Origin of the sequence: Pseudomonas sp. B10 (genome assembly GCF_900156235.1) — a bacterium.
Taxonomy (GTDB): domain Bacteria; phylum Pseudomonadota; class Gammaproteobacteria; order Pseudomonadales; family Pseudomonadaceae; genus Aquipseudomonas; species Aquipseudomonas siliginis.
Genome location: NZ_LT707063.1, coordinates 972,317 through 1,027,566, shown reverse-complemented (window position 1 = coordinate 1,027,566; position 55,250 = coordinate 972,317). Strand labels below are relative to the sequence as shown.

At 59.9% G+C, this 55,250-nt stretch carries 57 protein-coding genes and 3 pseudogenes (2 of these 60 running past the window's edge); 27 read left to right on the top strand and 33 right to left on the bottom strand.

The annotated features are described in order from the left end of the window. On the bottom strand, positions 1-69 hold the 5' end (the start) of the coding sequence (locus BXA01_RS04560) for an SDR family NAD(P)-dependent oxidoreductase (RefSeq protein WP_016774234.1). 642 nt of this gene lie to the left of the window's left edge; the window shows 69 of its 711 coding nt (coding positions 1-69); the start codon lies at positions 67-69; the stop codon falls past the left edge of the window. A 265-nt stretch (positions 70-334) separates the two neighbouring features. On the opposite strand from BXA01_RS04560, the gene ycaC reads away from it, so the two are divergent. Next, positions 335-964: an isochorismate family cysteine hydrolase YcaC gene (gene ycaC, locus BXA01_RS04555; RefSeq protein WP_016774235.1), complete on the top strand. Its 630-nt coding sequence runs from the start codon at positions 335-337 to the stop codon at positions 962-964. Positions 965-1,157: 193 nt separating this feature from the next. Here the strand turns inward: ycaC and BXA01_RS04550 are convergent, their stop codons facing one another. The 3 genes from BXA01_RS04550 to BXA01_RS04540 all read right to left on the bottom strand — a co-directional run bounded on the left by BXA01_RS04550 (position 1,158) and on the right by BXA01_RS04540 (position 3,403). Then, the gene (locus BXA01_RS04550; protein WP_076563381.1) at positions 1,158-1,856 is read right to left on the bottom strand and encodes a tRNA (adenine(22)-N(1))-methyltransferase; all 699 of its coding nucleotides are present in this window, start codon (positions 1,854-1,856) and stop codon (positions 1,158-1,160) included. A 127-nt stretch (positions 1,857-1,983) separates the two neighbouring features. After that, on the bottom strand, positions 1,984-3,033 hold the full coding sequence (locus BXA01_RS04545) for an NAD(P)-dependent alcohol dehydrogenase (protein WP_076563380.1): 1,050 nt from the start codon (positions 3,031-3,033) through the stop codon (positions 1,984-1,986). Between the two features lie 142 nt (positions 3,034-3,175). Further along, complete coding sequence (locus tag BXA01_RS04540; RefSeq protein WP_076563379.1) at positions 3,176-3,403, bottom strand: hypothetical protein; 228 nt, start codon at positions 3,401-3,403, stop codon at positions 3,176-3,178. 164 nt (positions 3,404-3,567) lie between these two features. Here BXA01_RS04540 and BXA01_RS04535 point away from each other — a divergent pair, with 164 nt between their 5' ends. Beyond that, positions 3,568-3,777, top strand: coding sequence for a DUF2945 domain-containing protein (locus BXA01_RS04535; RefSeq protein WP_076563378.1), 210 nt, complete (start codon positions 3,568-3,570; stop codon positions 3,775-3,777). Here BXA01_RS04535 and BXA01_RS04530 read toward each other — a convergent pair. The 5 genes from BXA01_RS04530 to BXA01_RS04510 form a co-directional block, all read right to left on the bottom strand. Further along, entirely contained in the window at positions 3,774-5,027 is a 1,254-nt protein-coding gene (locus BXA01_RS04530; protein ID WP_076563377.1) for an NAD(P)/FAD-dependent oxidoreductase, read from the bottom strand. The two genes, BXA01_RS04535 and BXA01_RS04530, sit on opposite strands and share 4 nt — an antisense overlap. Continuing rightward, positions 5,017-6,609, bottom strand: coding sequence for an aldehyde dehydrogenase (NADP(+)) (locus tag BXA01_RS04525; RefSeq protein ID WP_076563376.1), 1,593 nt, complete (start codon positions 6,607-6,609; stop codon positions 5,017-5,019). The genes BXA01_RS04530 and BXA01_RS04525 overlap by 11 nt, the downstream gene beginning before the upstream one ends. Before the next feature lie 63 nt (positions 6,610-6,672). Beyond that, positions 6,673-7,620 (bottom strand): dihydrodipicolinate synthase family protein, encoded by a 948-nt coding sequence (locus tag BXA01_RS04520; protein ID WP_076563375.1) that lies wholly within the window; start codon positions 7,618-7,620, stop codon positions 6,673-6,675. 54 nt (positions 7,621-7,674) lie between these two features. Beyond that, entirely contained in the window at positions 7,675-8,601 is a 927-nt protein-coding gene (locus BXA01_RS04515) for a 4-hydroxyproline epimerase (RefSeq protein WP_076563374.1), read from the bottom strand. 22 nt (positions 8,602-8,623) lie between these two features. After that, entirely contained in the window at positions 8,624-10,249 is a 1,626-nt protein-coding gene (locus tag BXA01_RS04510; protein WP_076563373.1) for an APC family permease, read from the bottom strand. Positions 10,250-10,469: 220 nt separating this feature from the next. Here BXA01_RS04510 and BXA01_RS04505 point away from each other — a divergent pair, with 220 nt between their 5' ends. Continuing rightward, positions 10,470-11,240 (top strand): AraC family transcriptional regulator, encoded by a 771-nt coding sequence (locus tag BXA01_RS04505; RefSeq protein ID WP_076563372.1) that lies wholly within the window; start codon positions 10,470-10,472, stop codon positions 11,238-11,240. Here the strand turns inward: BXA01_RS04505 and BXA01_RS04500 are convergent. Together BXA01_RS04500 and BXA01_RS04495 are read right to left on the bottom strand one after the other, a co-directional pair. Beyond that, complete coding sequence (locus BXA01_RS04500) at positions 11,237-11,830, bottom strand: LysE family translocator (RefSeq protein ID WP_076563371.1); 594 nt, start codon at positions 11,828-11,830, stop codon at positions 11,237-11,239. The two genes, BXA01_RS04505 and BXA01_RS04500, sit on opposite strands and share 4 nt — an antisense overlap. A gap of 54 nt (positions 11,831-11,884) precedes the next feature. Continuing rightward, a complete protein-coding gene (locus BXA01_RS04495) occupies positions 11,885-12,721 on the bottom strand; it encodes an AraC family transcriptional regulator (protein WP_076563370.1) in 837 nt (278 codons plus the stop codon). A gap of 1,032 nt (positions 12,722-13,753) precedes the next feature. Here BXA01_RS04495 and BXA01_RS04490 point away from each other — a divergent pair. After that, positions 13,754-14,053, top strand: coding sequence for a hypothetical protein (locus BXA01_RS04490; RefSeq protein WP_039763483.1), 300 nt, complete (start codon positions 13,754-13,756; stop codon positions 14,051-14,053). A gap of 79 nt (positions 14,054-14,132) precedes the next feature. Here the strand turns inward: BXA01_RS04490 and BXA01_RS04485 are convergent, their stop codons facing one another. Genes BXA01_RS04485 through BXA01_RS04475 form a run of 3 tightly spaced genes read right to left on the bottom strand, consistent with a single transcriptional unit; the run spans position 14,133 to position 17,649 of the window. After that, positions 14,133-15,371 carry a nucleoside permease gene (locus BXA01_RS04485; RefSeq protein WP_076563369.1) on the bottom strand — a complete coding sequence of 413 codons (1,239 nt, stop codon included), beginning with the start codon at positions 15,369-15,371 and terminating at the stop codon, positions 14,133-14,135. Positions 15,372-15,413: 42 nt separating this feature from the next. Beyond that, entirely contained in the window at positions 15,414-16,496 is a 1,083-nt protein-coding gene (locus BXA01_RS04480; RefSeq protein WP_076563368.1) for a sugar phosphate isomerase/epimerase family protein, read from the bottom strand. Further along, complete coding sequence (locus BXA01_RS04475; protein ID WP_083957537.1) at positions 16,486-17,649, bottom strand: Gfo/Idh/MocA family protein; 1,164 nt, start codon at positions 17,647-17,649, stop codon at positions 16,486-16,488. Before BXA01_RS04475 ends, BXA01_RS04480 begins: the two co-directional genes overlap by 11 nt. A gap of 202 nt (positions 17,650-17,851) precedes the next feature. On the opposite strand from BXA01_RS04475, the gene BXA01_RS04470 reads away from it, so the two are divergent. Next, the gene (locus BXA01_RS04470; protein WP_076567670.1) at positions 17,852-18,865 is read left to right on the top strand and encodes a LacI family DNA-binding transcriptional regulator; all 1,014 of its coding nucleotides are present in this window, start codon (positions 17,852-17,854) and stop codon (positions 18,863-18,865) included. A 5-nt stretch (positions 18,866-18,870) separates the two neighbouring features. Here BXA01_RS04470 and BXA01_RS04465 read toward each other — a convergent pair whose 3' ends face one another. Next, positions 18,871-21,249: a DUF3772 domain-containing protein gene (locus tag BXA01_RS04465; RefSeq protein WP_076563366.1), complete on the bottom strand. Its 2,379-nt coding sequence runs from the start codon at positions 21,247-21,249 to the stop codon at positions 18,871-18,873. Positions 21,250-21,414: 165 nt separating this feature from the next. Here BXA01_RS04465 and BXA01_RS04460 point away from each other — a divergent pair, with 165 nt between their 5' ends. The 7 genes and pseudogenes from BXA01_RS04460 to BXA01_RS04440 all read left to right on the top strand — a co-directional run bounded on the left by BXA01_RS04460 (position 21,415) and on the right by BXA01_RS04440 (position 24,297). Next, positions 21,415-21,924: a CinA family protein gene (locus tag BXA01_RS04460; RefSeq protein WP_076563365.1), complete on the top strand. Its 510-nt coding sequence runs from the start codon at positions 21,415-21,417 to the stop codon at positions 21,922-21,924. After that, the gene (locus BXA01_RS04455) at positions 21,921-22,439 is read left to right on the top strand and encodes a hypothetical protein (protein WP_076563364.1); all 519 of its coding nucleotides are present in this window, start codon (positions 21,921-21,923) and stop codon (positions 22,437-22,439) included. Before BXA01_RS04460 ends, BXA01_RS04455 begins: the two co-directional genes overlap by 4 nt. Before the next feature lie 7 nt (positions 22,440-22,446). Continuing rightward, positions 22,447-22,902: a DUF421 domain-containing protein gene (locus BXA01_RS04450; RefSeq protein ID WP_024012534.1), complete on the top strand. Its 456-nt coding sequence runs from the start codon at positions 22,447-22,449 to the stop codon at positions 22,900-22,902. An 86-nt stretch (positions 22,903-22,988) separates the two neighbouring features. Then, entirely contained in the window at positions 22,989-23,216 is a 228-nt protein-coding gene (locus BXA01_RS04445; RefSeq protein WP_024012535.1) for a PLD nuclease N-terminal domain-containing protein, read from the top strand. Between the two features lie 108 nt (positions 23,217-23,324). Beyond that, positions 23,325-23,471, top strand: a complete 147-nt coding sequence (locus BXA01_RS27075) for a hypothetical protein (protein ID WP_016774259.1) — start codon at positions 23,325-23,327, stop codon at positions 23,469-23,471. An 88-nt stretch (positions 23,472-23,559) separates the two neighbouring features. Next, a pseudogene (locus tag BXA01_RS27560) lies at positions 23,560-23,712 on the top strand (winged helix-turn-helix transcriptional regulator); the annotation flags it as partial. 159 nt (positions 23,713-23,871) lie between these two features. Continuing rightward, positions 23,872-24,297 carry a VOC family protein gene (locus tag BXA01_RS04440; RefSeq protein ID WP_076563363.1) on the top strand — a complete coding sequence of 142 codons (426 nt, stop codon included), beginning with the start codon at positions 23,872-23,874 and terminating at the stop codon, positions 24,295-24,297. Here BXA01_RS04440 and BXA01_RS04435 read toward each other — a convergent pair whose 3' ends face one another. Next, positions 24,298-25,212 (bottom strand): LysR family transcriptional regulator, encoded by a 915-nt coding sequence (locus tag BXA01_RS04435; RefSeq protein WP_076563362.1) that lies wholly within the window; start codon positions 25,210-25,212, stop codon positions 24,298-24,300. A gap of 202 nt (positions 25,213-25,414) precedes the next feature. Here BXA01_RS04435 and BXA01_RS04430 point away from each other — a divergent pair, with 202 nt between their 5' ends. Together BXA01_RS04430 and BXA01_RS04425 are read left to right on the top strand one after the other, a co-directional pair. Further along, positions 25,415-26,755, top strand: coding sequence for a nucleobase:cation symporter-2 family protein (locus tag BXA01_RS04430; protein ID WP_076563361.1), 1,341 nt, complete (start codon positions 25,415-25,417; stop codon positions 26,753-26,755). Between the two features lie 33 nt (positions 26,756-26,788). Further along, a complete protein-coding gene (locus BXA01_RS04425; protein ID WP_076563360.1) occupies positions 26,789-27,298 on the top strand; it encodes a nucleoside deaminase in 510 nt (169 codons plus the stop codon). Positions 27,299-27,475: 177 nt separating this feature from the next. Here the strand turns inward: BXA01_RS04425 and BXA01_RS04420 are convergent, their stop codons facing one another. From BXA01_RS04420 to BXA01_RS04370, 11 genes and pseudogenes are all read right to left on the bottom strand, one after another. Further along, positions 27,476-27,724 carry a DUF6555 family protein gene (locus tag BXA01_RS04420; protein WP_076563359.1) on the bottom strand — a complete coding sequence of 83 codons (249 nt, stop codon included), beginning with the start codon at positions 27,722-27,724 and terminating at the stop codon, positions 27,476-27,478. Between the two features lie 84 nt (positions 27,725-27,808). Next, positions 27,809-28,015: a hypothetical protein gene (locus BXA01_RS04415; protein ID WP_442961912.1), complete on the bottom strand. Its 207-nt coding sequence runs from the start codon at positions 28,013-28,015 to the stop codon at positions 27,809-27,811. A 178-nt stretch (positions 28,016-28,193) separates the two neighbouring features. After that, positions 28,194-29,126 (bottom strand): MBL fold metallo-hydrolase, encoded by a 933-nt coding sequence (locus BXA01_RS04410; RefSeq protein WP_076563357.1) that lies wholly within the window; start codon positions 29,124-29,126, stop codon positions 28,194-28,196. Positions 29,127-29,166: 40 nt separating this feature from the next. Continuing rightward, positions 29,167-30,369 carry an NAD(P)/FAD-dependent oxidoreductase gene (locus tag BXA01_RS04405; protein WP_076563356.1) on the bottom strand — a complete coding sequence of 401 codons (1,203 nt, stop codon included), beginning with the start codon at positions 30,367-30,369 and terminating at the stop codon, positions 29,167-29,169. 301 nt (positions 30,370-30,670) lie between these two features. Further along, positions 30,671-31,030: a DUF6124 family protein gene (locus BXA01_RS04400; RefSeq protein WP_076563355.1), complete on the bottom strand. Its 360-nt coding sequence runs from the start codon at positions 31,028-31,030 to the stop codon at positions 30,671-30,673. A 115-nt stretch (positions 31,031-31,145) separates the two neighbouring features. Beyond that, entirely contained in the window at positions 31,146-31,511 is a 366-nt protein-coding gene (locus tag BXA01_RS04395) for a DUF6124 family protein (RefSeq protein WP_076563354.1), read from the bottom strand. A gap of 579 nt (positions 31,512-32,090) precedes the next feature. Continuing rightward, complete coding sequence (locus BXA01_RS04390; RefSeq protein WP_076563353.1) at positions 32,091-32,429, bottom strand: DUF6572 domain-containing protein; 339 nt, start codon at positions 32,427-32,429, stop codon at positions 32,091-32,093. A 109-nt stretch (positions 32,430-32,538) separates the two neighbouring features. Then, a complete protein-coding gene (locus tag BXA01_RS04385; RefSeq protein WP_076563352.1) occupies positions 32,539-32,892 on the bottom strand; it encodes a DUF6572 domain-containing protein in 354 nt (117 codons plus the stop codon). Between the two features lie 10 nt (positions 32,893-32,902). Next, a pseudogene (locus tag BXA01_RS04380) lies at positions 32,903-34,100 on the bottom strand (S-type pyocin domain-containing protein). 311 nt (positions 34,101-34,411) lie between these two features. Beyond that, positions 34,412-34,792 (bottom strand): response regulator transcription factor, encoded by a 381-nt coding sequence (locus BXA01_RS04375; protein WP_076563351.1) that lies wholly within the window; start codon positions 34,790-34,792, stop codon positions 34,412-34,414. A 96-nt stretch (positions 34,793-34,888) separates the two neighbouring features. Next, positions 34,889-35,893, bottom strand: coding sequence for a GlxA family transcriptional regulator (locus tag BXA01_RS04370; protein WP_076563350.1), 1,005 nt, complete (start codon positions 35,891-35,893; stop codon positions 34,889-34,891). A gap of 199 nt (positions 35,894-36,092) precedes the next feature. Here BXA01_RS04370 and BXA01_RS04365 point away from each other — a divergent pair, with 199 nt between their 5' ends. Further along, entirely contained in the window at positions 36,093-36,764 is a 672-nt protein-coding gene (locus BXA01_RS04365) for a response regulator transcription factor (protein ID WP_076563349.1), read from the top strand. A gap of 56 nt (positions 36,765-36,820) precedes the next feature. Beyond that, positions 36,821-42,283 carry a trifunctional serine/threonine-protein kinase/ATP-binding protein/sensor histidine kinase gene (locus tag BXA01_RS04360; RefSeq protein WP_076563348.1) on the top strand — a complete coding sequence of 1,821 codons (5,463 nt, stop codon included), beginning with the start codon at positions 36,821-36,823 and terminating at the stop codon, positions 42,281-42,283. Between the two features lie 57 nt (positions 42,284-42,340). On the opposite strand, the gene BXA01_RS04355 is transcribed toward BXA01_RS04360, so the two are convergent. Beyond that, positions 42,341-43,105, bottom strand: coding sequence for an SDR family oxidoreductase (locus tag BXA01_RS04355; protein ID WP_076563347.1), 765 nt, complete (start codon positions 43,103-43,105; stop codon positions 42,341-42,343). A 116-nt stretch (positions 43,106-43,221) separates the two neighbouring features. Between BXA01_RS04355 and BXA01_RS04350 the strand changes: the two genes are divergently transcribed. Further along, positions 43,222-44,166: a GlxA family transcriptional regulator gene (locus BXA01_RS04350; RefSeq protein WP_056784807.1), complete on the top strand. Its 945-nt coding sequence runs from the start codon at positions 43,222-43,224 to the stop codon at positions 44,164-44,166. Positions 44,167-44,178: 12 nt separating this feature from the next. On the opposite strand, the gene BXA01_RS04345 is transcribed toward BXA01_RS04350, so the two are convergent. The 3 genes from BXA01_RS04345 to BXA01_RS26915 form a co-directional block, all read right to left on the bottom strand. Beyond that, positions 44,179-44,946 (bottom strand): sulfite exporter TauE/SafE family protein, encoded by a 768-nt coding sequence (locus BXA01_RS04345; protein WP_056784810.1) that lies wholly within the window; start codon positions 44,944-44,946, stop codon positions 44,179-44,181. 143 nt (positions 44,947-45,089) lie between these two features. Continuing rightward, positions 45,090-45,251, bottom strand: a complete 162-nt coding sequence (locus BXA01_RS27235; RefSeq protein ID WP_225930805.1) for a hypothetical protein — start codon at positions 45,249-45,251, stop codon at positions 45,090-45,092. 32 nt (positions 45,252-45,283) lie between these two features. After that, a complete protein-coding gene (locus BXA01_RS26915) occupies positions 45,284-45,751 on the bottom strand; it encodes a hypothetical protein (RefSeq protein ID WP_231991014.1) in 468 nt (155 codons plus the stop codon). Between the two features lie 143 nt (positions 45,752-45,894). Here BXA01_RS26915 and BXA01_RS04335 point away from each other — a divergent pair, with 143 nt between their 5' ends. The 6 genes and pseudogenes from BXA01_RS04335 to BXA01_RS27555 form a co-directional block, all read left to right on the top strand. Beyond that, positions 45,895-46,761, top strand: a complete 867-nt coding sequence (locus BXA01_RS04335) for a LysR family transcriptional regulator (RefSeq protein ID WP_076563345.1) — start codon at positions 45,895-45,897, stop codon at positions 46,759-46,761. A gap of 124 nt (positions 46,762-46,885) precedes the next feature. After that, the gene (locus BXA01_RS04330) at positions 46,886-47,446 is read left to right on the top strand and encodes a nucleotidyltransferase family protein (RefSeq protein ID WP_076563344.1); all 561 of its coding nucleotides are present in this window, start codon (positions 46,886-46,888) and stop codon (positions 47,444-47,446) included. A gap of 41 nt (positions 47,447-47,487) precedes the next feature. Further along, positions 47,488-47,967: an NUDIX hydrolase gene (locus BXA01_RS04325; protein WP_076563343.1), complete on the top strand. Its 480-nt coding sequence runs from the start codon at positions 47,488-47,490 to the stop codon at positions 47,965-47,967. Beyond that, positions 47,931-48,338, top strand: a complete 408-nt coding sequence (locus BXA01_RS04320; RefSeq protein WP_076563342.1) for a hypothetical protein — start codon at positions 47,931-47,933, stop codon at positions 48,336-48,338. Before BXA01_RS04325 ends, BXA01_RS04320 begins: the two co-directional genes overlap by 37 nt. Before the next feature lie 441 nt (positions 48,339-48,779). After that, the gene (locus BXA01_RS04315) at positions 48,780-49,139 is read left to right on the top strand and encodes a DUF6124 family protein (RefSeq protein WP_076563341.1); all 360 of its coding nucleotides are present in this window, start codon (positions 48,780-48,782) and stop codon (positions 49,137-49,139) included. A gap of 187 nt (positions 49,140-49,326) precedes the next feature. Further along, positions 49,327-49,484: pseudogene (locus BXA01_RS27555) on the top strand (DUF2931 family protein); the annotation flags it as partial. 209 nt (positions 49,485-49,693) lie between these two features. Here BXA01_RS27555 and BXA01_RS04310 read toward each other — a convergent pair. Together BXA01_RS04310 and BXA01_RS04305 are read right to left on the bottom strand one after the other, a co-directional pair. Beyond that, complete coding sequence (locus BXA01_RS04310) at positions 49,694-50,578, bottom strand: EamA family transporter (RefSeq protein ID WP_231991039.1); 885 nt, start codon at positions 50,576-50,578, stop codon at positions 49,694-49,696. Positions 50,579-50,821: 243 nt separating this feature from the next. Further along, positions 50,822-51,748: a LysR family transcriptional regulator gene (locus BXA01_RS04305; protein ID WP_076563339.1), complete on the bottom strand. Its 927-nt coding sequence runs from the start codon at positions 51,746-51,748 to the stop codon at positions 50,822-50,824. Between the two features lie 112 nt (positions 51,749-51,860). Between BXA01_RS04305 and BXA01_RS04300 the strand changes: the two genes are divergently transcribed. The 4 genes from BXA01_RS04300 to BXA01_RS04285 form a co-directional block, all read left to right on the top strand. Next, positions 51,861-52,613 carry a 3-oxoacyl-ACP reductase family protein gene (locus BXA01_RS04300; RefSeq protein WP_076563338.1) on the top strand — a complete coding sequence of 251 codons (753 nt, stop codon included), beginning with the start codon at positions 51,861-51,863 and terminating at the stop codon, positions 52,611-52,613. A gap of 7 nt (positions 52,614-52,620) precedes the next feature. Next, complete coding sequence (locus BXA01_RS04295; RefSeq protein WP_197685580.1) at positions 52,621-53,217, top strand: NADPH-dependent F420 reductase; 597 nt, start codon at positions 52,621-52,623, stop codon at positions 53,215-53,217. 200 nt (positions 53,218-53,417) lie between these two features. Then, positions 53,418-55,058, top strand: a complete 1,641-nt coding sequence (locus BXA01_RS04290) for a sensor domain-containing diguanylate cyclase (RefSeq protein WP_076563336.1) — start codon at positions 53,418-53,420, stop codon at positions 55,056-55,058. 154 nt (positions 55,059-55,212) lie between these two features. Then, on the top strand, positions 55,213-55,250 hold the beginning of the coding sequence (locus BXA01_RS04285; protein ID WP_076563335.1) for an EAL domain-containing protein. 1,546 nt of this gene lie beyond the right edge of the window; only the first 38 of its 1,584 coding nucleotides appear in the window; the start codon lies at positions 55,213-55,215; its stop codon lies beyond the right edge, outside the window.

The window sequence follows — 55,250 nt, the reverse complement described above, 5'->3', positions numbered from 1 at the left end:
TTCGACCAGACCTGCACCGATGCCTTGCGAGGCGCCGGTGATGACAACTACTTTTTTCGATGTGCTCATGATGATTTCCTCTGTCGCTGGCCCGTCAGGATGGCGGGTGGCTGTTGGAGGAGACTTTAGGAAGTTGCGTGGAGTTGATAAATGGGGGCTGAGGTACATCATTTGTGCTTCGGTGTATCTAATCAGAGCGGGCCTCGAATGATTGTCCCGTTTGAGTGGACGGTGAAACGCTTTTCAGCCGATTTATCCCTCTGCTGTGCGTCAGTAATCTGTACCCAACTTGAACGCAACAACAAACTTCAAAACTTGAAAAGGGACGCACACCATGACCACTCCAACCTACAACCGCCTGAACAAAGACGACGCTATCGTGCTGCTGGTTGACCACCAGACCGGTCTGATCTCGCTGGTGCAGGACTTCTCGCCGAACGAGTTCAAGAACAATGTGCTGGCGCTGGCGGATCTGGCCAAGTTCTTTGACCTGCCGACCATCCTCACCACCAGCTTCGAACAAGGTCCGAACGGCCCGCTGGTACCAGAGTTGAAAGAAATGTTCCCGGACGCGCCGTACATCGCTCGTCCAGGCCAGATCAACGCCTGGGACAACGAAGACTTCGTCAAGGCAATCAAGGCCACCGGGCGCAAGCAGATCATCATTGCCGGTGTCGTAACGGATGTCTGTGTAGCGTTCCCGACGCTGTCGGCGCTGGCGGAAGGGTTTGACGTGTTCGTGGTCACCGATGCGTCCGGCACCTTCAACACCACCGTGCAGCAAGCCGCGTGGAGCCGCATGACTCAAGCCGGCGCGCAGATGATGAACTGGTTCTCGGTGGCCTGTGAGCTGCACCGCGACTGGCGCAACGACATTGAAGGCCTGGGCAATCTGTTGTCGCAGCGCATTCCCAACTACCGCAACCTGATGAACAGCTACTCGGCGCTGACGCAGCAGAAGTAAGTTCACGACCCACGAAAAAGCCTGCTTTTAACAGCAGGCTTTTTGTTTTTCCGACGGCTGCGGCCAACTTGGTTGCTCTGTAGCTTGACCCACCGCTTTCCCGAGCAGGCTCGCTCCTGCAGTTGACCGTGTTTCCTCAGGAGAAATGCAATTTCCTGTGGGAGCGAGCCTGCTCGCGAAGACGGCGGCACAGTCACCCGAGCAATTCGCTGATCCACTGCATCTCTTGCTTCAGCGCAAGAATTTTGTCCTCCGGCAACGTCTGTTGCGCTCTCGTAAACTGCCCCAACGTCTTCTGCCGCTGCTTCAGCCTGCGTTGCCATTTGTGCAGAAATGCCGGGCAGCGCGCCTGCAGATGCAGCGGTCCGAAAAACAGTTCCCTGGCATCGTAAGTCACCGGATCAGAGCCGCGCTCGGCAACGATGATTTCATAGTCGAAGCGGTTCTCATGCATCACCTCTTCACAGACGATGCGGTAGCCGTTATCCATCAACCACTGGCGCAGCGATTGCTCGCCGCCGTTGGGTTGCAGGATCAAGCGTTCGTGGCCACTGAGATGGGCTTTACCACTGTCGAAAATATCGCGAATGGTTTCGCCGCCCATGCCGCACAGGGTGATGGCGCTGATGCCGTCGTCAGGCCTGATCGCCGCCAGACCATCGGCCAGACGCACGCTGATCTGCCCCTGCAGATCGTTGTCATTGACGGTGCGTTGCGCCGCGTGGAACGGCGTCAACGCGACCTCGCCAGCCACCGCCGCTGTAATCAGGCCTCGGCGCATCAGGGCAGCCGGCAAATAGGCGTGATCCGAGCCGATATCCGCCAGCCGCGCGCCGATCGGCACGTGGGCAGCGACGCGCTCCAGGCGCATGGACAATGTCTGTTGGTTCAATGGCGACCCCGTTCACCCAGCGGTGGAAAAAGGGGTGCGACTCTGGCGAGCAACGCTGGCGCTGTCAATTACGCGATGGAATTACTCGAACCATCGGCAGCATTGCGCTGCCGATGGGGGCTTGCGCTTAGCCGGCGAGCGTTGCGTTGTCGATGACGAAGCGGTATTTCACGTCGCCCTTGAGCATGCGCTCATAGGACTCGTTGATCTGGTCGGCGCGGATCAGTTCGATGTCGGAAACGATGCCGTGCTCGGCGCAGAAATCCAGCATTTCCTGAGTCTCGGGAATGCCGCCGATCATTGAACCGGCAATGGTGCGCCGCTTGGTGATCAGGTTGAATACGTTCGGCGACGGATGCGGCGATGCGGGCGCACCGACCAGGGTCAACGCGCCGTCGCGCTTGAGCAGGACGAGGAAGGCGTCGAGATCGTGCGGCGCTGCGACGGTATTGAGGATGAAGTCGAAACTCTTGGTGTGTGCCGCCATTTCTTCGGCATTGCGCGACACCACCACTTCGTCCGCGCCCAGTGCCTTGGCCGCTTCACGCTTGGATTCGGAGGTGGTGAACGCGACCACGTGGGCGCCCATGGCGTGGGCCAGTTTGATGCCCATGTGGCCGAGGCCACCAATGCCGACCACGCCGACTTTCTTGCCGGGGCCAGCGTTCCAGTGGCGCAGCGGCGAGTAGGTGGTAATGCCGGCGCAGAGCAGCGGCGCGACGGCGGCCAATTGCGCCTCGGGATGACGGATGCGCAACACATAGCGCTCGTGCACGACGATGTTTTGTGAGTAACCACCGAGGGTCCAGCCCGGAGCATCCGGGGTCGGGAAATTGTAGGTGCCGATCATGCCGTCGCAGTAATTTTCCAGGCCGTAGTCGCAGTCATCGCAGTGCTGGCAGCTGTCGACGATGCAACCGACACCGACCAGATCGCCGACTTTGTAGGCTTTGACGTGATCGCCGACCGCCGAGACGCGGCCGACGATTTCATGGCCGGGCACGCAGGGGAATTGCGTGCCAGCCCATTCGGCGCGCACCTGATGCAAGTCGGAATGGCAGATGCCGCAGAAAGCGATATCGATCTGCACGTCGTGCGCCGCCGGGGCACGGCGGTTGATCTGCATCGGCTCAAGAGGTTTGTCGCCAGCGTGGGCGCCGTAGGCTTGTACGAGCATGTGAGCATCCTCCATGGGGTTGTCGGACGCCCATTGTTGCGCCCGGGTCGGAGCGCGAGGTAGTGCATTTCTGTGAAATGCTTGCCTGATTCTGCTGTTGATTGCGCAACCGAAAGGCAGCCGTATGGCTGCCGTTTCAGGCTCAACGCGGATTGGGCCGGTCGTCCATCTCGGCGTTATCGGTTTCCTGACGTACCCGCTCCGGATCCAGGCCGGTACTGTCATCGTCCAGCGGGATTTCGCCTTCATTGTCGGGCAGTTCGTCGATGCCGCGTTCCTTCATCGGATCGACCTCGGTACGCCCCGGACTCAGCGGGTCGGGCGTGGTTGGGAGCGGATCGTCACCTTGCTTGCCTTGATCGTTATTCATCTCACACCTCGTCATGGCCGTTTTCTACGGCTTGTGCAGGTTGGAGGTGCGGGTGATTTTCGCCGTTCGATTTTTTTGCCTGCCTTCGGTCGCCTCGCAAAAAAGCGGAATTTCTCCGACGCGCGCGGCTCCATAAACCAACAGCCAGAGGCGAGGACGCAATGATGAGCAGCTCATTCAAAGTCGGCGATGCGGTGCGCTGGAATTCCGAGGCCGGCGAGATTCACGGCAAAGTGGTCAAGGTGCACACCCGCGATACCGAATTCATGGGCCGCCACCGCCCGGCCTCGAAAGATGCGCCGCAGTACGAGGTCAAGAGCGACAAGACCGGCCACCTGGCCATGCATCACGGCGACGCGCTGAAGCACGTTTAGAAACGCGCCAGCCGGTAGGCGTCGGCATTCGGCAACTCGCCGGCCGCGCCTGAGACCATCTGCCCGATCATCTCCGCCGTCACCGCCGCCTGCGTCAGTCCCAGATGCTGATGACCGAAGGCAAGCAAGACCTTGCCGTCGCAAACCTGATCGATCACCGGCAGCGAATCCGGCAGCGACGGGCGAAAGCCCATCCACGGCGTCGCGCCATCAGCGTTCAGGTCATGGCGAAACAGGCCTTGGCTCAGGCGCTGCAACTGCCAGGCGCGTGCCATGTTCGCTGGCCGCTCCAGCCCGGCGAATTCGACCGTGCCCGCCAGGCGCAGGCCTTCGCGCATCGGCGTCATGATGAATTTGCGTTCCAGCGAGGTGACGGGGAAGGGCAGGCGATCATGTTCGTGCGGCAGCATCAGGTGATAGCCACGTTCGGTGTCCAACGGTACTTGCTTGCCGGTCAGCGCGGCAGTCAGCTTCGCCGAATGCGCACCGCAGGCCAGTAACGCTCGAGCGGCTGTTACGCCGCCATTGCCGGTGACTAACAGCACACCGTTTTCCTGCACGTAGCCGCCCTTAACCTGCTGCTGGAGAAAACTCACGCCGCTGCTGCGAGCCGCTTCGACCAGTGCGCAGACCACCCGATAGGGGTCAAGGAAATGCCCGGTGCGCGGGAAAAACAGTCCGCCCTGAATCTGTTCGCTGAGCTGCGGCGCCGTTTCACGGATCGCCCCGGCCTGCCAGTAATCCACCGGCACCTGCTGCTGATGCAGTCGTGCCTGCAAGGCTTCGATGGCCTGACGGGATTCAGGTTTTTCGAAGACCAGTAACGAGCCGTCAACCTTGAGCAGATCGGTGCGCTGGATATCGCTGAGCAAGCGCTGCCACGCGTCGAGGCTGCTTTCGTTGAGCGCGCGCAAGCCGGCGACGGTTTTCTGAAAAGGCTCGGGCCGCAGATTCAGCAGCAAGCGGGTGAACCACGGCAGGGCGCGCGGCAGGTATTTCCAGTCCAGACGCAGCGGTCCCATCGGGTCCATGAGCATGGCTGGCAAGCGCTTGAGTATCGAAACATCAGCGATCGGAAATACCTGCTCGGTGGCCAGATGTCCGGCGTTGCCGAACGAAGCGCCATGCCCCGGTTCCTGCTGATCGATGACCACCACCCGCAAACCCTGACGCGCCAGGCGCAGTGCGCAAGCTACGCCAATGATTCCGGCGCCGACCACGGCGATGTCGTGCGAAGGATTATTCGCCATGGCGTGTCGCTTCCCGTTGGCCATCGAGCAAGCGCCGAAGGCTGAGCGGATTGGTCTGTTGCAGCGCCGTCGGCAGCAAGCTGTCGGGGAAATCCTGATAGCACACCGGCCGCAGGAAACGCAGGATCGCCGCAGTGCCCACCGAGGTGCTGCGCGCATCCGAGGTTGCCGGGTAAGGCCCGCCATGCACCATTGCATCGCAGACTTCCACGCCGGTCGGCCAGCCATTGACCAGCAAGCGCCCGGCCTTGCGCTCGAGGGTTGGCAACAACGTGCGCGCCAGTGCAAGGTCGGCGTCATCCATGTGCAGGGTCGCGGTCAGTTGGCCTTCCAGATGTTGGCAGACCTGACGGATTTCTTCGTCACTGCTGCATTGCACGATCAGCGCTGTCGCGCCGAAGACCTCGGCTTGCAAGCTTTGATCGGCAAGAAAATCCGCTGCATCGGTGCTGAAGACATGCGCCTGACACTGATTCGGGCCGCCGCCGACTTGGCCAACCGCTACCGCGCGTGCACGGGGATTGCCTTGCAGTGCCGTCACGCCTGCTTGATAGGCACCGAAGATGCCGGGCGTGAGCATGGTTTGCGCCGCGCTGCGCGGGATCAGTTCAGCCACCGCGCTGAGGAACCCGTCGAGCGCCGGGCCTTTGCGTGCAATCAACAATCCCGGGTTGGTGCAGAACTGCCCTGCGCCCAATGTCAGCGACGCGACAAACCCTTCGGCCAGCGCCTGCGCGCGATTTTCCAGCGCGGCGGGAAACAGCAAAACCGGGTTGATCGAGCTCATTTCTGCATACACCGGAATCGGCTCCGGCCGCGCTTGCGCAGCTTTCATCAAGGCCAGCCCGCCGGTGCGCGAGCCGGTGAAACCAGCGGCTTTGATGCGCCAGTCGCTGACCAATGCGATGCCGACTTCGTAGCCAGAATCGAACAACAAGGAAAACACGCCCTCGGGCAGAGCGCAGGCTTTGACCGCTTGCGCGACTGCGCGGCCGACCAGTTCGCTGGTGCCCGGATGGGCGCTGTGCGCCTTGACGATTACCGGGCAACCGGCCGCCAGTGCTGCGGCGGTGTCGCCACCGGCCACGGAAAATGCCAGCGGAAAGTTGCTCGCGCCGAACACCGCAACCGGCCCCAAGGCAATCTGCCGCTGGCGCAGGTCGGAGCGCGGCAGTGGCTGGCGTTGCGGTTGCGCACTGTCGACGCGCACATCCAGCCATTCACCCGCGCGCACCGTACGGGCGAACAGGCGCAATTGCGAGCAGGTGCGGCCACGTTCGCCCTGGAGGCGTGCACGCGGCAGACCGGTTTCTGCGTGGGCGCGTTCGATCAGTTCGTCGCCAAGGTTTTCGATGTGTTCGGCAATGCTTTCGAGAAATGCCGTACGGGCGCTCAGGCTGGTTTCGCGATACGCATCTTGCGCCGCCCAGGCCAGGGCGCAGGCTTGTTCCACCTGTTCGGCTGATGCCCCGGCGTACTGCGGTTCAAGTGCCTGGTTGGTCGCCGGATCGATCGCGCGAAAGGCCGGACGATTGCCCGCCACGGATTGTTGGCCGATCAGCATGTTGCCCGTCAGAGTCATGGTGTCTTCCTGTGAAATGAGCGAGGCCTGCCGCGAATCGTGATGACTCGCGGCAGGTGGTGGTCAGGCGAAGTTCTGTTCGGCAGACCAGTTCTCGTACCAGTGACGGAACAGCGAATATTGCTTCTCGGCATAGCGCCGTTGCGAGTCGCTCAGCGCATCGGTTTCGTTGAAGTGCAGGGTGTATTCCTTGTCGCCGTTGAGCACCATCAAGTGCTTGTAATACAGCACCAGATCACAGCCTTCGTCGAACGATGACAGCACTGCCAATGCCGATTCCAGCTCCCGCGCCTGACGCCGGGCCTTGGCATCGCCTTGCGCGGCCTGCTTGCTCAGCGCCACCAGTTGCAACACTTCGCGAGGAAGGGCGTTGCCGATGCCGGTGATGGCGCCGGTGGCGTTGCAGTTGACGAAGCCGTGCACCACTTGCGTGTCGACACCGACCATCAGGGTCACGTCATCGTCCTTGGAGGTGATGTTCTCAGCCGCGTAGCGCAGGTCTGCGCCACCGCCGAATTCCTTGAAGCCGATCAGGTTCGGGTATTCACGGCGTAGTTCGAAAAACAGATCGGCGCGGGTGGCGAAGCCGTAGTAAGGGCTGTTGTAGATCACCGCCGGCAAGTTCGGCGCGGCTTGCAGGATCGCGGCGAAGTGGGCTTTTTGCGCGGTGGCTGAAGCGCCACGGGACAGCACGCGCGGAATGACCATCAAGCCTTGCGCGCCGACTTTCGCCGCATGCGCTGCGTGGGAAACCGCTTCACGGGTATTCACCGCACCAGTGCCGACGATGGTCGGCACCCCGGCGGCGACCAGGCGCGCCACGCCTTCCTGACGCTCGGCTTCAGTCAGCAGCGGCCAGTCGCCCATCGAGCCGCAATAGACCACGGCGCTCATGCCGATATCAATCAGCTCGCGTCCCTTGGCCACCAGCGCATCGAAGTCCGGTTTGCGCTGGGCGGTGCACGGGGTCATCAGGGCCGGCATGCAACCGGTGAAGATGTTGTCGCTCATGATTCAACTCCTTGGCATTTCGTTTTATTCGAGGGAAAAAATCGGCGTGGCGGCTCAGATGCCCCACGCGAACGGGTCGGTTTCGTCGATCAGCAAGGTGCTGTCGGCGGTCATGTAGGCGCGGCCGGTGATGAACGGGCGAATGCGTTCACCTTCCCATTCAAAGCGGCCTTCGAACTGGCTGCCGGTGATGCTCGCCTGGATCCACGGTGCGCCCGCTTGCAGCTTGTCGTCGGCTGCCAGGCAGGCAAGTTTGGCGCTGGTGCCGGTGCCGCACGGTGAGCGGTCATAGGCTTTGCCGGGGCACATGACGAAGTTGCGGCTGTCGGCCTGATCGTCATCGGCGAACAGTTCGATGTGGTCGATGACCGCGCCGTCTTCGCCAAAAACGCCTTGGTCTTCCAGCTCCTTGAGCATCGCCCAGGTGTACGCCGTCAGGTGTTCGACGTTGTCCATGGTCAGGGTCTGGCCATGCTCGGAAACCAGGAAAAACCAGTTGCCGCCGTAGGCGATATCACCGACTACGCGACCAAAACCGGGCACGTCCACTGGTACCTGTTTGCGATAGCGGTAGGCGGGCACGTTGCCCAGAGTGACCGAGCCATCGTCGTGCAGCGTCGCGCTGACTTGCCCCACCGGTGTGTCGATCTTGTGCACGCCCGGCTGGATTTTCCCCAGATGCTGCAACGAATTGATCAGGCCAATGGTGCCGTGGCCGCACATGCCCAGGTATCCGGCGTTGTTGAAGAAGATCACCCCGCAAGTGGCGTCCGCCGATACCGGTGGGCAATACAGGGCGCCGACCAGCACATCGTTGCCGCGCGGCTCGAGCAGACAGGCGCGGCGCCACTGATCGTGCTGGCTGCGCAGGGCATCGCGTTTCTCGGCCATGCTGTTGCCGGACAGCTCGGGGAAGCCGCTCATCACCAGTCGTGTCGGCTCGCCGCCGGTGTGGGAATCAATGATGTGTACTCGTTTCATGAAGAGATCCCGTTGGATGATTTCAGTAGGCGCCGGCAGGGCGGGCGTTGACGGTGGGCGAGGGCGCAGGGCTTTCGCTTTCTTCGTCTTCGTCGTCCAGGCGCAGCAGATGGGCAGGCACGCCGGTCGCCGCGCCCCAGTAGTAAATGCCGGTGGCGCAAGCGGCGACGACAAGGGTGTCGAACGGATGGGCGAGGATGCCCAGGCCACCGAAGGTGCCGAGTTTCGACAGCACGATGGTCACCGCGTAGAAGGCGATCAGCCACGCCGATGAACGCACCTGACGCGCCATACTCAGATGGGCGGTGGGCACGAAACGACCGCAGAACAGGTAGATGACAAACATCAGAATCTGCAGACCAAGCAGCCACGACACGGTGTTCCAGCCCGACCAGTAAACGATCAGCGCGGCGATGATGAACGACACCGGCCCGAGCAGGCCCATTCTCCTGACCCGAAACGGGCGCGGCATGTCCGGCGCATTGCGCCGCAGCGCCGCAACCGATACGGGCGCCACCGCATAGCTCAACACCAGCGCGGCGGAGACCACGTTGATCAGCGCTTCCCACGACGGGAATGGCAGGGTCCAGAACACCGACAGGGCGAAAGTCAGCCACAGCGCCGGACGCGGGATGCCGGACTTTTCATCGATGTGCGTGAAGACCTTGAAGAAGGTGCCGGTCTGCGCCCAGCCGTAGATCACTCGCGGGGTGGCGTTCATGTAGATGTTGCCGCAGCCGCTCGGCGAGATCACCGCATCGGCGACCACCAGATACGCCAGCCAGCCGACACCGAGCGCCAGGGCGATGTCGCGATAGGGCAGGGCGAATTCCTTGCTGATACCGGCCCAGCCGTTGGCGAGCATCTCCGTCGGGATGCTGCCGAGAAAAGCCATTTGCAGCAGCACGTAGATCAAGGTCGACAGCAGCACCGAGAGAATCAGCGCGATGGGAATGGTGCGCTGTGGATTTTTCACTTCGCTGGCCACGGAAATGATTGGCGTCAGGCCCAGATAGGCAAAGATGATTCCGCCGGCGGAGACCGCCATCTCCACGCCGGACAAGCCGAACGGGGCGAATCCCTGAACCTGAAAGTTCTCCGGTTTGAAGAAGGTGAACAGCACGCCGATCACCAGCAACGGCACGATGAATTTGAACACGCTGACCAGATTATTGGCCTTGGCGAAGGTCTTCACGCTGCGGTAGTTGAGCAGGAAAAACACGCAGAGCAGGCCGAACTGCACCAGCCAGCCGAGGATCGTCGGATCGCCACTGCCAGCCTTGGTCAGGCCGGGAAACCACGCCGCCGCGTATTGGCGCGAGGCGACCACTTCGATCGCCACCAGACTGGAAAACGCAATCAATGTGATGAAGCCCATCAGGTAGCCGAGCAGCGGGCCGTGGGAATAAACCGGGTAGCGCACCACGCCGCCAGCGCGGGGCAATGCTGCGCCCAGTTCGCAATAGACGATACCCAGCAGCAACACGGCGAAACCGCCCAGCAACCAGGAGAAAATCCCCGCCGGCCCGGCAATCGCCGAGACATGGCTGGCGGCGAACAACCAGCCGGAGCCGAAGATCGCGCCGAGTCCGATAAAGGTGAGGTCGATCAATGAAAGCTGTTTTTTGAACTTGCCTTGGCCTGACATGGCATCGCCTTCTTGTGAGTTATTGGATAGGCAGTTGTGTCACGGGGACGAGCAGACTTTGCACGGGTCGACGGCGGCGGCGATTGATGTTTTATGCAGGGATCGATGACGAATTCAGCACAATGGCGCCGATGAATGCGCGGCCTCGACAGGGCCGCGACGTTGCTGCACTCTGCTCGCGGACGGCGTTTCTGGCGCTTCATCGCAAAGGAGATTTTTCATGCAGCCTGGGTTTTCGATCCTGTGCCAAGGCACTGACGGTTTGCGTGCGCAGACCCTCGAAGAGATGGTCGCCGGTGCCGCGCAGCTGTTGCCGATACTCGATGTGATCCCGAATGCGGCGATCTTCATCAAGGATCTGCACGCGCGCTATGTGCTGGCCAACCGCACGCTGGTCCAGCGTTGTGGCTTAAAAGACCTGCGCCCATTGCTGGGCAAGACCAGCGCGCAAGTGTTCCCGGCGCAGTTGGGGCCGGGTTACACCGAGCAGGATCGCAAAGTGCTGGAGGAAGGTTTCGTGTTGGAGGATCAGCTCGAACTGCACCTGTATGGCAGTCGCGAGCCGGGCTGGTGCCTGACCCACAAGCGGCCGATCTACAACCGTGACGGGACGATCATCGGCCTGGTGGGGATCTCGGTGGATCTGCAGTCAGCCAGCGAAACCCACCCGGCGTTCGAGCGCCTGGCGGCGGTCGATGAATACATTCGCGGCAATTTCAACCGGCGGGTGACGCTGGGTGAACTGACGCGGATCGCCGGGATTTCCGTGGCGCAACTGGAGCGCTATTGCAAACGCGTTTTCCACCTGACACCAAGGCAGATGATTCAGAAAGTCCGCCTGGAACACGCGCATCGATTGCTGCACAGCGACTTGCCGATCACCGAGGTGGCGCTGCAATGCGGCTACACCGATCACAGCGCTTTCACCCGTCAGTTCAAAGCCTCGACCGGGTTTACACCACGCGAATACCGGCAAGCCACCGGGCATTAGACCAACACGGCCAGCCAGGCCGAGAGCAGCAGAAGAAGGGCCAGTGCCGCGTTCATGCGCTTGAACGCTTGCGGTGAGCTGAGCAACCGTGCGCTGCCGACGCCGAGCAGTGCCCAGAGCGTCATGCACGGCAGTGACACCAGCAGAAATGCCAGCGACAACACCAACAGGCGCAGCGTCTTGTCGCCGCCGCCAACGAATACGCTGACCACCGCCACAGCCATCATCCACACCTTCGGATTGACCAGTTGCAGCAGCGCCGCGCCGAAGACGCTCAAGCTTTGTTCCTGCGATTTCGGGTCCAAGGATGGCGGCGGGCTGCGAAAGATCTGCCACGCCAGCCAGCTCAACCAGAGCACGCCAGCCCAGGCCATCGCTTGCTGCACGCGCGGAAAGCGCAGCAGGGTTTCACCAGCACCGAGACCGACCACCAGCACGATCAACGCTGCCGCCGCACACGCGCCAAAAATGATCGGCAGCGTGGCGATCAACCCGCGCCGCGAACTGTGGCTCAACACCAGAATATTGGTGGGCCCCGGCGTGATCGAGGCAACGAAAGCGAACAGCAGAAAGGGCAGTAAAGAAGCCATGGTGCAAATTCCTGAAAGTCGAAACAGGAGACCATGATCGTCAGCGGGCGGGCCTCAGTCTGGAAGATTTGAGCAGCGTCTGCGGTAGTCCGCCGGGGTCAATTGATAGGCGCGGCGGAACCAGCGCCCCAGATGACTCTGATCGGCAAAACCAAGCACGCTGGCCACCTGCGCTGGCGTCTCGCCGCGGGCGAGCAATTGCCGCGCCTTGGCCAGGCGCAGTTGGATCAGGTAGGCGTGAGGTGCGAGACCGAAAGATGCCTTGAACGCGCGGGTCAAGCGAAAACGATCGACACCACAGGCTTGCGCTAGGTCGTCGAGGCCGATGTCTTCGTAGGTGTGGGCATGCAGATAGTGGCGCGCAACCTGCGCAACCAGTGGCAGGCGCGGATCGAAGTCCTGACGCTTGCGCCAGTCGAGATGGCGGGTGAGGGACGCCAGCAGACCATCCAGCGCAGTCTGCCGGACGATGCGCAGATCGCCGTCATGTAACGCGTGGAAGGCTTGCACGATCGCTGTCGACAGGCGCGGATCATGGCTCAGTGTGTCGGCAAAGCCTGGCTGGCTGTCGGCGGGTGCCTCTTCGAACAGCGCGTGCAGCTCGCGCTCCAGCCAGTGCGGATCCAGATACAGCATCGAGTAGGTGAAGCCATCCTCGGTCGGCGCATGGCCATCGTGGATTTCACCCGGCTCAAGCAGAAACACATGCCCCGGCGTACTGCGATGGCGCACACGGCGGCAGTTGAATTGCTGGACGCCTTGCTCGGTAACGCCGACGAGAAAACTGTCATGCCAGTGCGGATCGTAGGCATGCCCACGGAAATGCGCACGAATCGACTCGATCCCGGTATCGACATCCTGGGACAGGGAGATCCAATTGCGTTTGTCCATGGGAGGATTCCATAGGGCGGTTGAGCAGGGGCGTTTTTAAAATACCGCGTGGGGGAGGAGAGTGTTTAGAAGATTTGTGCAGGGGCGCAGGGGGATCGAGTCAGGCAATGTGTCCTGGATGGGGTGGGACCAGAAAACGCAGACGAAAAAAAACCGCCTTCGCGGGGCGGTTTTTTAGTAGGCCTCGATTTGCGATCGAAGCCAGGTGCTTCACCAGCCACCCTAACCAGGATTGCCATGGTATGGAGTTTTACCGTTCCTTGCAACGGTTGAACAGGCGTTCGAAACAAGTGCGTCTTCGGCCCTGCGAAGAATTTATATGTTTATGTTTGTTGAAATTTGTCTGGCAGAAATAACATTTAACAAAGGCGTGGCGGCGTTTGATGAATAACGGTGTGAGCGGCGCTTTTGTCCTGGAGTTTTCAGGTTAATATGCCCGCGCTCAACTGATAGAGCGGCGGAGAGGTTTGGCTGGGGGCGCAAAAGGTTTTACGCCCTTCGACGCGGATTCGCACCCGTGCCGGAATGATGTCTCGAAGGGATTTCAACCGGCCGCCTCACCAGCCACCCTAGCCAGTCGGCTGAAGGCACGCTTGGTCCGGTAAGTTTGCTGGAGGTTTGGCCGCCAGCCCTGGAGGCCAAAACGTATGAAGCTTTTGCTGCGTACGCTGAGCCTTGTATGGAGATTGTTGAAAGCCCTGCGCTTTTACGAGTTCCTGCGAGATCACTTTGACGACCTGAAATAAGGTCGTCTAAGTGGGGAAAGACCCGTTTCGGTTTCGACTGATACGGGTCTTTTTTTTGTGTGCAAAAACTGTCAGAAACGAGATTGTCGGTTTTATGCTTTCGACTTTGTAGGGCGTTTCGCTTAACGACGTAAGCAACAGCATGAAGATCGATCCAATAGCGGCTCATGCTCGATCAGTCATTGATTGCGTCAATAACAACCATTAAGTCAATGAAGTTCTCATATCCACGGTGCGGCGTAAGATCGGCTCCATACCCAACCACTGCAACTCGGAGCACATCATCATGAAACGCCAGACTATCCTCGGTATCGCTTTCTCGGTTTTTGCACTGAATGCCTTCGCCGCCACCGAAACCGACCCGCTGTTCAGTGATGCGGTCGCGGCCGCCACTCAAACAGACCGCTTGTTCAGCGATGCAGTAGCCGCAACCGAAACTGACCCGCTGTTCAGCGATGCAGTAGCCGCAACCGAAACCGATCCACTGTTCAGCGATGCAGTAGCCTCTGATGGCTCCGATCATCTGCAAGGCAATCGGGTCGCTGAAGGTGGCGCTGACCGTCTGCTCGAACGTCGCACCGCTTGAGCGCAACGATGAGCATCGATAACGAATGCCGCCTCAACCACAGGCGGCATTCGTTCTATTCATGCATTACAACTCTGCTCTAAACCGCACTCGGCAGCACAGCCTTGTCGCGATCGCGGCTCTTGAATGTCGCCCAGAAACACAGTAATACCGCCACGGAAAAACCGGCGGGGAACAGCCAGATGCTTCTCCAGTCATGCCCCGCGCTTGATGTGAAGTGGTCGGTAATCCGTCCCGCGATCCAGAAACCAATCAACATGCCCAACCCGTACGTAGCCAAGGTGATCAAACCTTGCGCCGAGCTGCGGAAGCGCTCCGGTGCCTTGGCATCGGTGTAGATCTGCCCGGACACGAAGAAGAAGTCATAGCACACGCCGTGCAGGGCAATGCCGATCAGCAGCATGAATGCCTGATCGTCGTTATTGCCGAACGCGAACAGCACGTAGCGCAACGCCCAGGCAGCCATGCCGACCAGCAGGGCGATCTTGATGCCGAAGCGATGGATGAACAGCGGCAACAGCAACATGAACAGCACTTCCGACACCTGACCGATGGCCATCTTCGCTGTCGGGTTGGTCACGCCTATCTCGGCCAGAAACGGATTGGCATTCTGGTAATAGAAGGCCAGCGGAATGCAGATCAGGATCGAGGCGAGAAAGAACACCAGATAGCTGCGATCCTTGAGCAAACCCCACGCATCGACGCCTAGCATCTGCTTGAGGCTTGATGAGCCCGCTGCGCTTTTCAGCGGCGCAGTGTTCGGCAGACTGAAGCTGTAAAGCCCCAGCAACAGCGATGCGACGGCGGACATCAGGAACGTATTCCGCAAGCCTCCCGCCGCGATGCTTTGTTGCGAGTCCCAGGCGAACACGAAGCTGATCACCACGCCGGCGACGATCCAGCCCACCGTGCCCCACACGCGAATGCGCGAGAACTCCAGCGCCGGGTCTTTGATCTGGCGGAACGCCACGGCGTTCACCAGTGCCAATGTCGGCATGTAGACCATCATGTAGGCGAGCACATAGGGATAAAACACGCTGAAGTCTGCCGCGCGATAGAGCTGATAAAGCAACACTGCGCCAAGCAGATGCAGCACTGCCAGAATGCGTTCGGCGTTGAAGAAACGGTCGGCAACCAAGCCAATGACAAACGGCGCCAGAATCGCACCCCATGATTGCGTGGCGAAGGCCATGCCGACCTGGCCGCCGCTGGCAGCGAGCGTGGTGGCCAGAAAAGTGCCGAGGGTGACGAACCAGCCACCCCAGATAAAGAACTGCAAAAACATCATCACGCTCAGTCGCGCATTCATTACGTTCATTTCAGATCACCGTATTGTTTTTATGTCGGTAACGCGGATGAATCAGTCGTCAGTCAGGCCGAGCAGGCGCCGGTTGGAAGCGGCATCGGCGCTGACCCCGGCGAAATCGTCGAAGGCCTTGGCGGTCTTGCGGATCATGTGTCGCTCGATGAACGCCGCGCCTTCCGCCGCGCCCTGTGCAGAGTCTTTCAGGCAGCATTCCCACTCCAGCACGGCCCAGCCGTTGAAGTCGTATTGGCACAATTTGCTGAAGATCGATTTGAAATCGATCTGGCCGTCGCCCAGCGAGCGGAAGCGCCCGGGACGCTCGACCCAGCCCTGATAGCCGCCATAGACACCGGAGCGCGCATCGGGGCGGAACTCGGCATCCTTGACGTGGAACATGCGGATGCGTTGGTGGTAACGGTCGATGAATCCGAGGTAATCCATTTGCTGCAGCAGCAGGTGGCTCGGGTCATACAGAATTGCGGCGCGGGGGTGATGATTCACCGCTTCGAGAAACTGTTCGAACGACGCGCCGTCATGCAAGTCTTCGCCGGGATGGATTTCGTAGCACAGATCAACGCCAGCCTCTTCGAAGCAGTCGAGGATCGGCAGCCAGCGCTTGCCCAGTTCGGCGAAACCTTGCTCGACCAAACCGGCCGGACGCTGTGGCCACGGATAGACGTAAGGCCAGAGCAGGGCGCCGGAGAAGGTCGCATGGGCGGTAAGTCCCAGACGTTGGCTGGCACGGGCGGCCAGTTTCAACTGCTCCATGGCCCACTCGGTGCGCTCCTGCGGCTTGCCGCGCAGCGCGGGCGGGGCGAAGTCGTCGAACAGACTGTCGAACGCCGGATGCACAGCGACCAATTGCCCTTGCAGGTGCGTCGACAACTCGCTGATCACTACACCCGCGCGGGCGCAGACGCCGATAAGTTCGTCGCAGTAATCCTGACTTTCAGCAGCGCGCTGCAAATCGATGAACCGTGTGCCGAGGGTCGGTACCTGAATGGCTTTGTAACCTTGCGAGGCTGCCCATTCGGCGATGTTGGCGAGGGAGTCGAAAGGCGCTTCGTCGGCGATGAATTGCGCGAGGAAAATCCCCGGGCCTTTCAGGCCAGTCGAATTTTGCTGATCAGTGTTCATTGTGCTGGGCTCCTGTCAGTTGGCCGGGGATCTCGCTCCACTTTTCATTGCCAAGGTGGTTGGCGATGGCGGTTTCAATGAAGGCCATGCCGCGCAGGCCGGTCTCGATGCCCGGTACGCCCGGGGCCTGATGGCCTTCGACGCCTTGAACAATCGCCTCGGCGAGATCGCCGTACAGGTTGGCCATGGCTTCCAGATAACCTTCGGGATGCCCGGCGGGCAGGCGCATGCGTTGGGTTGCGGCGGCACACAGCCACGGCTGACCGACTCCGGATCGCAGAATGCGCATCGGTTCATTCAACGGTCGATGAATCAGACTGGCCGGCTCTTCCTGACGCCATTCCAGCCCACCCTTGTCACCGTAGACGCGGATCTTCAGCGGGTTTTCCTCACCGGCGCAGACCTGGCTGGCGAGCAATACACCACTGGCGCCGTCGCGCATTTTGAACAGCATCGCCACATCGTCATCCAGTTGCCGACTCTCGACATGCGAGCCGAGCATTGCGCTGATGAACTGGATCGACTGGCCGGCAACGAACTCGGCGAGGGAAAACGCATGGGTGCCGATGTCGCCGATGCAGCCGCCGATCCCGGATTGCGTCGGGTCGTCGCGCCAGCCGGCCTGCTTGTTGCCTTGCCCGGCGATATCGGTGCTGAGCCAGCCTTGCGGGTACTCGACGAGGACTTTGCGCACGCGCCCGAGCACGCCGCTGGCGACCATTTCGCGGGCCTGCCAGACCATCGCGTAACCGAGGTAGGTGTGCGCCAGCCCGTAAATTCGCTGGCTGTTGATCACCACCGAGTGCAGCGCCTGCACCTCGGCGAGGTTCAGCGCCGCGGGTTTCTCGCTGAACACGTGAAAACCGGCGCTCAATGCCTCAAGGGCAATCGGTGCGTGCAGATGATTGGGGGTGACGATGACCAGCAGTTGCATGCGTTGCTCGGCGGGCAGGGCGGCCTCGCGGGCGAGCAGGGTTTGCCAGTCGTCGTAACAACGCTCGGCCGCGACACCCAAGGCCGCAGCGGTGCGCTGATTATTCTCCGGGTCGCGGCTGAATGCGCCGCAGACCAGTTCGAAGCGTCCGTCGAGGCCGGCGGCTTGCCGGTGGGCACGGGCAATGAATGAACCTTCACCGCCTCCAACAAAACCCATTCTTATTTTTGCGGCAGCGTACATGGCAGTCGTCTCGGTAGCTGGATGCAATTTGGTGAGCGATGTAACCGGTTACATCGTGGGCGAAATCTAGGCTTGAATTAGCCGAGTGTCAAATGCCAGCGGATGATCGACAGCGTTTCGATCGCTCGTCGCCTGCGGTAAGCTCCGCGCCTGATCGGCATGAAACAACGAGGTGTTTTTGTCCAATATTCGCGAAGTGGCTCGGCTGGCCGGGGTTTCCGTGGCGACGGTTTCGAGGACTTTGAAATCGCCCGAGCGCGTGCTCGCGCCAACCCGTGAGCGCGTCATGGCCGCCGTGGAGCAGGCCGGCTATCGGCCGAACCTGATGGCCGTGCAGTTTCGTTCGCGGCGCACTGGCAATCTGGTGATTCTGGTGCCGACCATCGCCAATACCTTCTTCGCCCGCGTCATCAGCGGCGCGCAGCAAGCGGCGCAGGCGGCCGGTTATCGCCTGCTGCTGTGCGACACCCAGGGCCGGGAAGAACTGGAGCGACAATTCGCCGAGCTGGTTTACGCCTATCAGGCCGACGGGGTGATCCAGTTGCGCGCTTACGATCCTTTCGAAAACGCCCCGGCCGACGCCGATGTGCCGCCGATCGTCAACGCCTGCGAAGTGCTCAAGGCCGGACGATATCCAACCATCAGCCTGGACAACGTCGCCGCCGCCAAAGCCATGACCGACCACCTGATCGCCTTGGGACACCGACGCATCGGCCTGATCAAAGGCTCGAAAAACAGTCCGCTGACTTTGGATCGATTGGCAGGCTACGAAGCGGCGCTGCGCGAGGCCGGGATTGCCTTCGATGAAGCACTGATCTGCCATGGCAATTTCAGCCTCGAGGCCGGTTTTGCCGGAGCGCAAAAGATGCTCGCATTGGCCGAGCGGCCGAGCGCGCTGTTTTGCGAAAACGATGAAATGGCCATTGGTGCGCTCAAGCGCATCCGGCAGGCCGGGCTGCGTGTGCCCGAGGATATTTCAGTGGTGGGTTTCGACGACATTCCGATGGCTGCGTACTGCGATCCGCCGCTGACCACCATCTCGCAACCGGCCGAGACTTTCGGGACTAAAGCGGTCGAGATGCTGATTGCGCTGGTCGAAAAACAGCCGCTGACAGAGCGGCATGTCGTCTTGCCGTTCGAGCTGACGCCACGCAGCAGCACGGCCCGCATCGACAACTCGGGCAAGCGCTAACCGAATCACGCCGCTGGCGGTTTCGCCAGCGCAATCCCCGCCGCGCCCAACCGCTTCAACACCTCAAACAACAAATCGCTCTTGGTCAGCCCGACAATCCTCGGGCTGCCCACATAGCCGGTGACCGTGAGGGTTATGCCGTCCGGCGACAATTTGCTGAAACGCACGAACGGCGCCGGTTTATCGAGGATGGTTTCGTTCTCGTGATACGCATCCAGCAGCAGTTGTTTGACCTGCTCAGGATCGATATCCAGCGGAAACACCAGCTCCAGCGATGCCACGCCTTGAGCACTGCCGCCGAGGGTAACGTTGCGCAGGTTCTGCGAGATCAGTTGCGAGTTGGGCACGATCACGATCGAGCGGTCGCTGAGCTGGATTTCCGTGGCACGCACGTTGATCCGGCGGATGTCGCCCTCGACGCCGCTGATGCTGATCAGGTCGCCGACCTTGACCGGGCGCTCGGTGAGCAGAATCAGGCCGGAGACGAAGTTCTTGACGATCTCCTGCAAGCCAAAGCCGATACCCACGGATAGCGCACTGACGATCCACGCCAGATTGGTCCACTGCACGCCCAGCGACGACAGCGTCAGCAGAATCACGAAGGCGTAGCCGATATTGGAGAACAGCGTGCTCAGCGACGCGCACATGCCCGGGTCCATGTCGGTCTTGGGCAGGAACTCGTTGTCGAGCCAGCGGCTCAATGCGCGGATCAGCCAGATGCCAATCAGCAGTGCCAGCAGCGCGTTGAGCAGATGCGCCGGGACGATATTCAGCTTGCGCAAACCGGCGCCGCCAAGGATCGACATGATGTTGGTGACCAGTTGGCCGAGGGTGGTGCCGATGCCGCCGACAAACAACGAAATCAGCGCCATCAGCATCAGGCCGGCGCGACTGACGCCGGACAACAGAATCGACGTCTGCTCAAGGCGCCGATCGCTGACGCCGAGCAATTGCTTGAGCGCCTGGCCGCTCGCGTGTTTTGGCGAAAACAGGTGCTCACAGGCGTCCTTGACCAGCTGAATCAGCAAGTAGAAGCCCGACAGCACGACATAGCCCCACACCAGCTCATAGCTGATGAACCGTGCCAGCGAAACATAGCCGGCCAGCAGCGCAATAGCCGTCACCAACATCGAGAGACTGGCGACGCTGTAGATCAGCCCGGCGAACACGCTGTTGGTCGCCGATGGGTCGTTGGCTGCGACCAAGGCCTTGCGCACTTTGCCGACGCGTAACAGCATCGTGCCGATGATCGCCAGCACCACCATGGAAATCACGCCGCGCCCGGCCATCACGATTTGGCTGCTCATGCCTGTGGCATTGGCGACTTGCACCAGCGTCACCAACACCAGCAACGAGCAGGCGAGGATTCGCGGATAAGGCTTGAGGGCCAGCGCCACTGGATCGGCAATTGACGGCAGGCGCCAGGACGGGTGCGCGGTGGAGAGCAATGCGCGGCTGAGCCCGGTGATCAGCACGCAGGCATAGACGACTTTCTCGAACTCTTCGGAGAAGGTTTCCAGCACCGGCGGAAGTGCGTCGTGGCGGGTGCAGGCGTAGAACAGCAGCTTTAGGGCGATGGCGGTGGTGATGAAGGTCGCGATGGCTGAAGCAAATGCCAAGGCACTTCTGCGCAGCCGGCCCTCCGCCACGCGATGAATGCAGAACCAGGTCAGCCCGCGCTCAGCCAGACGTCGGCCGAAGGTCCAGATCAGCAGCGCCAACAGCACCAACACGCAAGTATAAAAACGCTCGCCCGGCGCCCAGACCGTGGCCCATACGTCAGCCACCTGCTCGACGAACAGTCGCAGGCGCTGGCGGTCGTCCTCGCTTGGATTGACCAGCGGTGTCCAGAAATACGGGCTCAATACGCTGCGCGTGCTCAGGGTCAGTTCGCTTTCCAGCAGGGTGCGGCGGATGCCGGCGATTTGCGTGATCAGATCGGCGGCGTTCTGTTTCAGTGCGGCTAGGCTTTTCAGGGTGCCATCGACCTTGCTTTTTTGCTCCGCCAGCGTCGCCCGCTGCGCGACGATATCGGCTTGCTCGGCGGCCACCTCGGCGTCGGGCGCCGTGCCGAGCACGCCCAGTTGCACCGCCAGTTGCGCCTGTTGCGGCAACAGCGCTGCCGACAACCGATCGACATCGAGAATGAACGCCTGCACCCGATCCTGCGGGCCTTCGAGCTGGTTGTAATTGTTTGCCGCCGAAATCTGCTGCTTGAGCCCGTCGAGGCGTTGTTGCAGGGCTTGCAGATCGCTTTGCGAAATCACAGGTAGCGGCGCTGCGCCTGAGTTCGCCGGCGCGGCAAGGTCCGCTGCCCACAGCGCAGCGCTGCCCGGCATCAGCAGCAACAGAATCAAAAACAACGACTTGAATGAACAGCGCATGGGGGCGGCGGGCTCGAGTGGATCACACAGTCTATGAGGGTAGGTGATCGCGCCGAACGGGGCGGAAAACTTTCTCTGCAAGAGGCGCTTACACGCTCATCCAATCCGGCGGAATGATCCGCGCAGCGAGCGGTCAACCGGCAATAACAGCTTCGAGAGCATGCCATGTCCGTCGCCAAGGCCACGATTGAATACCTGCGCCAACATTCGCTGATCATCACCACTGCCGAATCCTGCACGGCCGGGGAAATCGTCATGTTGCTGTCGGAAGTGCCCGGCAGCGGCGAGCTGATCGAGTGCGGCTATGTGGTCTATTCGCCGCAAGCCAAGCAGCGCCTGCTGCACGTCAGCCCGGCGACCATGGACACCTTCAATCTGACCAGCGTTGAAGTGGCCAGTGAAATGGCCATCGGCGCGTTGCGCGACAGCACGGCCAACGTCGCCGTCGCCACCACCGGCATTCTCGGCCCCGACGATATGGATGGCATCAAGGCCGGTACGGTGTGTTTTGCCTGGGCGTTTCAGTTCGATGACCGACATTTTCTGTTCAGCACCCGGCAATGGTTTGCCGGGTCGCGCAGTGAAGTGCAGACCCTCGCTTCTGAATTCGCCCTGCAGCAGTTGCCCGATTATCACCGTCGCGCCTTGCGCGGCGAAGGAGGGTGGCGCCGATGAAGCCTGACGCCGACCATCCCGATCTGCAAAGCCGACAGTTCCCGGTGCAGGAGGACATGGCCTATCAGTTGAAGGTCTGGCGCTTCGAGCACATCGGTTGGTATCTACTGGTGCTGTGCATGCTGCTGGGTCTGTTGGGGCTGTTTTCCCGGGGCGTGCTCAGTTCGCAGGACGCTCGCAGCGATGACGGTAAAGTCCAGGTCGAATACGAGATGTTCCATCGCAACGGCTCGACCAACCCGCTGAAACTCAGCGTGCACACGGCGCCTGAAGCCACTGTCGAACTCGATATCGGCGGCGAGATGCTCGATGGCTTCAGCGTCGAAACCATGCAGCCGGCCCCGGTGCGTATGCGCAGCTCAAAACAGGGTATGCGCTTGTGGTTGCAGGCTGATGCCCAGGGCCAGGCGACGCTCTATGTGACGCTGCGCGGTGACGGATTGGGCCTGTTTCGCAGCCATATCCGGGTGCCGGGCTCGAGCGAAGTGAAGCTCACTCAATTCATTTATCCATAGGTGACCCATGGACTCGGTGTTGCGCGCACTCGCGATGTATCTGGCACTGATGGTGCTGTTCAAAATTGCCGGCCGGCGTTCGCTGGCCGAGCTGACGACGTTTGATTTCGTCCTGCTGATGATCATCGGTGAAGCCACCCAGCAAGCGCTGCTCGGTGATGATTTTTCTCTGACCAATGCGTTTCTGGTGATCATCACGCTGATCGCTGTGGATGTCGGTTTTTCCCTGCTCAAACAACGTTCCAGTTGGGTGTCGCGGCTGATCGATGGCGAGCCGACGATCATTGTCGAGAATGGCAAGCTGTTGCACCGACGCCTGCGTCATGCGCGGCTGGTCGAGGCGGATGTCATGGAGGCGGCGCGCTCCAGTCAGGGCATTGAAACCATCGACCAGATCAAGTTCGCGATCATCGAGCGCAACGGCAAGATTTCCGTGATCCGCCAGGATCCGGAAGGCGGCTGAAGCTTTGGCGCCGCGCGCGCGCAATTTTTTTGAACGCTGAAAAAGCCCCGCAGCCCAATGCTTACAAGTCATCGGAGGATTGCGAAATGAACGAGGCAGCGAGTTACTTCTCCATCGCCGTGGCGGTGATCATTCTGCTGGTCGATCTGTGGGCGATCGTCAGTGTGTTTCGCAGCAACAAGAGCGTCGGCGTCAAAGCCGCCTGGGCGATCGGCTTGATCGTCTTCCCGGTGCTCGGCCTGATCGTGTGGGGCATCGCCGGCCCGCGCGGCGTCAAGGAAGGGCCTTCATCGCCGGAGCACAGCAAGGGCTGAGAGCCCGATGCAGTCCTGCAATGAATTTGCGCACATCCCGGAAGAAGGTGAACGATGCCAAACCAGGCTTGAACCGGGTAGCACTACCACTGCTGAAAGGAGATCGACATGAAAAAAATCTGCGTATGTCTGGGGTTCTGCTCGATGTTTCTGTTGAGTGGCTGCTTTGATTCCAACGATGCACCCAACAAGGACGGCGACAAGAGCAAGCCGTCGGTGCAGATGCAGACTGAAAAGCCTGAGGAGGGCAAGTAGCTCCACTTGGCAACAACCTGTGAGCGCGAGCCTGCTCGCGAAGGCGTCAGGTCAGACAATTCTGTGCTGACTGATGCTCCATCTTCGCGAGCGCTTTCTGTTTGCGGAACGCGAGGAGCAGTCGGTGCTGTTCGACAACGAGGGGGCCGAGCCCGTTGAAACCATTGTCGTACGTTCCAGAGCCGGTGCTGTCCTGAGCCCGGCGGATTGTCACCGACAGGTTGTCAGGCGCGGGCAGTGAAACCGGGCGGATAGCCGTGGCGCGTATCGATAGCCGCGCCTTCTTGTGATATGTCGGGTCGGCGTCTGGCGGGTTTTTGATCTAGGCTGTTTTTCCATCCCCGATCAGCAGCGGTACGCCGTTGCCATGTCGTCCAGCAACGCGACTACCGGAGTGCCTATGAGCCTTTCACCTTTCCACCTCGCCATCCCGGTTTACGACCTCGCCGCTTGCCGGCGTTTTTACGGTGAAGTGTTCGGCTTGGAGGAGGGCAGATCCAGCGCGCAGTGGGTCGACTTCAACTTCTACGGCCACCAATTGGTCATCCATGAACAGCCGCAGACGGCTGCCCAGGAAAGCGTTAATAGCAACCCGGTAGACGGTCACGACGTACCGGTCCCGCACTTCGGTGTCATTTTAGAGTGGGAGCAATGGGAAGCGCTGGCCGAGCGACTGAAGTCATTCGGCACGCAATTCGTGATCGAGCCCTACATTCGATTCAAGGGGCAGGTCGGCGAACAGGCGACCATGTTTCTGCTCGACCCCTGCGGCAATGCGCTGGAATTCAAGGCGTTCAAGGACATGGGCCAGGTGTTTGCCAAGTGATCACAGCGTAGTGATCTGGCCGTTGCGATCGCGTTCATAAACCTTGGTGGCCTGCAGCTTTTCCTTGAGCCAGCGCTCGGCCGTGCCCAGGGGCCGTTGGCGCGCCCACAACAGATCGACGCCGATTTGCCAGTCGGTATGCGGGTACGCCGACAGCTGCAACTCGACCAGTTCGCTATTGCCCAGTTCACGCTGGATCAGTTGGCGCGGCAAGGTCGCCCAGCCGAGGCCGGCGCGGACCATTTCCAGCAGCGCCAGATAGCTTTCCGCTTGCCACAGTTGCGTCGAACGCAGGTATTCACTGCTCGGCAGTTTGCTGGCGTGCGCACTGAACGCCAGGCGCCGGTGCACGTGCAAATCGTCGAACGTGACATTGTCCAGTTTCGCCAGCGGATGATCCGGATGGCAGACGTGCAGCATGATCAGTTTGCCCAGTTGCTGGAACGCCAGTTCCCGGGGATAGCCCGGCTGCGAAAACGCCACGCCCAGCACCGCCTCGCCACTGCTGACCAGTTCGCTGACATCGCCGTAGACCGGGTGGCGAATGATCAGATCGACAAACGGAAAGGCCTGCTCGAACGCTTGCAGCACCGGCATGATCGGGCCGTATGGCGTTTCAATCGCCAGGGTCAGGCTCGGTTCGACGCTATCGGAAAGGCAATCAGCGTGGGCCTCGAAGGTCATGCAGCGCTCCAGTACCGCCTCTGCCTGGACCAGCAATTTGTGCCCGCTGGCGGTGAGGGCAGGGCTGCGATTGCTGCGGTCGAACAACTCGACGCCTAGGTCGGTTTCCAGATTGGCGATCGCTGCGCTGATGGTCGACTGCGTCTTGCCCAACTTGCGCCCGGCGGCGGAGAACGAGCCGCTTTTCACCACTTGGACGAACATCAGCAACTGATCGAGTGAGAAGCGCACGCGGTGTACTCCGGGTTTGAGCGAGACGGCGATTGTGCCGCGTCTTTGCCATCGAAAAAAGCGATGGTTGCCAATTTGTTTCATCGTTAAAAACATTTAAGGATGACCCCGCGTCTTCGAACGCCGGGGCCGATTCTCTCTGTGCATCTGTCCCTGAGCGCCCGCGATTACAACCAACGCTGCCCCTTCAGGAGCTTGTGCCATGACTACACAACGCGTTCACCCGGTCGATGAGGTGTTGCCCCTGCGGCAGCTTTTCACCTTCGGTCTGCAGCATGTTCTGGTGATGTATGCGGGAGCGGTGGCGGTGCCGCTGATTCTCGGCAGTGCGATGGGGCTGACGTCGGCTCAGGTGGTTTTACTGATCAACGCCAACCTGCTGACGTCCGGTGTGGCGACGTTGATTCAGACCCTCGGCTTCTGGAAGTTCGGCGCGCGTTTACCATTGATTCAGGGCTGCTCGTTCATTGCGCTGGCGCCGATGATCATGATCGGCAAAGAGTTTGGCCTCAGCCAGATCTTCGGGGCGGTGATCGCCGCCGGCTTCCTGACCATCGCACTGGCGCCGGTGTTCAGCCGCTTGCTGCGATTCTTTCCGCCCGTGGTGATTGGCAGCCTGATCACCATCATCGGTATTTCACTGATGCCGGCGGCGGCAATCTGGCTGGGTGGTGGCAATCCCGATTCGCCTGACTTCGGTCGCCCGGCCAATCTGCTGCTGGGTCTGGCCACGGTCAGTGTGACGCTGGTGATTTATGCGAAATTCAGCGGTTTCATCGGCAACCTCAGTGTGCTCATCGGCTTGTTTGTCGGCAGCCTGATCGCTGCCGCCTGCGGCATGACGCACTTCAGTCGGGTCAGCGAGGCGGCGTGGTTCGAGTTGAGCGCGCCAATGGCGTTCGGTCCGCCGGAATTTTCTCTGGTACCGATTCTGATCATGACCCTAGCGATGCTGGTGATCATGGCCGAGACCACTGGCAACTGCCTGGCCATCGGCAAACTGGTCGGCAAACCGACTACGCAGCAGACCCTCGGCAACGCCTTTCGCGCCGACGGCTTGTCGACCATGCTCGGTGGTGTGTTCAACAGCTTTCCCTATAACGCCTTCACGCAAAACACCGGCCTGATTGCGCTTTCGAGCATCAAGAGCCGCTTCGTCGTCGCCGCCGCTGGCGCGATCATGGTTTTGATGGGCTTGTTCCCCAAGCTCGGCGCGTTGATTGCGGCGGTGCCCACTCCAGTGCTGGGCGGCTGCGCGATCGTCATGTTCGGCATGACCACGGTGGCGGGCATTCAGGAACTGTCACGGGTGCAGTTCGAGGGCACACGCAACGCCATTATTGTTGCGGTGTCGGTCAGCGTCGGCGTCCTGCCAATGTCGTTTCCGGCCCTGTTCGAACACGTCGGCCCGACGCTGAAACTGGTGCTCGATAGCGGCATTTTTCTCGGTGCGATCACCGCCATTCTGCTCAACCTCTTGCTCAACAAACAAAAACCATCGACCGACGCCGTCGGCGCTTCCACGGCCGAACTGGCCGACTGACTTTTGTCTTTTCTCACTGCCCAGGAGTTACCCATGAATCAATTCACTCAGCTTGTTCCGGCCGGCGTCAGCGATCTGGACCTGGCATTGCTGCGCCAGACCATCGCTCTGTCGCAGGCGTCGAAACAACGTGGCCGGCACCCGTTTGCGGCGCTGGTGGCGGACCGCGACGGCAACGTCATTGCCGAAGCGGGCAACAATTCGATGCCGCCGGAAGGTGATCCCACCCAGCACGCCGAACTGGTCGCGGTGGCTGCGGCGGCGAAGCGGTTGTCACCCACGGAGCTGGAGGCGTGCACGCTGTATACCAGTGCTGAACCTTGCTGCATGTGCGCGGGCGCGGTGTATTGGAGCGGAGTCGGGCGAGTGGTGTATGCGTTGTCGGAGCATGCTTTGCTCGGACTGACCGGCGATCATCCGGAGAACCCGACGTTCTCGTTGCCGTGTCGCGAAGTGTTTGCCAGAGGGCAACGCACGGTCAGTGTTTTCGGGCCGATGCTGGAGGAAGAGGCGGCTGAGCCGCATAAAGGGTTCTGGTCTTAGTTGTTATGGATCGTTCCCACGCTCCTGCGTGGAGCGTGAGGAACGATCAGTTTCGCGCGGTCAGGTACTGGTCACTTCACCGGGACGATATCCGCACATTCCCCAGCGGAATGCCCCCCATGGTCTGTTGTGGGGCGCCTGGCTGACTTGCAAGCTCAGCCAGGCGACCCGATTTGCCTAAGCCTCCATCCAGTCCAGCGCTGCCGTCTCGCGCCACTTCACCTCCGTAATCCCATAGCGCTCGGCCTGGGGTTTGGAAACCACTTTCAACGGTGGTTTACCCGGTTTCGGAATCGGCGCAATACCGGCGTCACAGCTCGCCCAATGCCAAGCGTCGGCGTTGCGCATACTCTTGGCGCGGATGACGAATGATTTTGGCTGGTCGTGATGTTTGTATTCGATGACGAAAATATCGGTGCTACGCATGAGTTCCTCCTTACGCTCATACGTAAATGATTTTGTCCGACAAGAAAAATTCAAAGGATTTTCTGGCCAGATGATCAGCGTCACTCAGCGCTCTGAAACGCGGTTCTTCATGAAGCCGCGCAGGTTCATCAGGAACAGGCAAAGCTGCAGAACAATCAGCGCGTAAGCCCCGGCGTAGACGCCCCAGATCACCCACAACAAATTGCTCAGACTGAAACAAACGAAGCCGCTCATGCGCCGTTGCGGTCGTTGCGAACCGATCAGCCAGGCGGCCAGAACGGTGATCAGCATCGCCGGCCATTGCACCCAATCCAGATATGCCAACACCCTGTCCTCTGCACAGATTTGTTTTATGCAGAAAGGGTACACAGCAACCGAAGGATGGTCACCGCCCGCACGGCTCTGCGTAGCAATGGCGGTGAAGAAGGTTTCGCCCGGCAGAAGCCGGGCGAAGATTTCAGGCGCGCAATCAGTAATCCCAAATCGCAGGTATCCAACGGAAAGCAGCACCATTGATCGCGACCCTACCCACCGAAGGGAAGGCCAGATGCGTGGCGACGAACAGCTCGCCGCTGGCGGCGGCTTCCTTGAGCATGCGCACGCGCACTTCCACCGATTTGGCCGGATCGTGTTCGAAACCGTTGTGCCAGTCGGGGTGATCGAACGCCACCGGGAACAACGCGTCACCGGCAAAGGTCAGGCGCTCGCCACCGGAGTTGACGTAGACCACGCAGTGCCCTGGCGTATGACCACCGGTGAGTTTTGCAACTACGCCAGGTGCAACCTGACATTCGTCTTCGAAGATGTGCAACTTGCTTTCATAGTGGTCGATGAACGCGTTGGCGGTGCTGCGCAGCACGTCTGGTACTGGTGCGGGCATGTCGGTGCTGGCGAAGTCTGGCGTGGACCAGAAATTCACTTCGGCAGCGGTGACGTGGATGCGTACGTCTTGACGCAGACGGCTCTTCACCGAGTCGACCAGCAGGCCGCCGATATGGTCCATGTGCATGTGCGTGATGACGATATCAGTGATGTCGGCGAGATCCACCCCGGCAGCGGCCAGGCGCTTGGGGAACTGCCCGGCACGCGGGAAACCGGGGAATTGGCCACCGAGGCCGGCGTCGACGAGGATGACTTGCTCGCCGCTACGCACCACCAGCACGTTGAGCGCCCAGTCGAAGGCGTCAGGGCCCAGGTACATTTCCTTGAACCAGGCGGCACGGTCGGCGGGGTCGGCATTGGTTGACATGGTCTGGGTTGGCAACGGCAACACGCCGTCGCTGATCACCATCACGTCAATGTCGCCCAGGCGCAGGGCGTAGCGCGACGGCACCAGTTCTTCGCTTTGGGTTTGCAGGGCCACCGCGCGGTTGGCGGTGAAGGAATCCAGATGCAGGGTCATGGTGTTCTCCTTGTTTTCAGGGCTAAAGCGGAGGGTGAAATCAGGCTACAGGGATCAGCGGATCGGCGGCCGCGAGGGCAGCGCGACGATCGGCGGCGGGCGGGTAGATCCACACCGTGTTGATCTGCGTCTTCAGCTCTTTGGCTTCGGCCTTCACCAGTTTCAGCTGACGATCCCAGCCTTCCGTGTACACCGCGCCCCAGGCGCCAAGATCCAGGCAAGTCACGTACTTGGGCTGGCGATACATTGTCGGAGCGACGCCGAGGATATCGGCGGCGGCGTTGTTGCCGGCGTAGCGACCCAGGCTGATCGCGTGCTGGCAAGACATCGCGGCATAGTTGCCGAGGTCGTCTGTGGCGGCGCGAGCGACATCACCAGCGGCAAAGACGTGATCGATGCCGTGCACCTTGAGGTTACCATCGACGTGCAGGCGGCCCTGGCCATCGCGTTCGGCGTCGAGTTGTTCGGTGAGCGGGCTGGCGCGGAAGCCTACGGTCCAGATCACGGTCTGGCTTTCGATGTGGCGGCCATCGGCGAGGGTGACGCCATTGGCATCCACAGCGGCAACGCTGGCATCGACGATCCATTCGATACCCAGGTCATTGGACGCCTCGATGATCGACGGGCGAATGCCATCACCCATGGTCGCGGCGATGTCCTTGCTGCGATCGACAATGATCACGCGCAGGTCTTGATCCTCACCGAGGATCGCACGCAGGCGCGCCGGCATTTCCGTCGCAGTTTCAATCCCGGTGAAACCGCCACCGGCGACCACCACGGTGTTGCGCGCAACGCTGGGCGGTTGGTTGCCGAGGGCGATGAGATGGCGTTCCAGACACGCCGAGGATTCGATCTGATCGACATCGAACGCATGCTCCTTGAGGCCAGGCACCGGAGGCCGAGCGAGCTGGCTGCCGCTGGCGAGAACCAGGCGATCGTAGGCCAGTTCACCCGGACGCCCGGCCTCGTCGCGGTAACCGATTCGGCGCGCCCGGGCATCGATGCTTTCAGCGGTGCCTTTGACGAAGCGCACACCCACCGCATCGAACAGCGCGTCGAGCGGCGCGTACATGCTGTGCACGTCCGGCTCGTAGAAGCGCGGGCGAATACGCAATTCGGCTTGCGGGGCGAGCAGCGTGATCTCGACATCCTGACGGGCATGCATATCCAGCAAACGCGCAGCGCTCAGCGCACTCCACAGCCCGCCGAACCCTGCACCGATCACCAATAATTGCTGTTTCATAATGTGCTCCCTGACGCTGATGGATGGATGACACCCGAGTCCGATGCGGACTCTGGCGTGACGATCACTGGCCGCCGTAACTGCTTGCCGTACTGCCTGGCGCTCAATCGCCCGCTGTGTAGAGCCATGCTAGGGCGGGGAGGCTGCGAGCGCAGTTGTCCATCGGTGTGCGTGGGGTACGCATGGGTGGAAGAGGGGTATACGAAGGTATGGGGGCAGGTGGGAACATCGGGCCAGGTGTCGTTCGAAACGAACATCGCCGCGCAGGGTGTCAGCACGCCTGCACGGCCGATGCCGTTGTTCAGTCGGTTGGCACAACGTTATCCAACGCTTTGTTCACGGCCAACTCCCCCAACATCACTACCTGCGCAACGCCCAGCAAAGTATTGCGCCGTGAGCCCTCCAGCATTCCGGCGAAATCGCTGAGCATCACCGTGGCGGAAGCCAGGGATTCGCAAGCGTTGACCAACAGTGATTCTGTGTCGGACTCAGGATTGACCATAAATAACGTGTTGGGACTGTAGGGCGTGGCGTTGATCTTGGCCGGCGCGAGGTAATGGTCGAGCGCACGCTCGGCGGCGTCGTGCAGCTTTTTTGAATGGAAGGATTCATAAGGCGATACCGATTCGGTGACCGGCGGATGGGACGGTGTCTGTGACATCAGCTGAAACTCCGATGAGAGCGGCTTGAGCGTCTGGATAAGAGGATGCCGCGCCACAGCAGTGGCGCGTCCGCTGGCAGTGAGGGAGCATGCCCCCTCCTGCCTGGGTTGCCGGCTAGCTCGACACGCGTCGGCTGTCGAGCACGCGATTGACGATCAGCTCACTCAACATGATCACCTGTTGCAACATCAGCAGCGATCGACGCTGTGGGTGGTCAATCACGCCGCCGATTTCGCGGGCCATGTCATTGGCGGCTGCCAGCGATTCACAGGCTTCGACGAGCAGCGTTTCCTCATCCACCGTCGGGTCAATGAGAAAGATCCTGCCTGGCTGGCGCTTGGGAATGGTGGTTTTGAGCGTCTGAGGGTCGAGGTAAAAGTTGATGGCGCGAGCGGCCGCATCTTTTATCCGCTGAGGTTCCAGAGCAGGGTCGTACGGGATTGAATCCGCTTCCGGCGGGTTTGGGGTTACTTTGAACATCGATGAAGCTCCTAACACATTTAAGGGAGGCTTCGCCCTTTCGCTACCAAACGAAGGGTGGCGGCCATGCACAGGTTGGTAGACCGGGTGTTAGGATCCGGCGCGCCCTAGGACGCCCTATACATGGCCACCGCAAATCCGAGACAGAAATCTCGACGGCAGATCTGTATATCTAACACTGCGGGCTACCAAACCCGATCACCTATTTCAGTGACCGACAAACGATAGGACCCGCAGCCTAGACGCACAAGCCGGCGGATTCTGAAGTACCTGTAGGCAGCGGCGCAAGGCGTTGTAGGCTTTTTGGAGGAGAAATCGGTGTAATTTAAACGTGCTTGCCAAGTCGTGTTTATGCGCTGTACGTGCCTGCTCATCTCACCTTTTCAGAATATCGGAGACCCGAATCTGTTTAGGCCGATCTCAAGGCCGTTGCGCCGTGGGGCGGAGAGTTTCAAGCAAGTCGCGTCGTAGACGGGCTTTTTGGCTCTTCCACTGTTGGCCGTAGATCAGCAGAAAAACGCCTCGGCTGGCAGGTGAAAAAATTACTTGCCAACACTGGGATCACAAATGACATAGCGCTTAGTCTGCTTTGAAAACGAACTCAAAACCGATTCCCATTTTTCTCAGGAGCTCGGCCACGCGCTCGAAGAACAATTCCCCCTGCTCCGAAACCTCGTACTTGCCGTAAACACGGATTACAAGTGACTTGCCGAGTGCAGCGGGAATCTTGTTATAGATCTCACCGCTTTCGATGAAAGCGATGTAGCCGTTTATCTTCCGTTGTAGCGCGAGCAGGTGCTCGGCTTGTAGGGTCTTATTGCCCCATTCTAGGTGGTCAGCGATGCCCAGGATGATGGTGCCACTGTCCGATTTGGGGATTCCCCACATATCGATAATGTTCGGGTCTGTTAAGGACACTGCGGATCCTTGGCCTCCAGCCGGTTTGTTCAATCCCTCTGAGGGAACCGAGCTACAGCTCTGTGGCTTGCCGCCCTTTGCTTTGCTTTAGCTCTACTAGCTCACACGCCTAGTGTCGAACGGCAAAGTCGTCCTTAAGCACAAATTCCATTCCGATGCCTACGCCTTTGAGTACCTCGGTCACGCGGTCGACAAAGGTTTCACCTTGCTCAGGTAGCTCATATAAACCATTGATGCGAATTTTCGGATTTTTGCCATTGGCTGGCGGATAGCTTTCCAGCAGTTCGCCGCTCTCGATGAAGGCGATGTAGGTATTGATCTTCTCCTGTAGCAACAACAGGTGTTCACCCTGTTGGGCTTTGTCGCCCCATTCCAAGTGATCAGTGATGACGAGTACGACATTGTCGGGTTCCCACTCGGGCACTGCGATGATGTCGACGACTTTTGTTTCGGTGATGGACATGTCTGCTCCCTCAGAGGGTTGGGTCAGGTCGAATGATGTCGACTCTGGTAGGTGGGATTCGGGTGCCTCCCGTGAAGCCGGGTTTACCTTTGCCGACGACGGTTGCGCCGGTCTTTTCTATTTCTGGAAAGCCCAATTTCTGATTGCGCGTCAGTGGCGCTGTTTCCGAAGATTTGCATTCGACGCAGGAGATGTTGCCGTCCGCATCGCGGCCCATCATATCAATGCGCGTGCGTACACCGCTGTCGGTTTTGACGGTGACCTCACGAGCGGCTTCAGGTTTGATCTTACTGAATTCGTCAAAGGACGCTTCTTCGAACGCTTTGCCCTTTTGCTTATTCTTCTCTAGCCGCGTGCTGAGCACGATGTAGATGGGCTCAATCCCCGCATCCTCCGGGAACCAGATGATCGCATCCTGGAACTCAGGTGGGTGCGCGGGGTTGGCCAGCAGCGTGTCCGACTGAGGTGTCGGCGGATAGACCCAGACGTGAGGTAGCTGAGGGGCACCTTCCAGCGCTGGGATCCCCAGCACTCCATCGGGGCTTGCTCCGGGTGTCCAGGTCAGACCGATGCCGTCGCCGATGTCGGCGATGAATTTTTCGCCGTCTTTCTGCGCTTTGATGACCGGTACATTTTCCCAGTCCTTCTTGCCGCCGGTGTAAAAGCCGTAGGCGTTGACGGAGCCGTCCGGCAACGTTTTTACGTTGACACGAACACGCGTTCGGCCGGTTTCAAGCGTGGCGTATTGCTCGTCCTTATAGAAGGCACTGTCCGGGGCGATGCTGGTGTTGGGCATCAATAGCGCCATCGTGCCCACGGCCGCGCCTGCTGCCATGCGCCTGCACCGTCGAGTAGGCCTAGCGCGATTGAGCCGCCCAGCCGTTGGGCAACGGCACCGCCGGTTGCGGAGCCGCCGACAAACTGGAGGGGCGTGCCTTCGGCCGTAATCGCTGCGCCAGTGCCAACACGGCCCATAGCCCGTAGTCCGCCAGTTTTTCACCGGGGACGAACCCTGTCGGGTTGGTGTGGTTTATTTCGCCATCGGGCAGGTTGCAGCTTTTGGCGAAGACGCAGCCCTTAAGGTCGGGTTTCGCGTCTGGCGCTGGCGGGATTTCTCTATATTGCGCCCAGTGCTGGGCGTTTAGGTCGACGGGTTCAACGCCGGTGTTGCGGTAACCCTTAGGTGGGTTGGGGACGTAGCCGCTCAATCCTTGGTTCCTTGTTCTGGTCCTTTTTGAACGGGGTGAAGGGTGACAGGCGGAGTTTGCAGTGGCAATTAGTGGCGCTTTGATTCTAGATTCTGAGGCGCCTCTCATTTCGGTGTGATCAAGTCAGCGCTTAAGGAAATGGGGTAGCTCAACTACCTCCGTAATCTCTGGAGCTTCCCCTCGCTCCCAGCCCTCTCCTCGAGGAGAGGGAGCCGACCGTGTTGTCTTCTGTCAGAAATCGGCCTGATCGACCGAGTCGATAGGTGGCGATAAATCCAGGCGACACGCAATTCAATGCGATGAGGGCCTTATCAAGTGTTTTCAGATTTACGCGGTGCAAACTCAACCCAGGCAAGTAGCTCGTCCGCCGCAAAGGGTTTACGCAGGCAGGCAACGACATCAGTCGCTCGGGACTTGTCGCAAGTCAAATCGCCCGTATGCGCCGATACGAAAATCACCGGCATCCGCCAGCCTCGCGCCCGCAGTGCATCCAGCATCTGCAAACCATCCATGCCCGGCATCTGAATATCGGAGATTAAACAATCAGTCTGCGCCGGCCCGTCCGAGGCAAGGTAGTCCGCCGGCGCCGCATAGCAGAACACCTGATACCCCGACGCCCGCAGCAGGCTGCTCAGCGAAGTGCGCATTGCCTCGTCGTCGTCCACTACCGCAATGACATGCGTCTTGTGCATAACGCTCCCGGGCCGGGCGGCCGAGCTGGTGACTCCTGTCGTTCTTGCACCATACGCTGATGGCCAGCGGGCAAAACTATACGTAGGTATAGCGGTTCAACCATCGCGGCTGAAGCGACTGCGGTACTCGCGCGGGGAGATCGACAGGTGACGCTGGAAGCAGGCGCGCAGGCGTTCTTCATCGCTGAAGCCGCAGAGGCGGGCGATTCGTTCGATTTTATGCGGGGAGTTTTCCAGTAGGCGTTTGGCGGCTTCGAGACGGAATAGCTCGAGCGCTTTCGACGGTGTGCGCCCGGTGCGCGCTTTGTAGACCCGCGTGAAGTTGCGCAGGCTCATCGCGGCTTGCTCGGCGAGGCGCTCCACCGTCAGATTCGGATTGCCGAGGCGCTCCATGAGCCAAAGGTGCAGATCATCGAACATCGCAGCGTCCTGCGCTTGCGATTGCAGCAGCGTGCTGTATTGCGCCTGGCCGCCGGGGCGTTTGATGTACACCACCAATTCCCGCGCGACTTGCAACGTCACTTCACGGCCGCAATCGGCCTCGACCAGCGCCAGCGCCAGATCGATCCCGGCGGTGACTCCGGCCGAGGTCCAGACCTTGCCTTGCTGAATGAAGATCGCGTCGGCATCTACCTCGACCGCTGGAAAGCGATCGCGCAAAGCGTCGCACATCGCCCAGTGAGTGGCAGCGTGGCGGCCGTCGAGCAATCCGGCCTGAGCCAGCAGAAACGCACCACTGCACACCGAGACCACGCGGCGGGCGAGGTGAGCATGGTCCTGCAGCCAGTCGCTCAGTTCGCGATGCTCCTCAAGGGTCTGGCAGATGTCAGGGGCGCCGGGCACGACCAGCGTGTCCAGCGCGGCGGTGTCGAGCGTGGTTAACGCTTGGGAGTCGATGGCCAGCCCTTCGACGGTCTGGATCAAGCCGCCGCTGAGGCTGGCGGTGTGCAGTTGATAACCGGGCTGCCCGCGCTCGGCCAAGGCTTTGCTCGCGGCCCAGAACACGGTCTGCGCACCGCTGAGATCGAGCAGGCTCAGGCGTGGGTAGGCGATAAACACCACGTCGCGCGGGGCCGATGGAAAAGAGGAATGGTTGGACATCGCGGGCCTGCCTGTTTGCAGCGCTAAAGGCGGGACTGCCTCAGCCTGGCCGATTTTCAGGGGTTTCTGGCCGGCCGGCAATGGCGCTGACTGTTAGCCTGATCACTGACCGTCCGGCCGGTGTCTGGCTGAGGTGGACATTCTGAACTAGATTCATTGACCAGCCCAATGCGTGCTGCGATCTCGCCGAGGAGACACAATGACCTTGTGGTCGCATTCCAGCCCTGCGCAAAGTCCCGATGTGCTCGGCGAACCAGTGGTGTACGTGGTCGATGACGATGCCTCGATGCGCCAGGCGCTCGACAGCTTGCTGCGCTCGATCGGCTTGCAGGTGCGAACCTTCGACAGCGCCGGAGATTTTCTCGCGCAAGCGCAACGTGAGGTACCCGGTTGCCTGGTGCTCGACGTGCGCCTGCGCGGCGAAAGTGGCCTGACGTTTCAGGAACAGATGGAAAAAAACGGCTTGCGCATCCCCGTGGTGTTCATGACCGGCCACGGCGACATTGCCATGAGCGTCAAGGCGATGAAGGCCGGCGCGGTGGATTTTCTGGCCAAGCCGTTCCGTGATCAGGACATGCTCGACGCAGTGGCCAGTGCGTTGGCTCGCGACCGTGCGCGGCTAGCCGCCGAACACTCCGGCGCCGTTCTGTGTCGGGCATACGAAACCCTGACCGCACGTGAGCGCGAAGTGCTCGGCTTCGTCATTGCCGGGCTGATGAACAAACAGATTGCCGGACAGCTCAACCTCAGCGAGGTCACGGTCAAGGTCCACCGTGGCCAGGTCATGCGCAAAATGGCCGCACGCTCAGTGGCCGATCTGGTGCGTATCACAGAAGCGCTGGGCATCGAACCTGTACAGCGCAACCCCTGAGCGCTGGCGACGTGCAACTCACCGTGCGGCAAAAAACCTGAGCAGTGTCGACGCAGATGGCCAGCAGAAAACAGATTTTGTGGGACGACGGCGAGCGGGTGCTGTCCCGTGAGCGCGGTTCGGGTGATGGCCTCTTATTGGCGGTGCGTCCGGCGCTGGGCCAGCCATTGCCGAGCACCCTGGAGCGTCTTGCGCATGAATACAGCCTCAGGGACGACCTCAATCCTGCCTGGGCGTTGCAGCCGACAGCTTTCGAGCGTACGGGCACCCGAGTTCGTCTGCTGTTCGACGATCCGGGTGGCGAGCCGTTGTCGCGATTGCTGGTCGCTCCGCTGGATATCGAAACCTGTCTGGAATTGGCCACGAACATCGCCAAGGCACTGGGCCATATGCATCAGTGTGGTCTGGTGCACAAAGATCTGAAACCGCAGCATGTCTTTGTCCATTGCCATGACGGGCAGGCGCGGCTGACCGGCTTCGGCCTGGCCACGCGCTTGCCACGGGAACGGCAAGCGCCCACGCCACCGGAATCTATCGCCGGCACGCTGGCTTACATGGCGCCGGAACAAACCGGGCGGATGAATCGTTCGATCGATTCGCGTAGTGATCTGTATGCCTTTGGCGTGACGCTTTACCAGATGCTCACCGGCTCGCTGCCGTTCAGTGCCAATGACCCGACGGAGTGGGTGCATTGCCATATCGCGCGGCTGCCAATGCCCGTGTGTGAACGGGTGGCGACGGTGCCGCCGATGTTCTCGCGACTGGTCATGAAACTGCTGGCGAAAACGGCCGAGGAACGCTATCAGAGCGCAGCCGGTGTCGAGCATGACTTGCGCCGTTGCCTCGATGACTGGCGCCGTATGCGGCAGATCGAGACGTTTACGCTGAACGAGCAGGGCGCCTGCGAGCGCTTGCTGATTCCGGAAAAACTCTACGGCCGCGAACACGAAGTGCAAACGTTGATCGATGCCTTCGCCAATGTGGTGCAGACAGGCGCGCCGACACTGGTGCTGGTATCCGGCTATTCCGGCATCGGCAAATCGTCGGTGGTCAGTGAACTGCACAAGGTGCTGGTGCCGTCGCGTGGCTTGTTCGCCGCCGGCAAGTTCGACCAGTACCAGCGCGACGTGCCTTATTCGACCCTGGTTCAAGCCTTTCAGGGGCTGGTGCGGACGCTGTTGGGCAAGCGCACCGACGTACTGGCGGGCTGGCGCGAAGCACTGTTGCGGGCACTGGAAGCGAATGCGCGGTTGATCACCGATCTGATCCCCGAACTCAAGCTGATCATCGGCGAGCCGCCGCCCGTGCCTGAGTTGGAGCCGCAACAGGCGCAGCAGCGGTTCCTTCAGGTCTTGCAGCGTTTTATCGGCGTGTTCGCTCAGGCCGAGCATCCGTTGGCGCTGTTCCTTGACGACCTGCAATGGCTCGACGCGGCCACCCTTGATCTGCTCGAAGATTTGCTCAGTCGCGCAGAGACTCCTCATCTGCTGCTGGTCGGTGCTTATCGCGACAACGAGGTAGATGGCGATCACCCACTCAGCCGCACACTCAAGACCCTACGTCACGCCGGAGTACACATTGACGAAATTCGTCTGGCGCCACTGGCTGGCGCGCACATCGAACAACTGATCAGCGAGTCACTGCGCTGCCCGCCGGCGAGCATTGTCGCGCTGGCGCGGCTGGTACTGGACAAGACCGCTGGCAATCCGTTCTTCGTCATCCAGTTTCTGCACGCCCTGGCCGAGGAGAAGCTGCTGACATACGAGCCTGCGCGCCAGCGCTGGCGTTGGGATGTGCACCTGATCAACGGCAAGGGCTACACCGACAATGTCGTCGATTTGATGGTCGGCAAACTGGCGCGGCTGCCCCAGGAAACCCGTCAGGCGCTGCAACAACTGGCCTGCCTGGGCAACGTCGCACGTCTCGACACGCTGGCCACAGTCCTTGATGTGCCGGTGCCTTACGTTCACTCCGCATTGTGGCCGGCGGTGCGGCTGGAGTTGGTCGAGCGTCAGGACGGTGCCTACAGGTTTGTGCATGATCGCATCCATGAGGCGGCGTATTCGCTGATCGCTGAAACCGAACGGGCGCAAATGCACCTGCGCATCGGCCGGCTGCTGGCACTGCAAACCCAGGGTGAGCGACGCGAGGAGGCGATTTTCGAGATTGTCGGCCAGCTCAATCGCGGCGCGCATCTGATCAGCCTGCGTGCCGAGCGCGAGCAGTTGGCCGAGTTCAACCTGCTCGCCGGCCAGCGCGCGAAGGCCTCGACCGCTTATACCTCAGCACTGACCTATCTGGGCGCCGGCGCAGAACTGTTGGGCGAGCAGGGTTATGACAGTCGGCATGAACTGGGTTTCGCTCTGGAGCTGAACCGTGCCGAGTGCGAATTTCTCACCGGCCAACTGCAGCTTGCCGACTCGCGCCTGGCGACATTGGCCGAGCGCGCCCTGACCACCGTCGAGCGCGCGGCGGTGGCGTGCCTGCAGATGGATGTCTACTTGCTGCTTGATCGCAGTGACCGGGCGGTGATGGTGTGTCTGGCCTTTCTGCGTCAGGTCGGCATCGATTGGCCAGCGCGTCCGGACGATATTCAGGTGCGCGACGAATACCAGCAGGTCTGGACCAGCCTGCGCGGGCGCAGTATCGAGCAGATGATCGACTTGCCGCTGATGGAGGATCCTGCCGCGCGGGCCACCCTCGATGCGCTGGGCAAACTCTTCGCGCCGGCGGTGCAGTCGGATCTGAACCTCGCCAGCCTGACCATTTGCAAAGCGATCAGCTTGAGCCTGCAATATGGCAACTGCGACGCCTCCTGCCTGCTCTATGCCAACTTCGGGCGCGTGTCGGGGCCGCGTTTTGGCGACTATGCCGCTGGTTATCGATTTGGCCGTCTGGGCTGCGATCTGGTTGATCGGCGCGGGCTCACGCGTTATGAGGCGAGCACCTGGTTGTGCTTCTCGATCTTCGTGGTGCGCTGGATGCGGCCAGTGCGCGAGTGCCGCGAACTGTTGCGCCGTGCGCTCAACGCGGCCCATCGCAGCGGCGATCTGCCGTATGCGGCGTTCGCTGGAAACAGCCTGATTTCCGATCTGTTATTCATCGGCGAGCCGCTGGCCGAGGTGCAGGCGCAAGCGGAATCAGGGCTGGTCTATGCACAAAAGGTCGGTTTCGGTCTGGTGGCGGATTTCATGCGCTGCCAGTTGACGCTGATCCGCATGCTGCGCGGGCAGACGCCGACGTTCGGCTGTTTCGACGATGAGGGGTTCGATGAAACAGCTGTCGAGGCACATCTGGCCGGTTCGGCGGATCTGGCGCTGGCGCGCGGCAAGTACTGGGTACGCAAGTTGCAGGCGCGCTATCTGGCCGGGGATTACGCGGCGGCCGCTGAGTGCGCGGCCAAGGCGCAGGGACTTTTGTGGGTGGTTTCGGCGTTCTTCGAGGAGGCCGAATACCATTTCTACGCGGCGTTGACCTTGACGGCCCACGGCGAAACTGACGCCGGTGCTTTGCAGCGTCTGGGTCAACATCATGAACAGTTGCAGACGTGGGCGCGCTTGTGTGCAGAGACCTTCGCCAGTCAGGTGGCGCTGGTCGGCGCGGAAATGGCGCGCGTCACCGGGCAGTTGCTCGAAGCCGAATTGCAGTACGAGCAAGCCATTCAATTGGCTCAGGACAATGGTTTGCTCCATATCCAAGCGCTGGCCAACGAACTGGCCGCACGGTTCTACAGCGCTCGCGGTCTGGCCAGGATATCCCGCGTCTACCTGCGCGACGCACGTTATGCCTATCTGCGTTGGGGGGCTGCTGGCAAGGTGCGGGAGCTGGAGCGACGTCATCGTTTTCTGCGTGCCGAAGAAGCGCAACCGAATCCGGTCACCACGCTCATTACGCCAGTTGAACATCTCGACCTGGCAACGGTGCTCAAGGTCTCTCAAGCAGTCTCCGGCGAGATCGTCCTGGACCGTTTGATCGAAACGGTGATGCGCACCGCGATCGAACAGGCCGGGGCCGAGCATGGCCTGCTCATTTTGTTGAACGCCGACGTTCCCTATGTCGCTGCGCGAACCCGTATCGGCGACGGTGCCACGCAGCTGTGCAACGCGCCGCTGCACACGGTGGCGCTGGCAGAGTCGGTGCTCTACCAGACGCTGCGCACCGGCGAAAACCTGTACCTGGACGACGCGGTTGCCGATCCGCTGTTCGCCGCTGATCCATACGTTCAGCAACGAGGCGCGCGCTCGATCCTTTGCCTGGCATTGATGAATCAGGCGCGGGTCGCCGGGGCGCTGTATCTGGAAAACAACCTGTCCGCCGGGGTGTTCAGCCCGGCGCGTCTCGCCGTGTTGCGCCTGGTGGCGTCGCAGGCAGCGATCTCGCTGGACAACGCGCGCCTGTACCGCGACCTCGCCGAGCGAGAAGCGAAGATCCGTCGGCTGGTCGACGCCAACATCATCGGCATCATCGTCTGGGGCGTGGAAGGGGACATCATCGAGGCCAACGACGCGTTCCTGCGCATGGTCGGTTACACCCGTGATGAGTTGCTTTCGGGCAATGTCCATTGGCGTGACATGACCCCGCCGGCGATGCGCGCTAACAGCGATATTGCACTGGCAACGGCGATCCACACCGGCCGGGCCCAGCCATTTGAAAAGGAGTACATCCGCAAGGACGGCAGTCGGCTGCCGGTGATTGTCGGTCTGGCCGCCTTCGAAGCGAGTCAGCAACAGGGCCTTGCCTTTGTGCTGGATATCAGCGAACGCAAGCTGGCTGAAGAGCAAGTGCGCGAAGGCGAGCGTCGTTATCGTCAGGTGCAAACAGAACTGGCCCACGCCAATCGCGTGGCAACCATGGGCCAGCTGGCCGCATCGATTGCCCACGAAGTCAATCAGCCGATCGCCGCCACGGTGACCCATGCCAATGCCGCGTTGCGCTGGCTCGGTGCAAAGCCATCAAATATCAACGAGGTCGAGCAGGGCCTTCGGCATATCATTCTCGACGGCAACCGCGCCGCCGACGTACTCGGGCGCATCCGCGCGCTGATTCACAAAACGCCACCGCAGCGTCAGCCTGTCAGCCTCAATCTGCTGATTAAAGAAATGGTCGGTTTCAGCCGTGGCGAAGCGCTCAAGCACGGCGCCGAAGTCAGCGTTGAGCTTGCGGCAGATTTGCCTTTCGTAGTGGCGGACCGGGTCGAACTGCAACAGGTGCTGCTTAACCTGATCATCAACAGCCTCGAAGCCATGACGATCATGGCAGAGGGGCAGCGACGTCTGCTGATTCGCAGTGAGGCGCTGGGTGATAACGTGCACATCAGTGTCAGCGATTCAGGGCCGGGCTTTGCCTGCGAGCGGGCGGAGCACGTGTTCACGGCGTTCTACACGACCAAATCCACCGGGCTGGGCATGGGCCTGTCGATTTGCCGCACGATCATTGAAGGACACGGCGGCAAATTGTGGGCCGAGCGCAATGAGCCGAGCGGGGCGCGGGTGGTGTTTGGCTTGCCGCGTTGTGAATGAACATGATCAACAGCCAGGCTACCCGGGCATTGAGCCCGGGTGTTTCTGTCGGTGAGTTCAGGCCACCGGAATAGGATTTTCCAGCAGCGACAGGTTGAACTGCTCGATCAACCCATGCTCGTTCGCGCCCTGGTTGGCTCGCAGCGGCAAGACTCGGTCAACCAGCACTTCGGTAGTGGCGGTTTCCAGCTTGATCAGGGTTTCCTCGATAAACTCGCCCAGCGGCATGGCGCGCTCGTCGCCGCTCTTGTGAATCAGGTCGGTATCAACCCAAGGTGGCGCGATTTCCAGGACCTTGACGCTGGTGTCGCGCAGCATGAAACGCTGCGACAGCGAGTAGGAATGGATCGCCGCTTTGGTCGCCGAATACAGCGCCGTGGTCGCCAGCGGCAGGTAGGCCAGCACCGAGCTGTTGTTGATGATGTAGGCCTCGGGCTGGCGCTTGAGGTGTTCGACGAACGCCGCGCTGACGCGCACTGGGCCGAGCAGGTTGGTCTGCAACAGACCGACGGCCTGTTCATCGTTGTAGTCGCCGGAACCCGCGTTGTCGAAGGGCATGATCCCGGCGTTGTTGATGATCACGTTCAACGACGGATGGCGGCGGATGACTTCGGCGGCGACGTCCTTGATCTGCTGCGCATCGTTGATGTCCAGCTGCACGGTGTCGATGCCCGGATTCGCCTGGGCAATCTCTGCCAGCAGGGTCTGGCGACGACCAGCGATGATGACCTTGTTGCCGCGCTGATGCAGGGCCTCGGCCAGTGCGCGGCCGATGCCGGAAGTGCCGCCGGTGATGAAGATCGTGTTGGCTTCAAGTTTCATGAGCTGCGTCCCGCAAGTGGATTGATTGGTATGTGAGCCATGATGGAGAAAACCTGCTCCGACCTGAATGACGTATGTGGTAGTGTTTCAGGACATTTAACAAACGGAGCGCGACCATGCATCGAGTCGGCTATCTGCTCACGGAAGGTTTTCAGGTCATGGCGCTGGCGACCCAGTCGGTGTTCGAGTTCGCCAACATCGTCACCGGCAAAGCCGTGTACAAGGTGCAGAACTTTTCCCAGGCCGGCGGCATCGTCAGTTCCTCGCTGGGCTTGCACGTCGATACGTTACCGCTGACGCAAGCGGGGCTGGCCGACAGTTGGCTGGTGGCGGGAACGCTGACACCGCTGACGCCGCCCGATGCTGACGTGCTGCACAGCGTGCGCGGGCTCGCCGACGGCGCACGCCGCGTGGCCGGCATCTGCACCGGCTCGTTCGTACTGGCGCAGGCGGGCGTGCTGGACAACCGCCGCGTGACCACGCACTGGGCGTTCGCCCCGGCGCTGCGCAGGATGCATCCCTCGGTGAATGTCGAAGACGACCGGATCTTTATAATCGACGGCCCGGTGTGGACGTCGGCGGGCATGACCGCTGGTGTCGACATGGCGTTGGGCATGGTCGAAAAAGATCTGGGCAGCGACATTGCGCGCTCGGTGGCCCATCGGCTGGTCATGCATCAGCGCCGCTCGGGCGGGCAGTCGCAGCATTCGGAATTGCTGTCGCTGTCACCCAAATCCGATCGCATTCAGAGTGCACTGGATTACGCGCGCAAGCACCTCAATCGCCCGCTGAGTGTCGAAGAACTGGCCGAAGTGGTGCACCTGAGTCCGCGGCAATTCACCCGGGTGTTCACCGCCGAAACCGGCCAGTCTCCGGCCAAGGCGATAGAGAGCCTAAGGCTGGAAGCAGCGCGTTTGCTGATCGAGCAAAGCAGTCACAGTCTGGATGTGGTCGCCAGAGAAACCGGGTTTCGTGACCGCCGGCACATGCGCGAGGTGTTCATGCGCGGCTTTGGCGTGCCGCCGCAGGCGGTACGGCGGGATTCGCGGCGGATGGTATGACGTGACCAGGGTCTACGAAAAAATGTTGACCCCCATTCTGCCGATCAGGAATACGAGCAGGATCAGGAAAAAAACTCTGATGAAACTGCTTCCATAACGTAATGCCAGAAAGACACCGGTCAGTGCGCCGGCCATATTGCATAAAGCAACTATGCCGCCAATCGCCCACAAGACATTACCGGAGGGGATAAAAAATATGAGCGCAGCGCTGAACGTCCCCAGATTGACCAGTTTTGCAGAGGCTGATGCATTGAGGAAATCAAAGCCAAAGACCTTGACGAAGATAAACAGCAGCAGGCTGCCACTGCCCGGTCCGAAGACACCATCGTAGAAACCGATCAGGCTGCCGAAGAAAACTCCAAGGCAAATGTCTTTCGTTCCGAAGTGGCGGTCTTTGCCTGCCAAACCAAGTTTTTTTTCCATAAACGTGTAGATAGCCATGACTATCAATATGAAAAAGACAACGATCTCCATCAGTCTTTTAGGGACAAGGGATACTGAGAGAGCTCCGAGAAAAGAAAATAAAAAAGCGGCGAGCATGGTCGGAAGCATTAAATTCCAGCGGATTTTTATGCGCTTCAGGTAACCCGATATTGATGAAATATTGCCTGCCAGAACGGCCAGTTTGTTGGTGCCGAAAATGGTGGCAAGGCTGTACTGGGGTAGGGCATGTAGAAGTGCCGGCACCTGTACCAGGCCTCCGCCACCGACCGCAGCGTCTATCAGGCCACCACAAAACGCGAAGAAACCCAATGCAAGAACAGCGTGTTCAACATCCATGCGATAGATCCCTGCGGAACGTCATTTGGCCGGAAGGTTCATGAGTCGCTCGTGGTTTGGTTTAAATGTCGTCAAAACATGCCGATCATTCTCCAAGCTCACATTATGAGAGTTCATCGGCATGCTTCGTTAATCAATAGAGATCAACAGGTCATAATCCGATGCATGGCGGAGAATGCATTGCCGACTCTTTCATTGTAATTGAGCATGATGCCCTTGTTGTATAGGAAGTCCGCGAAGTCATTGCATTCAGCAATTTTTAATTGTTCTTCAACCCAGGCTGACGCACCAAAAGCTGCGGTCATGTAGTTGTACATTCCGTTATGGCCCTGATGTCCTAAACCGAAATCATCTTTCGCCACTTCATGCTATGCGCCATGACATTGTGGTAACCCTCACGTCTGTCGGCAGATGCCGATATCGCATCCGCCGACAGGCGCATGATGATTTTTGCCGAGACAAGGCTGGTGGTTTTATGGGTTTCATTCCACCCATTGAAAAAGCTCAATACCGACGAATCTATCACTGGCTTATCGAGGAACGCCCTGAATGCGCTTTCAGCCGCCAGTTGCGCGTCTTGCGTGATGGAATGATTGAGTACCTCAAGCATGGCGTCCTGTACCTCAGCAACGTTTCCGACGCAGGCCAGCAACGGTTGACGCCGTTGGTTTTCTTCTAAGGTACGTCCGGGAATTTTCAAGTTGCGTATGTGCTTGGGCAGGGCTTGGATAAATGTCTCGCCAAATTCTTGCATGGATTTATGTTCAAGCGGTTCCAAACGACTCTGTGGCGATGCTGAGCTCATGATGTGTCCTTCTCCCTAAAGACCTATGAAATGTTTGGTTCTAACGCACTTTCTTGCCTTGCAGCGGCGAAATTAGCCCGATTTGTTGACCTGTGACAAGTGACTTATACTGACTCAATTATTCATTTTTAATGAGCGTTTACATGGAGTTTTCGCAACTGGTCATGTTCAAGGCAGTAGCCGATCTGGGCAGTATCGTCCGTGCCTCGGAGCGATTGCACTGCGTGCCGTCCAACATCACCAACCGCATCAAGCTTCTGGAACGTGAGCTTGGAGTTGACCTGTTTATTAGGAAAGGCAGAGGATTGATCATCAGCCCTTCAGGTCGGCTTTTTCTCGGCTATACCAACAAAATCCTGTCTTTGTGCGAAGAATCGCAACGAGCGCTTGATCCGTCGTCAGCTCCTTCGGGAGAACTCAGGATTGGTGCCATAGAATCATCCGCTACCGGCCGGTTACCCAAAGTGCTATCCAGGTTTCATCAACTTTATCCGGCTGTACAAATGCAATTCAGCACTGGCGATTGGTCACAATTATCCGCCGAAGTGGTCAACTACAAATTGGACGGGGCAATAATTGCCGTCAGGCCAGAACATCCGGACATCGAGAGTCTGGAGATCTATGAAGAGGATCTAGTGGTGATTGCCTCGCCGTCCGCGGGGGTGATAAACCAGCCAGAGGACCTGCGCGGTGTGGATTTATTCATGTGGCCTGAAGGATGTCCCTACAGAAAGGCGTTGTTAACCTGGCTGGAGCGGTACAAAGTTTTCAACCCGATAACAAGCATAGCCAGTTATGGCACCATCCTTGGCTGCGTAAGTTCAGGCGCCGGGATATCGTTGGTGCCGAGAGGCATGTTTGAACAGTTCCGCCAGCTCGGCGGTATTCAAGGATTCTTCTTCAATGACTTAAAGCCTGTGCAGAATTATTTTATCTGGAACAGGCACGTTGGATCTCATCGCGCAAAAGACAAGTTTGCCGATTTGCTTAAGGAAGAGTTCAAGGTTTGAGCAGTGGTCGGCAGTTGGCCCTATCCTGCAAAGTTCGCCTGCACTCGTCATTCAGCACAAGGGACCGAGCGCTTACAGAGATCACTGATAGGCTCTCGCAACCATGGGCATTGGATTGAAATAAATGAATCTGGAAGCGCAACTGCGGGATCTGATTGCTGAAGATCCCGTCCGCATGCACATCCTGCGCATAGTCAGAGATCTAAACTTGCCGGACTGTTGGGTTGCCGCAGGTTTTGTGCGCAGCCTGGTTTGGGATCATCTGCATCAGCGCCAACCTTCGCGGTTGCCCGAGGACATTGATGTCATATGGTTCGACAGAACACGTCCCGGTGATCAAACGGATTTAGCCTTGGAGGTCGAGCTTGCAGCACTGTGCAGTGGCTTGAACTGGTCGGTGAAAAACCAGGCACGCATGCACCAGCGAAACGCCGATGCGCCTTATGGGGCGGCTGCGGATGCAATGACGTTCTGGCCGGAAACTGCTACGGCAGTAGGTGTCAGGCTTGATCGGCGTGGTGAGATAGAGGTTTCGGCGCCGTTGGGGCTGGAGGATTTGTTTGCGCTGAAAGTGCGGCCAACCGCCCGATTTGAAAGTGATAAAAATGCGGTGTTTGTGGAGCGCGTGCAGTCGAAGAGATGGCTCGAGATCTGGCCGAAGTTGACGCTTGTAACGCAGGGTTGATGCCACCCCGATTGATCGTTCAAACCGATAAGGAAATCTTTATGCATCCCGACAAGGCCTGTCCTGCGGTGCTTTGTTTCGCACAGCGCCCGCGAATCCTGTTGTTTCGACATCCACAGGCTGGGGTGCAGTTAGTAAAAGGAACCATTGAGCGCGGAGAAACACCCGCCGAGGCCGCTTTGCGAGAACTGGCGGAAGAGTCCGGTATCCACAATGCGACAATCAGTGAAGATTTAGGATGCTGGGAGTCTTGCCACCACGGACAAGTCTGGTCGTTCCAACTTTGCGAGGTGCGTGAGCCACAGCCAGAGCGATGGTCTCATCAGACACTGGATGATCACGGCCATGTTTTCGAGTTTTTCTGGGCCTCGCTCGATCACCTGCCGTATGACGATTGCCATCCTGTCTTTCGTCGAGCGCTCGGGTTTTTGATTGAGGCTTTGAAGTGCCAGGGACAACTAGCGGCACACGACCGAGGAGCAAAATGGAGATTGACCGGCTGCTCAAGAAGCGACAGTTGAATGTGCAGGAACAGAATGCCGTGACGGCCCATCGGCTGATGACGACCGCAAAATTCTGGCGTAACGCCGGTCTTCCCGTTGCCTTGGTTGGTTATGGCGAAAGCCAGGGCATCGACTGGGCGGGCACCGTGGTACTTGAACTGGAAGTCGATTTCCCCGGCATGCCACGGCTGTATGGCTTGATCCTGAATCAGGCAGAACGGTTCATAGCCTTTGAAATCGACACCGACATTGATCACCAATTCGTGGAAACTGTAGAGCGATGGGAAGATGTAACTTCCATTCAGAACCATGCGGTTTCCCAGCGCGGCACTGGTAGAGGTTTCGCTGTAATTGCTCTACAGGTCAGACGGGAAATTTCAGGATCGTGACAGGCAAGGATCGCCGGTAACCTAAGCACAATCCCCTTGTAGGACTGAGCCTGCTCGCGATGACGCCAGCCCATTCACCGCCACATAAACAGAAAACCCTCAGCCCGTTTAAACAGTAGCTCCAGCCTCAAGCAAACGGCTACAACGCCTTGCGCCATTCCCTACGACTACGCCAGAATCCGCCGGCTTGTGCGTCTAGGTCGCGGGTTCTATCGTCTGTCGGTCGCTGAAAAACAGTGATCGGGTTTGGTAGCCCGCCATAACTAGTCGCATCGCGCACCGTTCGCAGACCGGCTTCAGGTCGCTGCTCAATGGTGGCCATGCGCAGGACACCTTCGGGTGTGCCGGTTCCTAGTTACCGGTCTACCAACCCGCGTATGGCCGCCACCTTCGTTTGGTAGCGAATGTGAAGGCTCCTTTTAGCTAACTAGGAGTTTCACCATGTTCAAAGTCACACCCAATCCCCCAACCACCGACCCCGCATCCCCCTACGAATCAAGTGCATCGAAAAAACTACACGAAGCCGCCGAACGCGCACTCGATCACTACCTCGGCCCGGCAGACATCCTGGCCAGCACCAACACCCCGGAACAGATGTTCCTCGCCAACCCGAAATACGACACCGAGTCCCTGCTGGCCAACGCCAGCGAATCCCTCGGCTCGGCCACCACCATGCTCTACGACTTCGCCGCGCTGCTCGACAACCCGCGCCGCAAAACCCTTCTAGGCATCGCCCAGGTCGTCATGCTCGGCGACATCGCGGTCAATCAGGCTTTGGATAAAGTCGAAATAGCCAAATGACCCGCAATGCGACGAGCGCAAAACCTCGTCGCAACTCCCCGGGCGCGCCATGGCTGGCACACGGCCACGGCTTGCACCACCCGGGCTCGACTGTCACCCTTCGGGCCGTTCTTCAAGGATCAGAACAAGGAATCAAGGATTGAGTGGTTACGTTCCAAACCCGCCGAAAAACTACCGCTACGAACAAGGTCGAACGTTTCTGCGAGCCGGGGGAGGGAGCGCCAGCGGCGCTGAACCAAATGACGACAAACAATCCGCGCGCGGTTGGGTAGGTTGGGAGGTACGGGGAAACCGGTTATTGGCGCAGATCTGCCCAAGCGAATTTTCGTACGCTGGCAATCTATGTATGCCCTGCCATGACCACAAGCACCAGACTCAGGACGCTGGCGGAATTCTTACGAACGGAGCTGGAGGTAACTGCGATTTATCTCTACAAGGGTGAAATAGGAAGCTATGCCCAGGTAGACCTCGAGAGCCTGCAATTCTGCTGATCCGGTATCGAGCCGGGGGCGATAAGCAGGACTCGCCATCAAGAGTCCCGCCACGACACCCCCTCAAACCTCAGCCTTCACCCCAACCTTCACCGCCGCTTTGCGATACGTCAGCAAAACAATCCCGCTCACCACAATCACTCCACCCACGATCTGTCCTCTGCTGAGCATTTGATCCAGCACAATCCAGCCCATCAACAACGTCGCCAGTGGTTCGATATTCATCACCGGTGCGTTGCGTGGCATGTCCAGCCTGGGCACGGAAATGAACAACACAATGAAGCCGGTCCCATAGAGCACGACAAGCGTGGCAAGGGCCAGCCAGCCGGTTGAGGTGGCGGGGAGGTTGAGTCCGCCGGGGAGGGCGCCGGTCAGGCCGGCCAGGTTGACGCTGCTGAAGACGATGAAGATGGTCAGCAGGCTGCGCACCGAGCCGCGCACTTGCGACAGCTTGTGATCAGTGATCCACAGCGCGCAGGCAAATACGCTGGCGGCGCAGAAGGCGAGTGCAACGCCCAGTAGCCATTCCGGACCGACGCTGGCGCTGTCTGACAGACGTCCGGGGACGTCCAGTACGAACACCAATCCCACGAGAATCAAGCCCATCAACATCGCGGTGCGTGCGCTTGGTCGTGGGCCGCCCAGCGCCCAGGTCAGCAAGGCCAGCAGGATCGGAAACACGTTGGCCACCAGTAGCGCCAAAGCAACCGGCACCCGTGCTACGGCGGAGTACAGGCACAGGCTCTGCGCGGTGATCAACAGCCCCAACAGTAATTGCCAACGCCAGGCGCCCGCCGGCAGGCGCAGGCTTTGTCGTTGCCACAGTACGAGTATGGCGAGCACCAGCAGGGTCCCGCCAGAGCGCATCAGAATCGCCAGCAATACGCCCGCGCCATCATCAAAAGCGACCCGTGCCGCGACGTGGTTGCCGGCGAACGCACAGCCCATGCACAACAGAATGATCACGGCGAGATAGCGAGGGAAGGGCGGCGGTAGGGTTGGCGGAAACTCAGGACGGGACATGGCAGGTCTCAAAAATGATAGCCGCTCAGGGCGGCTCAGGTTTTTATTATGTTGTCGTACAACTTCCAGATTTGTACCGTAATTGAGCAGGGGCGGCAAGCTTGAAGGGCTTGATAAACCGCTTGGGCGTGATGCTGTTTGAGTTTAAGAGATCGTATAACTTGCTTGCTAGGCACGAGCATCGAGTCGAGTTGCCCACCCGTCCTCTCGAGCCTGACCGACCAGGAAATCCACAAAAGCCCGGGTTTTTGCTGGCAATAGTTTCTGGCTGGAAAAGTACAAATAGATCTGCCCTGCATCGACATACCAATCGGGCAAAACCCTTTCCAGCGTACCGTCCTGCAGATAAGGCAAAACATCCGGAACTGCCAACAGCGCAACCCCCAACCCCAGTCGGGCGCACTGACACAGCGCTTGCGGGTCGTTGACCAAAAGGCGCGGCGCCAACTCCAGCGGTGCCCGTTGCCCGTCGGGGCCTTGCAGCATCCAGCTGCGCACCTTGCCGGTCTGTACCGAGCGCATGGCCAGATGATCCAGCGTCGCCAGCTCTTCGATGTGCCGGATGCGCTTGTGTGCCGAGAGGTATTCCTTCGATGCCACCAGAATCAGATGCGCCGGGGCGATGGCTCTGGCGACCACACCTTGCGCGAGTTCGATGCCGCCGCCGATAGCCGCATCAAACCCGTCCGCGATGAGATCGACCTGGCGATTGTCGACGTGCCATTCAGGGGTCACGGCGGGGTATTGCTTGAGAAACTCGGGCATCAGCGGCAACAGAAAATCCCTGGCGAAACCGGGTGCTGCGCTCAGACGCAAAAGCCCTGAAGGCTCTCCGGCATTGCCGGCCACATCGGTAATCGCCGCTTGAACACTTTCCAGTCCCGAACCGACGTTGGCCAGAAAGCGTTCTCCCGCTTCGGTCAGCGTGAGTTTGCGCGTGCTGCGCTGAAACAAGCGTACGCCGAGGTTGGCCTCCAGCTGCGCGACATTGCGACTGACCGCCGCGGGAGTCAGGCCCAGGCGCCGCGCCGCCGCAGAGAAGCTTCCCGCCTCGGCGCTGCGCACGAATGAGAGCAAATTGCCTAAGGTTTCCATCTGCGAACCTTCAACGAATGATTGAAAGTGATTCTAGGTGGCTTCCACTACTGGTGGAAGATCAAAAGGCGTCTCATAGCCTCATCAACTTCAACCACCCAGAGGCTCGACCATGAACACTTCCACGCTTCCACTGACCGGCAAAATCGCCATCGTTACCGGTGGCTCACGCAGCATCGGCGCAGCAATCGCCAAACGGCTCGCGGCAGATGGAGCCACCGTCGCTATCACCTACAACGCATCGCCAGATCGCGCCGAAGCGGTCGTGCAGGAAATCGTTGCGGCGGGCGGCCAGGCTGTGGCGCTGGCGGCCGATGCGGGCAATCCCGAGGCTGTACGTGCAGCGATTGCCGAGGTTGCACAGCGTTTTGGCAAGATCGACATTCTGGTGAACAACGCTGGTATCAGCCTGCTCGGTGCCCCCGAGGACATCGCCTTTGAGGACTTTCAACGCATCCTTGCGGTGAACGTGACCGGCGTCTTCGTCGCCACTCAGCAAGCGCTCAAACACATGGGGCAGGGCGGTCGCATCATTCACATCGGCAGCTCGATGGTGCAATACGCTGCGTTCGCTACCGCCTCCGTCTACACCCTGAGCAAAGGTGCGCTGACCGGTTTCAGTCGTGGACTGGTGCGCGATCTGGGGCCGCGCGGTATCACTGTGAACACCGTCCATCCTGGCCCGACCGACAGCGACATGAACCCGGCCGACGGGCCTATTGCGGACTTCCTGCGCCCGAACATCGCCATGGGGCGGTACGGCGAGGGCAAGGATGTTGCCAGCGCGGTGGCGTACCTGGCCAGTGCAGAGGCAGGGTTTGTCACCGGCGCAGAATTAATCGTCGACGGCGGCTTCACAGCGTAAGGAGAGCATCATGACTATCAGCATCATCGGTACAGGCTCCATCGGCACCGCTATCGCTCGGTTGCTCGTCAACGCGGGCCTGCCGGTCAGCCTGGCCAACAGCCGCGGGCCGCAGAGCCTTGCCGATTTGGTCGGCGAATTGGGCCCACTGGCGCAAGCGGTGACGGCTCAGCAAGCCAGTCAGGCGGACATTGTTTTTCTGGCGGTGAACTGGTCGAAAATCCCCGACGCGGTACGCGATCTCGGGCCTTGGAATGGGCGCATCGTGGTCGACGCCAACAACCCGATCGAGGCACCACTGTTCAAACCGTTCGATCTGGACGGCCAGCCGTCTTCGCAAGTGGTGGCGCAGATGCTGCCCGGTGCGCACGTGGTCAAGGCCTTCAACCATTTGCTCGCGGCTCTGCTGAGCGATCCCTCCGCCGAGGGCGGCAAGCGTGTGCTGTTTTATTCCGGTGAAGATGCCACGAGCAAAACCAAGGTTGCAGAGCTGATTACTCAACTGGGTTTTTACGGCATCGATCTGGGCGGTGTGCAGCAAGGAATGCTTGCGCAGTTTCCGGGCGGACCGCTGCCAGCCTTGAACCTGGTCAAACATGGTTAACCGCTGAGCCCGGGCAACCGGGCTTCGCACACACACAATTTGAGGTATCAAAATGTCTGGCTCGAATTCGCCAAACACTGAAACGTAGCAGGCGATTCGATGCAGGAATACAAGCCCGCTCAGGCATGTCACGCACAAGCGCATATACTCGCTGAGGCGCTTTCGCTGCGAACTCCCAAAGAGACCTGTCAGGGCAGACGATGATCGACAGAACGGACCCCCCGAATGAATCGGCCAGCGACGAGACGCTGGGTGCCACGCAGCCCGTAACTGCGCTGAATCTGCGTTTGCTGATTCTCTCCCTGGTACTGCTGTCTGTTCTGGCGACGTTGGGCAACAGCCTTGTCACGGCCTACCGCGTGCAGCGCGATGCCTTGGTTGATCATGCGCTGCAATCGAACAGTGCCTATGCAGCTAAGGTCGCCTCGAGCCTCGCCGAATTCATTCATTCAGCACAGAACCATCTGCGCTACAGCGCCAGTGAATTGGGCAAGGCTTGGGGTGCCCCCAGCGTCATGCGCGCCGAAGCGCTGCGCCTGCAAAAACAGGATGGCGATTTCAACTCGATCGCCATCATCGATAGCACTGCCAAGGTGCTGGAAGCGTACCCGGACACACTGCAAATCAACGGTTCAACGCTGCGTTCGGATGCCATTCTCAAAGCCATCGAGGCGAGGCGGCCGTTCATCAGCTCGGCGTACACATCGGCCGCCGGCAATCTCGTCATATTTATCTCCGAACCCGTTTACGACTCTGCTGAGCGTTACGTGGGCATCATTGGCGGTTCGGTTTATCTGCGCGAAGACAATGCACTGCATACCCTGATCAGCCGCCATTTCCAGCACGAAGGCACCTTTGCTTTTGTAGCGGATCAAGATCGCCAACTGCTTTTTCACCCTGAGGCGACGCGCATTGGCGACACCCTGGGCTGGAGCAAAACTGTGGATGCGGCGTTGCGTGGCGAGAGCGGCTCGATGAGCGTGCGTAATTACAAGGGCGTGCCGATGCTGGCCGGATATGCTCAAGTGCCGGGCGTCGGTTGGGCCGTCGTCGCGCAGCAGCCGCGCGAGGTCAGTCTGGCGCCGCTCAATACCTTGATGCGCGATGTGCTGTTGGGAATGCTGCCTGCCGCCCTGATCGGCTTCGCACTGATGTGGTTCGGCACCTTGCTGATCTGTCGCCCGCTTAATCAGCTGTCGCGTATTGCCCGGCAGTTGTCAGCGCCCCAGGCCAGCGAGCAACTTCGCCACGTCAAGGCCTGGTATCACGAGGCGTTTTCAATTCGCCAGGCGATGCTTGCCGGCGTGCAGTTGTTGCAAGCGAAGCTGGGCCACCTTAACCAGCAGGTGCTGACCGACCCCATGACCGGACTGGCCAATCGCAGAGCCATGGATGAAGAGTTGCGCCGCCTTGAGCGCACCGGGCAGACATATTCGGTGTTATCGCTGGACATCGACCATTTCAAAAGGGTTAACGACACCTTTGGCCACGACAAGGGCGATCTGGCGATCAAACAGGTCGCGCATACGCTGCAAACCTATTCCCGCGTCGGCGACCTGGCGTGCCGAGCCGGGGGAGAGGAGTTCTTGCTGATTTTGCCGCAAACCGATGTCGAGTCAGCCAGCGCCATCGCTGAGCGGATTCGTCACGCCATTGCGACCAGTGATATTCCAACCGTCGGGCGCATTACCGCTTCGATCGGTGTGGCAACGTGTGAACACTCGCCGACTACTGCAGAAATCGTCCTCAAGAAAGCCGATGAGTGCCTCTACCGCGCCAAACAGGGCGGGCGAAATCGAGTGGAATCGTCCGCGCGCACGACCTTGAATACTTGCACATGAGCCGCGCGATTGACGCACGTCAGCGATCCTTCAATCAGCGGACTGGCGTGTTGATTCTCCGTCGATTCCACGCTAAAAGCAGCGCTAGGTGCCGAGCAAACGGCGGGTCCAGTATTTGCGAAGACGTCACGGGCCAAATCATTCGGGCGGTGAAATGAAACGTTCCAAAATCATGCGGCGGGGAATATTGCT

What these genes read in the sequence shown, in the direction of transcription:
- ycaC (WP_016774235.1), top strand. Translation starts at nt 335, where the DNA reads ATGACCACTCCAACCTACAACCGCCTGAACAAAGACGACGCTATCGTG.
- BXA01_RS04545 (WP_076563380.1), bottom strand. Translation starts at nt 3,033, where the DNA reads ATGCTCGTACAAGCCTACGGCGCCCACGCTGGCGACAAACCTCTTGAG.
- BXA01_RS04540 (WP_076563379.1), bottom strand. Translation starts at nt 3,403, where the DNA reads ATGAATAACGATCAAGGCAAGCAAGGTGACGATCCGCTCCCAACCACG.
- BXA01_RS04535 (WP_076563378.1), top strand. Translation starts at nt 3,568, where the DNA reads ATGAGCAGCTCATTCAAAGTCGGCGATGCGGTGCGCTGGAATTCCGAG.
- BXA01_RS04530 (WP_076563377.1), bottom strand. Translation starts at nt 5,027, where the DNA reads ATGGCGAATAATCCTTCGCACGACATCGCCGTGGTCGGCGCCGGAATC.
- BXA01_RS04525 (WP_076563376.1), bottom strand. Translation starts at nt 6,609, where the DNA reads ATGACTCTGACGGGCAACATGCTGATCGGCCAACAATCCGTGGCGGGC.
- BXA01_RS04520 (WP_076563375.1), bottom strand. Translation starts at nt 7,620, where the DNA reads ATGAGCGACAACATCTTCACCGGTTGCATGCCGGCCCTGATGACCCCG.
- BXA01_RS04515 (WP_076563374.1), bottom strand. Translation starts at nt 8,601, where the DNA reads ATGAAACGAGTACACATCATTGATTCCCACACCGGCGGCGAGCCGACA.
- BXA01_RS04510 (WP_076563373.1), bottom strand. Translation starts at nt 10,249, where the DNA reads ATGTCAGGCCAAGGCAAGTTCAAAAAACAGCTTTCATTGATCGACCTC.
- BXA01_RS04505 (WP_076563372.1), top strand. Translation starts at nt 10,470, where the DNA reads ATGCAGCCTGGGTTTTCGATCCTGTGCCAAGGCACTGACGGTTTGCGT.
- BXA01_RS04500 (WP_076563371.1), bottom strand. Translation starts at nt 11,830, where the DNA reads ATGGCTTCTTTACTGCCCTTTCTGCTGTTCGCTTTCGTTGCCTCGATC.
- BXA01_RS04495 (WP_076563370.1), bottom strand. Translation starts at nt 12,721, where the DNA reads ATGGACAAACGCAATTGGATCTCCCTGTCCCAGGATGTCGATACCGGG.
- BXA01_RS04490 (WP_039763483.1), top strand. Translation starts at nt 13,754, where the DNA reads ATGAAACGCCAGACTATCCTCGGTATCGCTTTCTCGGTTTTTGCACTG.
- BXA01_RS04485 (WP_076563369.1), bottom strand. Translation starts at nt 15,371, where the DNA reads ATGAACGTAATGAATGCGCGACTGAGCGTGATGATGTTTTTGCAGTTC.
- BXA01_RS04480 (WP_076563368.1), bottom strand. Translation starts at nt 16,496, where the DNA reads ATGAACACTGATCAGCAAAATTCGACTGGCCTGAAAGGCCCGGGGATT.
- BXA01_RS04475 (WP_083957537.1), bottom strand. Translation starts at nt 17,649, where the DNA reads ATGGGTTTTGTTGGAGGCGGTGAAGGTTCATTCATTGCCCGTGCCCAC.
- BXA01_RS04465 (WP_076563366.1), bottom strand. Translation starts at nt 21,249, where the DNA reads ATGCGCTGTTCATTCAAGTCGTTGTTTTTGATTCTGTTGCTGCTGATG.
- BXA01_RS04460 (WP_076563365.1), top strand. Translation starts at nt 21,415, where the DNA reads ATGTCCGTCGCCAAGGCCACGATTGAATACCTGCGCCAACATTCGCTG.
- BXA01_RS04455 (WP_076563364.1), top strand. Translation starts at nt 21,921, where the DNA reads ATGAAGCCTGACGCCGACCATCCCGATCTGCAAAGCCGACAGTTCCCG.
- BXA01_RS04450 (WP_024012534.1), top strand. Translation starts at nt 22,447, where the DNA reads ATGGACTCGGTGTTGCGCGCACTCGCGATGTATCTGGCACTGATGGTG.
- BXA01_RS04445 (WP_024012535.1), top strand. Translation starts at nt 22,989, where the DNA reads ATGAACGAGGCAGCGAGTTACTTCTCCATCGCCGTGGCGGTGATCATT.
- BXA01_RS27075 (WP_016774259.1), top strand. Translation starts at nt 23,325, where the DNA reads ATGAAAAAAATCTGCGTATGTCTGGGGTTCTGCTCGATGTTTCTGTTG.
- BXA01_RS04440 (WP_076563363.1), top strand. Translation starts at nt 23,872, where the DNA reads ATGAGCCTTTCACCTTTCCACCTCGCCATCCCGGTTTACGACCTCGCC.
- BXA01_RS04430 (WP_076563361.1), top strand. Translation starts at nt 25,415, where the DNA reads ATGACTACACAACGCGTTCACCCGGTCGATGAGGTGTTGCCCCTGCGG.
- BXA01_RS04425 (WP_076563360.1), top strand. Translation starts at nt 26,789, where the DNA reads ATGAATCAATTCACTCAGCTTGTTCCGGCCGGCGTCAGCGATCTGGAC.
- BXA01_RS04420 (WP_076563359.1), bottom strand. Translation starts at nt 27,724, where the DNA reads ATGCGTAGCACCGATATTTTCGTCATCGAATACAAACATCACGACCAG.
- BXA01_RS04415 (WP_442961912.1), bottom strand. Translation starts at nt 28,015, where the DNA reads ATGCTGATCACCGTTCTGGCCGCCTGGCTGATCGGTTCGCAACGACCG.
- BXA01_RS04410 (WP_076563357.1), bottom strand. Translation starts at nt 29,126, where the DNA reads ATGACCCTGCATCTGGATTCCTTCACCGCCAACCGCGCGGTGGCCCTG.
- BXA01_RS04405 (WP_076563356.1), bottom strand. Translation starts at nt 30,369, where the DNA reads ATGAAACAGCAATTATTGGTGATCGGTGCAGGGTTCGGCGGGCTGTGG.
- BXA01_RS04400 (WP_076563355.1), bottom strand. Translation starts at nt 31,030, where the DNA reads ATGTCACAGACACCGTCCCATCCGCCGGTCACCGAATCGGTATCGCCT.
- BXA01_RS04395 (WP_076563354.1), bottom strand. Translation starts at nt 31,511, where the DNA reads ATGTTCAAAGTAACCCCAAACCCGCCGGAAGCGGATTCAATCCCGTAC.
- BXA01_RS04385 (WP_076563352.1), bottom strand. Translation starts at nt 32,892, where the DNA reads ATGTCCATCACCGAAACAAAAGTCGTCGACATCATCGCAGTGCCCGAG.
- BXA01_RS04375 (WP_076563351.1), bottom strand. Translation starts at nt 34,792, where the DNA reads ATGCACAAGACGCATGTCATTGCGGTAGTGGACGACGACGAGGCAATG.
- BXA01_RS04370 (WP_076563350.1), bottom strand. Translation starts at nt 35,893, where the DNA reads ATGTCCAACCATTCCTCTTTTCCATCGGCCCCGCGCGACGTGGTGTTT.
- BXA01_RS04365 (WP_076563349.1), top strand. Translation starts at nt 36,093, where the DNA reads ATGACCTTGTGGTCGCATTCCAGCCCTGCGCAAAGTCCCGATGTGCTC.
- BXA01_RS04360 (WP_076563348.1), top strand. Translation starts at nt 36,821, where the DNA reads ATGGCCAGCAGAAAACAGATTTTGTGGGACGACGGCGAGCGGGTGCTG.
- BXA01_RS04355 (WP_076563347.1), bottom strand. Translation starts at nt 43,105, where the DNA reads ATGAAACTTGAAGCCAACACGATCTTCATCACCGGCGGCACTTCCGGC.
- BXA01_RS04350 (WP_056784807.1), top strand. Translation starts at nt 43,222, where the DNA reads ATGCATCGAGTCGGCTATCTGCTCACGGAAGGTTTTCAGGTCATGGCG.
- BXA01_RS04345 (WP_056784810.1), bottom strand. Translation starts at nt 44,946, where the DNA reads ATGGATGTTGAACACGCTGTTCTTGCATTGGGTTTCTTCGCGTTTTGT.
- BXA01_RS27235 (WP_225930805.1), bottom strand. Translation starts at nt 45,251, where the DNA reads ATGACCGCAGCTTTTGGTGCGTCAGCCTGGGTTGAAGAACAATTAAAA.
- BXA01_RS26915 (WP_231991014.1), bottom strand. Translation starts at nt 45,751, where the DNA reads ATGAGCTCAGCATCGCCACAGAGTCGTTTGGAACCGCTTGAACATAAA.
- BXA01_RS04335 (WP_076563345.1), top strand. Translation starts at nt 45,895, where the DNA reads ATGGAGTTTTCGCAACTGGTCATGTTCAAGGCAGTAGCCGATCTGGGC.
- BXA01_RS04330 (WP_076563344.1), top strand. Translation starts at nt 46,886, where the DNA reads ATGAATCTGGAAGCGCAACTGCGGGATCTGATTGCTGAAGATCCCGTC.
- BXA01_RS04325 (WP_076563343.1), top strand. Translation starts at nt 47,488, where the DNA reads ATGCATCCCGACAAGGCCTGTCCTGCGGTGCTTTGTTTCGCACAGCGC.
- BXA01_RS04320 (WP_076563342.1), top strand. Translation starts at nt 47,931, where the DNA reads ATGGAGATTGACCGGCTGCTCAAGAAGCGACAGTTGAATGTGCAGGAA.
- BXA01_RS04315 (WP_076563341.1), top strand. Translation starts at nt 48,780, where the DNA reads ATGTTCAAAGTCACACCCAATCCCCCAACCACCGACCCCGCATCCCCC.
- BXA01_RS04310 (WP_231991039.1), bottom strand. Translation starts at nt 50,578, where the DNA reads ATGGGCTGTGCGTTCGCCGGCAACCACGTCGCGGCACGGGTCGCTTTT.
- BXA01_RS04305 (WP_076563339.1), bottom strand. Translation starts at nt 51,748, where the DNA reads ATGGAAACCTTAGGCAATTTGCTCTCATTCGTGCGCAGCGCCGAGGCG.
- BXA01_RS04300 (WP_076563338.1), top strand. Translation starts at nt 51,861, where the DNA reads ATGAACACTTCCACGCTTCCACTGACCGGCAAAATCGCCATCGTTACC.
- BXA01_RS04290 (WP_076563336.1), top strand. Translation starts at nt 53,418, where the DNA reads ATGATCGACAGAACGGACCCCCCGAATGAATCGGCCAGCGACGAGACG.